Consider the following 55860-nt stretch of genomic DNA (forward strand, 5'->3'; position numbering starts at 1 on the left):
TAGCGGAAGCGGGCACCCGCGCGGGTGCCTTCACCGTTGCGCATCATGAAAAACGGCCACCCCGAAGGGCGGCCGTGCGAGGCGGCGAACCGGTGCCGGGCGCGTTACAGCGCCATGTCGGCGGCGGCCTTCGCGGCGCGTGCCGGAGTCGCGCCCGTCGCTTGCGACGGCACGTTCACGTCGATCCGCGGCGGCGGCGCGAGTTGCAGCACGTCGCTCGTGTAGGTCCATTCGTCGACGACCTTCGCCGGGCTGTCGTTCAGCTTCGTGCCGTAGCTCGGCACGATCTGGCGGATCTTCTGCTGCCACTCGGGCGTCGCGACCTTGTCCTTGAACACCTTCTGCATCAGGTTCAGCATGATCGGCGCGGCGGTCGACGCGCCCGGCGATGCGCCGAGCAGGCCCGCGATGCTGCCGTCCTGCGCGCTGACGATCTCGGTGCCGAGCTTCAGCACGCCGCCTTTTTTCGGATCGCGCTTGATGATCTGCACGCGCTGGCCGGCTTGCCACAGGCGCCAGTCTTCCTTCTTCGCGTTCGGGAAATATGCCTTCAGCGCGTTGAAGCGGTCGTCGTCCGACAGCATCAGCTGGCCGGCCAGATACTCGACCAGCGGGAATTCGTCGACGCCCACGCGCATCATCGGCGCGACGTTGTGCAGGTTGGTGCTCTTCGCGAGGTCGAAGTACGAACCGTTCTTCAGGAACTTGGTCGAGAACGTCGCGAACGGCCCGAACAGGATGATCTTCTTGCCGTCGATGATCCGCGTGTCGAGGTGCGGCACCGACATCGGCGGCGAGCCGACCGACGCCTTGCCGTACGCCTTCGCGAGATGCTGCTTCACGACGTCGGGGTTGTCGGTCACGAGGAACGAGCCGCCGACCGGGAACGCGCCGTAATCCTTCGCCTCGGGGATGCCCGACGCCTGCAGCAGGCGCAGCGCGCCGCCGCCCGCGCCGATGAACACGAACTTCGCGTCGACGGCCTGCGGCGGTTCATCCGAATGCAGCTTGACCCACGACACGTGCCACGAGCCGTCCGCGTTGCGCGAGATCTCGCGCACCTCGCTCGACAGCGACAGCGTGAAGTTCGGCTGCGTCTTCAGGTAGCCGACGAACTGGCGCGTGATCTCGCCGAAGTTCACATCGGTGCCGATCGGCGTCCAGGTGGCGGCGACCTTCTGCGCGCGGTCGCGGCCTTCCATCATCAGCGGCACCCACTGCTTGATCCGGTCGTAGTCTTCCGAGTACTGCATCCCGCGGAACAGCGGGCTCGCCTGCAGCGCGTCGTAGCGCTTCTTCAGGAAACGGACGTTGTCGTCGCCCCACACGAAGCTCATGTGCGGCGTCGAGTTGATGAACGAATGCGGGTTCTTCAGCACGCCCTGCTTGACCTGCCACGCCCAGAACTGGCGCGAGATCTGGAACGACTCGTTGATCTCGATCGCCTTCGAGATGTCGATCTTGCCGTCCGCCTTCTCCGGCGTGTAGTTCAGCTCGGCCAGCGCCGAGTGGCCGGTGCCCGCGTTGTTCCAGCCGTTCGAGCTCTCCAGCGCGACGCCGTCGAGGCGTTCGACCATCGTCATCGACCAGTCGGGCTGCAACTCGTGCAGCCACACGCCGAGCGTCGAGCTCATGATGCCGCCGCCCACCAGCAGGACGTCGACCTTCTTCGTATCGGCGGCATGCGCGGACGACGCGGCGACGCACAGCGCGAGCGCCGACAGTATTACCCGTAACGTTTTGATCACAGCAGATCCTCTTTTTCAACTTGAATGCATCGGCTTGCCATCCCGCCTGGCGATGCTCGATCGCGACCGGCTCGCGCATCCGGAGATCCGGAGCGCGAATCCGGAATTCCGGATCGACCCGGTTCGCCGTTGTATTTGCGCACGCGAAATCGTTGCGCAGGACACCTTCGGATCGGCGCCGGCCGGTCATGCCGTTGCGCGCGTCGCAGGCGTGCGCGACGCGCATCGGCCCTTGCCGCAAGCCTCGCCGTTCGGCGTTTCGGGTTGCGTGAAAAGAGGCCGCGCGCGACGCGTCGAGCGGGGGCGGGACAGAAAGGGGCGCGTAATGTAACCGAACTCGATTGGCGTGTCGCCGGTGCCAAATAGCCCTGATTTTCGTGGGGATTTTTACGTGTCCGGGTTTCCGGAATGACTGTGCGCGGTACGGGAAAATTCGCCGGCACGAGGGCGTGCCGCGCATGCGACCGGTGCGCCGCGCGCACCGTCGGTTCTTCATCCGGTCGCGGCGTTGCACCGCGACCGGTTACCGTGTCACTTCCCGCCGCCGTTCCGGCAGAACTGCTCGTACACCTGCGCGGAATTCGCGAAGCCATGCGCCTTCGCGAGTTCCCACGGACGCTCGCATTGCTGCGTGCGTTCGCACCATGCGTAACCGGCCGAGCCGATGCAGCCGTGCGCATCGCGATCGCCGCCGACGATCGGCGGGGCGGCCTGCGCGGTCTGTGCAGTTTGCGTGTCCTGCGTGTCTTGCCCGGCGACATTGGGCGGGAGCGGCGCAGGCGGTTGCGTCGCGCATGCGCTCAATGCGAGCGCGACGGCGATCGCAGCGGCAATCGACGAGGAAGGAATGAAGGATTTCATTACGTAGCGCTCCATGGGATGACGATCGACAACGGATGCCCGCGCACGGGCGAAGAGGCGTTCACGCATCCGGCACCGGCACGCGCGACGAGAACTTGATCTCGCGTAACGCGAGGCTCGACTGGATCGACGACACGCCGGCCTGTTTTCGCAGCACGTGTTCGACGAATTCCGCATACGCGTCGAGATCGGCCGCGACGACCTGCAGGATGTAGTCGGCCGCGCCGGTGATCTTGTGGCACGACGTCACTTCGTCGTGACGCCGCATCACGTCCTCGAAGTGATCCGAATCCTGGCCCGAATGCATGTTGAACGTGACCTGCACGAACGCGAACACGTTCATCCCGAGCGCGCGGCGGTCGAGGTTCGCCTGGTAGCCGGTGATCACGCCTTCGTCCTCGAGCCGCTTGCGCCGCCGCCAGCACGGCGTGACGCTCAGCGACAGCCGCTCGCCGAGCGTCGCGTTCGACAGCGCGCCGTCTTCCTGAAGCAGGCGCAGCATCGCGCGGTCGACGCCGTCCAGCTCCGCTGAAGCGCGATTTTTGCTCATTCCAGGGTCTCCGTAGGCGGTTTTCTCAAAATTGTACGAAACGAAGAGGTGAAAAGCAAAGCTATTGCCGGTTGGCGTCAATAGACTGTTGCCACCCCTCACAGCCCTCACTGCAACGGTCAACCATGCTCACGGTCTACAGCAGCGATCATCATCTGCATCGCGGCGTCGAACTGAAAGACGGCGCAATCACCGATTCGTTCGAGAATCCCCTTCGCGCCGAAACGGTGCTCGCGCAGGTTCGCGCGGCCGGCCTCGGCGACGTGATCGCGCCGCGCGCGTTCGATCGTGCGAGCTATGCCGGCGCGCACAGCGCGCGTTATGTCGACTTTCTCGCCGGCGCGTGGGACGAATGGACCGCGACCGGCCGCACGTGCCAGGCGCTGCCGCTCGTCTGGCCGGTGCGCGCGATGCCGGCGGCGGCGACGCTGCCCGAATTCATCGACGGCAAGCTCGGCTTTTTCGCGATGGATGCCGGCGCGCCGATCAACGCCGGCACGTGGGACGCGGTGAGCGCGAGTGCGAACTCGGCGCTGACCGGCGCCGACCTGCTGTCGAACGGCGGCGCGCGCGCGGCGTTCGCGCTGTGCCGGCCGCCCGGCCACCACGCGGGCCGCGAATACATGGGCGGCTACTGCTACCTGAACAACGCGGCGATCGCCGCGCAGCACGGCATCGCGAGCGGCGCGGCGCGCGTCGCGGTGCTCGACGTCGATTTCCATCACGGCAACGGCACGCAGGACATCTTCTACGACCGTTCCGACGTGCTGTTCGCCTCGATCCACGGCGAGCCGTCGGTGTCGTACCCATACTTCTCCGGCTATGCGGACGAGCGCGGCGCCGGCGCGGGCGAAGGCTTCAACCTGAACCTGCCGCTGCCGAAGGGCACGCAATGGCGCACCTACGCGACGGCGCTCGACCAGGCGGCGGCCGCGATCGCCGCGCATGCCCCCGACCTGCTCGTCGTGTCGCTCGGCGTCGACACGTTCGAGCACGACCCGATCAGCCATTTCCGCCTGCGCTCGCCGGACTATCTGCGCATCGGCGAAACGCTCGCGCGCCTGAACCTGCCGACGCTGTTCGTGATGGAAGGCGGCTACATGGTCGACGAAATCGGCATCAATGCGGTGAACGTGCTGCTCGGATTCGAAGGGCGCGCGTGAGCGCATCTCGCGTTGCCTCCCCTGAACGAGGGTCCTGATCATCAACGAAGAGCGATAACGAAGGAGACGAACATGAATCGGCATCAGAAGCAGACGGCATGTGCGGCCGCGGTCGGGCTGGCGTGCGCACTGTCCGCGGTTTCCGCGCGGGCGGATGAAATCGTGCGCATCGGGCACGTGGCGCCGCTGACCGGCGCGATCGCGCACCTCGGCAAGGACAGCGAGAACGGCGCGCGGCTCGCGGTCGAGGAAATCAACGCGAAGGGGCTCGTGATCGGCGGCAAGAAGGTCACGCTGCAGCTCGACGCACAGGACGACGCGGGCGATCCGCGCCAGGCCACGCAGGTCGCGCAGCGGCTCGTCGACGACAAGGTGGTCGGCGTGGTCGGCCACCACAACTCGGGCACGTCGATTCCGGCGTCGCGCGTCTATCGTGACGGCGGCGTTGTGCAGATCTCGCAGGCCGCGACCAACCCGATGTACACGCAACAGGGTTTCAAGACGACCTATCGCGTCGTCGCGACCGATGCGCAGCAGGGGCCCGCGCTCGCCAGTTACGCGGCGAAGAACCTGGGGATCAGGACGGTCGCCGTGATCGACGACTCGACCGCCTACGGGCAGGGCCTCGCGACCGAGTTCGAGAAGGCCGCGAAGGCGTCGGGGATGAAGGTCATCTCGCACGACGCGACCAACGACAAGGCGATCGATTTCCGCGCGATCCTCACGAAGATCAAGGGCGAGAACCCCGACGCGATCATGTACGGCGGCATGGACGCCACCGGCGGCCCGCTCGCGAAGCAGGCGCGCCAGCTCGGCCTGCGCGCGAAGGTGCTCGCCGGCGACGGCGTGTGCTCGACCGACCTGCCGAAGCTCGCGGGCCCGGCGTCGGACAACGTCGTGTGCTCGGAAGCCGGCATCGCGCTCGAGAAGATGCCCGGCGGCGCGGCGTTCGTGAAGCGCTACGAAGCGCGCTACCATCAGCCGATGCAGGTGTATGCGCCGTTCTCGTACGACGCGGTGTACATCATCGTCGACGCGATGAAGCGCGCGAATTCGACCGATCCGGCGAAGGTGCTGGCCGCGATGCCGACGACCGACTATCACGGCGTGATCGGCGAAACGAGCTTCACGCCGCAGGGCGACCTGAAGCACGGCGCGATCTCGGTGTTCACCTACAAGAGCGGCAAGAAGGCGCTGCTCGACATCGTCAGGATGTAATGGCGACGGGGCGCGCCGCGCCCCGCTGCGTCACGATGCCTGCGCGCGACGCGGTTCCGCCGGCGGCCGCTGCTGCTGTTCGGCGTCGTGCACGATATGCAGCTCGCGCGTGCGGATCGGCAGCGCGCAGTCCGCATCGGCGAGCGTCTTGCGCACCTGGCGCGCGAGACGCCAGCGCATCGCCCAGAACTTGTCGGTATGCGTCCACACGCGCATGTTCGCGATCGCCGTGCTGTCGTCGAAGCGCATCACCATCACGTCCGGCGCGGGATCGTGCAGCACGTCGGGGTCGGCCGCGGCCAGCGCGCGCAGCGCGTCGAGTGCGCGATCGATGTCGTCGTGCACCGACACTTCCACTTCGAGATCGAGGCGGCGCGTCGGATTGCGCGTGTAGTTGCGGATCGCGCTGCCCCACAGCGCGCTGTTCGGGACGTACTCGCAGATGCCGTCCGGCTTCGTGAGCCGCGTCATGAAGAGCCCGACCTCGTCCACCGTTCCCGCGACACCCGTGCCGCCGTCGATGTAGTCGCCCACCTTGAACGGCCGCAGCAGCAACAGCATGATGCCGGCCGCGATGTTCTGCATCGTGCCCTGCAGCGCGAGTCCGATCGCGAGGCCGGCCGCGCCGAGCACCGCGACGATGCTCGCGGTCTGGATGCCGAGCTGCGACAGCGCGCCGACGATCGCGACGATGCGGATGCCCCACACGGCGACGTCGCAGAGAATCGGCCGCAGCGTGTCGTCGACGCGCTCCTTGTTCGCGAGCAGGCGGCTCAGCCAGTTGCCGATGCGCTTCGATAGCCACCAGCCGACGACGAGCAGCGCGAGCGCGCCGCAGAGCCTGATCGAGAGCGTGGACAACGCGTTCCACAGGAACGTCCAGCGTTCCGGATGAAGATGGTCGAGAAACATGACGGGATTCCGGTTTGAAGAAGGAGCGTGCGACACGCAGCGTGTCGGCAGCCCTCGACTGTACACGGCATGCCGAGTGTCGCGCGAGCGCAGGAGGCCGGATTTCCGCGCGTTCCGGCGATGCAATCGCGATTTCGTTCGAGTACTAAGCAGATATCGGAAAAAATAGGATTGGTCCTATTTAGTGAAGCAGGGCGCGTCGATACACTCGATTCCTCATTGCCGGATCGCGATGATCGTTCCTCCGCGAGATCCGGCGCTTTCCCGATTTTTCATTGATAGCGAGTGACGACGCGATGCGGTTCGACCTGTGTTTACGTCTCGCACGCGAACGAGGTCGTTGCGCGCCACGCGGCGCCATCCGCTTGCCGAATCGCCGCGCGCTGCTGCGCGGTGTCGTCGCGGCGGCGTGGCTTGCCGGCGCGCAGGGCGCGGTGGCGCTGGCATCATCCGGCGCCGCGCCGGTCATGCCCGCGCTGGCGCAGGCGGCCGACCTCTTCGACGTGCCCTTTTTCAATTCCGCCCGCACCGTCTGGGGCGGCCTGCTCGCCTCGACGGCGGTGCCGCGTGTCGTGCATGCGCCGGATGCGGCGGGTGCGCGGACGGACGATCGACCGGGCGCATTCGTCGTTCGTGCCGGCGCATGCGCGCCGTATGTCGTGCTCTGCGATGCCGCGCGCGATGCGATCGAGCGCGATTACGCGGGCCGCTTCGACTACGGTTTTGCATCGCCGTTGCCCGCGATCGGCGTGCCGTTCGCATGGGCGTCGCGCGATGCCGGTCTGGCATCGGCCGAGCCGTTCGTGCTCGCGGAGCCGGCGGGCGGCGCGCGGGTCGGCGCGATCGCCGGCAGCCTGCGTGCCTCGCTCGCGCGTGCGGATCTGCCGGCCGGCGTCGCTGCACAGGTCACGCGCATGCTGGCCGGTCGGCTCGACCTGAAGCAGCAGGGTGCCGTGGGCGATACGTTCCGCGTGGCCTTCGAACCGGCTGACGACGCATCGTTATCCGGCGCCCCGCGCGTGACCGCGCTCGATATCCGTTTTCGCGGCCAGCGCGTCGCGGCGGTGTGGTTTGCCGCCGATGCGCGGTCGCCGGGCGCTTACTACGATCTCGACGGCGTGCCGCTCGCCGGCACCCGGTTCGCGCTGCCGGTCAGCGCGACGCGCACCAGTTCGCGTTTCGGCACGCGCGTGCATCCGGTGACGGGTGCGCGTCATGTGCACTCGGGTGTCGATCTCGCCGCGCCGACGGGCCGCACGGTCCGTGCATCGGAGCGCGGCGTCGTGTCGTTCATCGGCACGGAGCCGGGCGGCTACGGCAAGTACGTGGTGGTGCGGCACGACGGCGGCTATGCGTCGTATTACGCGCATCTGTCGGCGTTCGAACCGACGCTGCGTACCGGCATGCGGATCGCGCGCGGGCAGCGCGTGGGGGCGGTCGGCAGCACCGGGACGGCAACCGGGCCGCATCTGCATTTCGAAGTGCGGCGGCACAACCGGCCGGTCGATCCGGTCGCGCTGGTGCGGGCCGCGAAGGCGGACGCGCTGAAGGGGCCGCAGCGCATGGCGTTCGAGCGTGTCGCGAAGGGCGCACGCACGCAGCTGGCGTCGGCTGCGTGGTCGCAGCCGGTGGTGGCGGAGCAGCGGGGCGCGTCGCCGGCCGGCTGACTGCTTTCCTCGTGAAGGGTCGGCAACGGGCCGGTTAAATGAAAAAGCCGCCGAATTTCGAGCGCGCGTGCCGCTTGCACGGTACTCCTCCTCTCGAAATTGAGTGCTGGTCAGGTGTATCAGGCCGGCGCAATGCGATATTGGCTGCAAGAATCAGTCTCGTCCGATAGGCACCGAGGCAACGGGTCACTATGCTTGCGCGGGTGCGGTGCCGGTGGAGTGCCCTGTTCATGTTCGGAGTGAGTCGGTCAACGATCTTCGCCGGCGCCGCACCTCCTCCCGGTTGCGATCCGGCTTCGGCGTGGGCGTTCGGTGGTGGCCGGTGGGCGCGGCCACGACAGAGAAAGACGATGTTGAAACAGCACGCTGCCATATGCGAGCGCCGAGCGCCTGCGCCGAAACCGGGGCAAGACGATGAGCGCAGCATTTGCTTGCTCGGCTTAGCCAGTGTCCATGCTGCGGGCGTGTCAGCAACGTATTACCTTCACGACACAGTAAGACTATGCCAGACGTCAGAAAAGTGCCGTATTACGAAATCAAGACGTCGTCGATTCCATTCTCGCTGCCGAAGTGGAAGGAGCACGCTGGCGCTAACGGATGCATTCCTTTGAATACACCGCAAGGTGTTTGCATGGACAGGCTTGCTCCTGGCGAACCCAAGCTTTTCAAGCTTCTAGATCCCAAGCCATCGACGCATGAGTCGATGAAAACACCGGAGCCAGCAAAGGCTCCGCCAGCAAAGCAGGCCACACCTCCCAAGCCGTCCGAGTCAGTCGACGCAGAAGACTGCGAAAATCCTCCTCCCTTTGACTTACTGGATGTCCCTGAGGCAATGCAACGAATGAAATGGCCTGTTGCGGCCAAGCTTGCCAGGCGATGGTTTGGTGGCCCCAAGCACGTTTGGGATAACAGCTTCAAGACGAACCAGCCGTTTGACAATACCACCGTCACCCTTGAGTGGGCCCTCAAGTTTGGGAAGGTCAAGGCACGATATAGTCAGCTCATCTCGAAAAATATCTACAACGAAAATGCCAGAGCAAGGTTGAAAGATCTGCTGCATCGCGTGGTAAAAGAAAAATTCAGATCTTCGGTGGATTTTGATTTTCAGACGGTTGATGACAAAGGCAATCTCGTCGAGTTTTGCAAGAAGTGGCAATTTCAACTGGTGAATGTGTCCAGCTTCGATACAACGGGAGGTGTCCCGTATGCACCCACGGACCTGACGGCAGCGCTGGCGAACTTCAACATCTATGCTGCCATTGGACGGGCGGAGTTTTCTGGGGATAGGTATTATAAATACAATAATCGTGAAAAAACAAAATCCTACTGCGCCGACTTGACTGCATCCATAACGCATATCTACGTATACATAAAGGATAGCTACTCCTTTAATGATGAAAAGTCGCCGTCAAGCAGTCAGTATTTGGGGCACTGGAATAAAAGTGGCATGATTATTACGAATGGAGGAAGAATCAGGGAGTTTCTATATCGGAGCGGCGTCAACTCGAACCTCGGTGATTCTCTCGATGTTGAGTCGACGATTAACTGGAAATATCTGATTAACGATTTTCTTGATAAACCGATAGATACACGAAAAGGTGTTGTTAAGAAATTCAGGGCGTGCGATGTGCACTATCCAGTTTTCAACAAAACCTATAGTGATTGGAGGGTGAAGCATAATCGCGGAGAGGATTTTGTGATATATTCCAATCTGCAATATCTCAAATTGGCCATTCCCATAAAATTTAGTTTGGGTGAAATATGCAGATCGCCAGAAAAAATGTAATCGCGGTCGCGCTTGTTTTGGTAGCGATAATTTCGACTCTCGCGTTGCGGAGCTCATATGAGGGCTGCGCGATTTATACGCAGGATCTTAACGGGGGAATGAGAGAGTTCGGTGGCGAGAAGTATGAAATTGAACTATGCGGGGCGCGCCGCTTTCTTGGCGACGGCGATGAAATTCGACTTCAGGTATTGGGTCCGGCAGGGGATGTTTTGGTTGAGAGATTTTTTGCGGTGCGCACAATTAACGATGCAGCACCCAGGGAACTGGAGTACGGGGACGACACTATTTTTTACTACGACCAGTCGAAGTTGTCTCCGTTGCGCTTCATTGCCATGCCGCCATCCAGGATGGACTGGTTGACGGCGAGAATACCCTTGCTGCAACGACTGATCGCGGTCTTTTCATGAGATTGAGAATCAGAGAGCAATGGATTGAGCGGTGAAGGCGCTCCCCATCATCCTCAGAACTGCTGCAGGCGCTGTCGCCGCGTCCTTGGCCGGTGCCATCGCATAGGCGGATTCCCTCGCCATTCCTACTTACTACGAGGCCTGCCCGCTATTCAAGAAATCACCGGCCACGTCGGCCTCCGGGGCGCGTCTCGCTAGAACGATCAAATGTGCGAGCTACCGATGACATATAGACCGACACCCTCACGGGCACCCCTTCCGCCGCGGGCAGCAACACGTATTCCAGCGGTACGACGATCACGAAAGGTACGCTGTCGGTGGCAGTCGATAATGCATTCGGTATATCTTCAGGAAACCTGAATTTCGATGGCGGCACGCCGCGACTCGGCAGTGAGCATCAGTGCACGATTACCGGGAATGAGAGCGTGCGGTGAGCGTGGTGATCGGATGGCGGCGAAGGCGATACGTTGACCGGCGGATCGGCACGGGCATTCGATCGTTTTTGCAGGGGCGCGACCCCGGATTGCCGCCGTGCGATCGATGCGAGCAGAACGGATGACTTTGTCGCCATCCTGCGCTACGCTCCCAACTCCGATACCCCGAGTCGCAATATCATGTCGTTCATCAGCACCGGCGTCGAGTATGGCCTGCATTGCCTGCTCTATCTCGCCGACACTTCCACCGGCGTGCGCGATGCGAGCGTGCGCGATCTGGCCGAGATGCAGGGCGTGTCCGTCGATTACGCGGCGAAGCTGTTCACGCGTCTCGCGAAGGCCGGGATCGTCGTCTCCAGCGAGGGCATTCGCGGCGGCTTCACGCTGGCGAAGCCGGCGCGCGACATCTCCGTGCAGGACGTCGTCGCGGCGATCGACGGCGACAAGCGGCTGTTCGACTGCCGCGAGGTGCGCGGCCAATGCGCTGTGTTCGAAGGCGACGCACCCGCGTGGGCCACGCGCGGCACCTGTTCGATTCATGCGGTGATGCAGGTGGCGGAGCAGGCGATGCGCGCGGAGCTCGAGAAGCAATCGCTCGCCGATCTCGCCGCGCGCGCCTGGTCGAAAGCGCCGGCCAGCTACGGCCCGAAAGTGATCGACTGGTTTGCCGATCGCGCCGCGAGCCGCGGCGGCGAGCGCTGAGTCGCGCCATGGTGGCGCGGGACGGCGCGACAACCCGCGGGGCGCGCCTGTCGCCCCCCGCGCATTGTCGGCGCCGGCGCGCCGCTCAGGCCACGACGATCCGCAGCGGATCCGCGGCGGCCAGCGCTTCCGCGCGATCCGCACGCGGCGGATAGATCCACTCGGAATTGATCCGGTGTTTGAGCTGCTTCGCTTCCGCGCCCGTCAGCTTTACTTCGCGCTCCCAGCCTTCCGTATAAACCGCGCCCCACGGGCCGAGGTCGAGGCACGTCACGTACTTCGGCTGACTGTACGGAATCTGCTCCAGCCCCAGCAGGTCCGCCGCCGCGTTGTGCCCGGCCGAACGGCCCAGGTTCATCGCGTGCTGGCACGACATCATCGTATGGTTGCCGTCGTCGTCGGTTGCCGCATACGCGACGTCGCCCGTCGCATAGACGCCCGGCACGCCGTCGACCGCGAGGTTGCGATCGACATGCAGGCGCCCTGTCGCGTCCCGGCGCCCCGGAATCTGTTCGGTCAACGTGCTCGCACGCAGGCCGGCCGTCCAGATCACCGTATTCGACTCGATACGTTCGCCGTGCGCCGTCGTGATGCCGCCCGCGTCGACCGATGCGACACCGTCTCCGAGCTTCCACGTCACGCCGAGCGTGCGCAGCGCTTCCTCGATGACGGGCCGCGGGCCCGCGCCCAGATCGGGGCCGATCGCGTCGCTGCGCTCGACGATCACGACCCGCACGTCCGTCTCCTCGCCCAGCGCGGCGCGCAGGCGCGTCGGCATTTCCGCGGCCGTTTCGATGCCCGTGAAGCCGCCGCCCGCGACCACGATCGTATTGCGCGCCGCTGACGCCGGCTGTTGTGCGAGCGCGCTCAGATGGGCTTCGAGCTCGACGGCCTCGTCGGTCTGGTCGACGCTGAACGCATGTTCCGCCAGCCCGGGAATCGCCGGGCGGAACAGTCGGCTGCCGCTCGCCAGCACGAGGCGATCGTAGTCGAGCGTCGACGCTTCGCCGTCCATGCGTTGCACGTCGACAGTCCGGCGCGCCACGTCGATGCGCGCGACCGTGCCCTGGACGAACTTCACGCCAACCGCATCGAAGATTTCTCCGAGCGGCGCGCGGAAGTTCGCCGGGCCTTCCTCGTAAAGGCGCGGCCGAACGTGCAGATGGGCATCCGGCGCCACCACGGTAATTTCCACGTCGGTCCTGTGCTGCTCGTCGAGCAAGCGTGCCGCGCTCAGCGCGCTCCACATGCCGGCGAAGCCGGCCCCGATAACAAGAATGCGATTTGCCACTGTTCAACTCCAGTTGAGTGATGCCTGAGGCCGGTGGAACACCGGCCTCGTCTGATGCATCGATGCGCTCGATAACTACGATTCTATGAGTCGTAGTTATCGAGCGCAAGTCCTGTGTTCGGAACAGGCAGCTGAAAAATCGGGGAATGACCCGACGAGAGGTCGCGGCGAGAACAGGGTGTTGCGTTGCCGTGAGGGCGATCGACGCGCGGTCGCACGAGTCGCTCGGCCTTGCTGCGGCGGGCCGGATGTGCCGATTTGCCACGGCGGCAGGAAGCATGCGCAGAGGCAGGTACGGCGTACCCGCGCAAACCGCCACGCCGGGCGGCGTGGCGAGGGTCGGTTGGCCGGGTGAGGCTCTTAGCCCAGCGGCCAGTTCAGGATCGCGATCCCGTCGTTGTAGTCGCCATCGGTGCCGTCCTCCGAGCCGACGAGCCCGAAGTAGGTCTTCTTGAAGATGTCGACCTGGCGCGAACCGATCTTCGACGGCTTGCCGTTCGCCGTCACGACCACGCGCACCTTCCCCTTGCCCGAGTTCAGGACTTGCGTGTTGAGGTTCACGTCCTGCGTGCCCGCGCCCTGGAACGTCGCGGCCGGTTTCGCGTTGTCGTCGACATAGACGTCGATCGTCTGCTGCGCGGACGAATTGACGAGCGCGGTCACGCCGAACGCGATGTTCGGCGGCAGGTTGAAGACGCCGTCGCGTTCGCCGCCACCGGTGGTGGCGGGATCGGGCTGTACGGGTTGCGGCGTCGCCTTCAGGAAGTAAGTGACCACTGCGCCGACACCGAACTTCGCCGCTGCGGCGGGCAGCACGCCGGGCGCGCCGGCCCACGTCACCGTGCAGGCGACCACCTGTCCCGCCGCATCGGTCTTCACCTTGTTCTGCCAGCTGCCGACGTCGAAGCTGTACGGGATCGTCGCGATGTCGACGAACACGTCGTATTGCGGCAGCTTCTCGACGAGTTGCGCGGTCATGAACTGACGCATCCGGTCGAGCACCGCCTGATCGCCGTTCGATTGCACGGCGGTGGCGTCGTTGCCGGCGAGTTGCAGGAGCGCGTACAGGTCGTCATGGGTAAACGGTTGTTGCATGTCGTCCTCGTCTGATGGAATGTCCGTCTGCGTGCGGCCGGTGAACACGTTTACCGGGCCGCGTGTGCGGCAATACGTGGAACAGCAATTAATCGGCGATACGTTGGCCCCGTCGCCATTGCGATGCGGGCCGCGGGGCTGACGTGCCCCGGGAGGCCGGCATCGACAGGTTGTTTCAGCCGATCGGCCATTGCAGCACGACGATGCCGTCGTTGTAGTCGCTGTCGTGACCGTCTTCCGATACGACGATCCCGAAATTGACCGTGTATGCCGAGCCGTTTGATTTCTTGCCGGTGATCGGCGCGAGCCGCGCGTCGGTGGCCGACGTCTTGCCGTTCACCGTCACTTCGAAGCGCAGCTTGCCGTTACCCGAATTCAGCGTGGCTTCGCGCGGGCCATCGCGCGTGGTGAGCTTGTGATAAGCCGCCGGTTCCTTGCTGTCGCCGATGAACAGCTTGATGTGCTGCTGCTCGGCGGCATTCGCGAAGAAGATCGCGCGGAAATCGGTGTTCGGCGGAATCGAAAACTCGCCGGCACGGTTCGAGGACGTTTGAGAGTCGGCCATGCTTGCCTCCTGATAGAAGATGGATAACGCGTATCACCGTGTCACGCAAACGTTTGCCGTTTCAAACACGGTTCGGCCAGCATGGCGAAAAATAAATAAAAAAATATTCGGCCTGGCGTGGAATGGATTCAGAAAATCGAACGCCGAAATGGTCCGATTCAATGATGCGAATTTCAGCGATGGTCATTCGATATATTTTTGAAACTATATCGACGCGTGCTGCGATTTCCTGAATGACGGGTGAACGTGCAGGCGGGAATGGTGGGGAAATCCGGTTTCGGCGCAGGCGCTCGGCGCTCGCATATGGCAGCGTGTTGTTTCAACATCGTCTTTCTCTGTCGTGGCCGCGCCCACCGGCCACCACCGAACGCCCACGCCGAAGCCGGATCGCAACCGGGAGGAGGTGCGGCGCCGGCGAAGATCGTTGACCGACTCACTCCGAACATGAACAGGGCACTCCACCGGCACCGCACCCGCGCAAGCATAGTGACCCGTTGCCTCGGTGCCTATCGGACGAGACTGATTCTTGCCGCCAATATCACATTGCGCCGGCCTGATACACCTGACAGGCACTCAATTTCGAGATTAGGCGTATCGTGCAAGCAACGCGCGCGCTCGAAATTCGGCGGCTTTTTCATTTAACGGGCCCATTGCCGGGCCCATCACGAGGAAAGCGTCATGACGAAACCCGATTCCCTGAAAGGCGACATCAAGGGCCAGGCCCAGGAGGCCGACCGCCACAACCTGGCGCGGCCCGCCGTGAACGGCGCGCTATGGGCGCGCGGACTGACGACGCAGCGGGTCGCCGATCTGTTCAGGACGCTGCCGGGCCTGCCGGGGCACTGGATGCAGTTGCAGAACGAGGTCAATGCCGGGAATCGCTATTTCTACGGCGTGCAGAACGGCCATCAAACGACCGACGAAGGGAAGGAACTGATCCGCTGGATCGCCGATGCGGTGGTCAGCGCCGCACAGAAGGCGGGGTTCGATTTTCCGCTGCAGCAGCTTCGGTTCACGGCCGATACGGGGTGGCTCAAGCTGCAGCGCGTGTCGGGGCGCGTGATGGTGCTGTCGCGGCCTTGATGCGAACGAGGTACGCGAGACGTCGAATTCACCTCGCCGCGTGACCGAACAGTCTCGGATCCAGCGTGAAAGGTTCAGTGCGAACGACCTTGACGGCGCTCATGTCAGGATGCGTCGGATTCAGCAGCAGATTGGCATCGGTCGGACATATGACCGACGGCACGCGCATCACCAGTTGTTTGCCTGCCTCGAGCCATTGCCGACCCAATTCCGTCGTGGATTCAGGATCGCACGTCAGGTCTGCCCAGTCATCCGGTAGCGTAGGGGCAAACGCCTCGCTGCAAGCGGCATTCGGCACCTCCAGGGCCACCAGGTGATATCCACCGGTCGGCATCAAGCCGGCCGTGTGTACCAGCGCCTCCAGCAACGCAGTCGATGCGTGCGCACACGTATACGCGACGCGCATGCCGTGCGAGTTCCAGCACCCGCCTGCCAGTGCGGCGCCATTCCCGCTCAGGTCGTCGGCCCGGTAATAGCCGCGCCGCTCCTCGGCGAGCCGATAAACTCTCATGCGCCAATTCCGTGAATGACCCGCATCAGGAGCTCTCGTACGCGGTCATATCCCGGCTGTGAATCCAGTACTTCGAGCGGCCGCAGCCCGGTCAGCTCGGCATGTGGCAACTGCATCCATTCCGCGGCCAGCCCCTCGCTCTCGAATACGTCGACCGCAAGCCGGAAGACGTACAGTACGCGCGCGACGCGATCCGATTCCGCAGGCGAAAGACGCTCCGTTCGCGCGATCTTGCGCAAGATCGTCGAGCTCAGGAGACCGAGACTCGAGAGCAAGGTCTGGACGGGCACATGCAACAGATCTTTCGCGACGCGGTCGATGATGCTGGACGCCATGCCTTCACGAATCTGCCGACGCGGTTCAAGCGCATCGAACTGGCCGAGGAACAGCGCGATATCGGGGGCGTGAGCGGCGAATTGCCGCTTGCCGGCCAACGGCTTGGCTGCTTTCGTCGCAGTCGGGCGATCGGTCGTATGACGGCCGGCGGGGGGATTCCTTGCCATGGCTAGAGGTATTCGAATGGGAGTCAAGATTTTCTCGTTTGGGGATCATGCGGGTGCTCCAGAAGTAGCGGCCATCGACGCGCGGCGCTCGCTTGCAGAATCAGTCTGGCCTGATTGGCTGTAACGATCGTTCACGTTAAATTGAACAGGGGTGGTGCCGGACGGGCTTCGGCGGCGGTCGAGCCCGACCGCCGCACACGGGTGCTTTCGTCTACCTCCCCGGCCGTCAACCCGAAACCGTGACGCCTGCCGACTGCGAGTGCCCCGCATGCCGCACCACGATTTCCACCTGCTGACCAAACGACACCAGCGTCAACAGCAGTTGCTCCAGCGAAACGTTTCGAAGTCTGGCGCGTTGCTCCGGGGTGACGGTCGGCGCGGCCATCTCGGCGAGCGCCGCAGTCTCTTCCTCGGTCAGGCCGCGCGACGCGATCATTGCGTTGAGCTTCAGCACAAGTTTCGACTTGGCGGCCAGTATGCCGGCGTCGAGGTCACGGTCGAGGTCGGCCGGCATGTCGTCAGCGCGTCGATATGCGTGATTGCGATTCATCGCACCACCTCCGTCATCGTCGAAAATTGCTGCGATCCCGTCGCGCGATCGATATCGGCGCGTCCATCGCTCCCGCAGTCACCGCCGAGGTTCGCGTCGAGCGGCGTGATCACCAGCCGCCTGTTCGACACATCGACCCGCAAGCATTGCCCGGGCGCGAAACCCGCTTCCTCGATCCATCGGCTGGACAGCTTCATCCAGAGATGGAGAACAGGCGGCGCCTCATCGTCGAACCGGATGGACGGCGGCGTGCGGCGGTTTTGAAACGACTCCTGAACGGAGACGAAACCATCCTCGTAAAGCGGTGGTGCGCTATGATTCGCGTCAGCCATGGTCAACTCTTCTTGGTTGAGTTGGTTGTGGTCAGCGGCTCGCAGGTGCACTAACACCTGCGAGCCGCGCTCGTTTACGCCGCGGATTTCGATCGTCATCCCGTCACATACTTCGCATTGCGAAATGACTTGATCGGCCGCGCGGAAACGTGGAACCACTTTAGCTGAGATTGGCTGCTGTCTGATATCGGTCTTGTACGGTTTTATCGATACTGGCCATTCGACCTATGTCCTGCATCCTTGCGATTCAACGATTCCAGCGACATCGCACCAGCCAGCCGCATCGTCACTTCATCGCAGATGTGTCAGGAAACGTGTCGGCCGATCGCCCCGCCCCGCCCCGCCCGTCACCCGTCACCCGCCGCCCGCCGCACAAGGATGTCTCCGCGCGTTGCCGATACCGTTCGAACTCGCGTGCGAACGCCGCAGCATCCTCCGCCAGCGCCAGCACTTCCATCGATGCGCCGGTCGCGTTCGCGATCCGGCAGATCTACAGTCGCGCGCCGACGCTCGCGCGCTATCTCGGCACCGACGGGACGAAGGTGGCGTTGTGGGTGTCCGCGTTTCTGCTGCTGTGCGCGGGCGTGCGGATCATGCTGACGGGGCCGGCGGCGTTCGTTCAGACGCCGGGCGGGCCGGCGGGGTGACGTTCCGCGCGGCCGCGGCACGAATCGGCCGTCGAGCCTGTCGTCGATGCCGACCGCTCCGGTGATCGACATCCTGCATCGATCCCGCACCGCGCAGGATGCGCCGATCGCGAAAGCGTGGCATACGCGTCGTCAGGGCCCGACATGCTGTGCCAGCGCATCCTTCAGCCGCGCGGCCGTGATCTCGCCCATGTGCGATTCGACGAGGTTGCCCTTCGCGTCGAAGAACAGCGTCGTCGGCAAGCCGCGCGACCCGTACGTGTGCATCGCATGCAGCGTGCGATCGAGCAGCACGTGATCGAACCGCAAGCCCTTTTGCGCGAGGAACGCGCGCACGGTTTGTGCATCTTCGCCCTGGTTGAGCATCAGCACCGTGATGCCCGGATGATCCTGCTGCGCCTGTGCGAGGATCGGCATTTCGCGCTGGCACGGCGGGCACCACGTCGCCCACAGGTTCACGACGACGGGCTTGCCGACGAAACCTTGCGGCGCCACGGGCGTTGCATCGAGCGCTTCGAGCCGCAACGCGGCGAGCGGCGGCGCGCCGCGCTGCAGCGTCGCGAGCGTGCCCTGCGCGATGCCCCATGCGGCGAGCCCCACGACGATGCCGGCTGCCACCGGGCGGCGCAGCGCCGGCAGACGCCGCAGCCGCCATGCGGCGAACACCAGCGCGGCCGCGATGCCGATGCGCCAGTCGAAGCCGCCGTCGCCGAGCGCGACGATCGATCGCGGTGCGGCCGCATAGTCGCGCCACCATTGCGCGACGTAGCCGACACGCGCGGCGATCAGCCCGAGCAGCAGCACGTCGAGGATCAGGCCCGACGCCGTCTTGTGCTGGCCGTCCGGCGGGCGGCGCTGCATGAAGCGCGCGACGAGCCACGCCAGCAGCGCGGCGGCGGCGACCGCGACGACGCGGATCGAAAAGGGACCGATGCTCAACATGGGAAGGAAAGGCTGGAGGATGGAGGAGCGGCCGGCAAGGGCGATGTCGCCGCCGGTCGTGTCGCGTTTCGACCCCGCGTCAGGCGCAGGGGTTCCCGGTTTTTCCCGCGTCAGCGCGCGACGCGCATCGTCGGCATTCAGGACGACATCGCTTTCATGCAGGCGTCCCGAGGATCGGGCACGCGCGCGCCGGTCACATCCCGTTGCCGTCGGAGCGGGGCGGCGAGCCGCCGAGCCGGTACGCGGTGAAGAACTCGGCCCATGGCGAACCGGCGGCAACCGGCACGTGCAGCGCCGACGTCCGCTGTTTCAACGCGGTAAACACGTCGTTGATGCGCGCGGTCTGCGCGGGATCGCTGAACGGCCGCGGCCGCACCCGGCCGGCTGCGAACGCACCGTAGGCGATCGCGAGCAGGCGCGCGCTGTCGTCGAACGAGAAGATCGAGCCGTTGATCGCTTCGACGAGGCGCGGCCGGTCCTCCTCGCGTGACGCGGCGAGGCACTGGTACACGATTGCCGATACCTCGTGCAGATCGTTCGCGCGCAGCAATGCCGGCAGCTTCGACGCGATCCGGTCGGCCGGTTCTTCCTGTACTGCCTTGCCGAAGTCGAGCACGGCGGCCATCGGATTGCTGTCCTGCTTCGCGCGATCGAGCGCCGATACCTGCGCCGCGACCGCCGCTTGCGCGTCGTCCGCGGGAGCGGCCTGCAGTACCGCCGCCACCTGCTGTTGCCATGCCGGAAAAATCATCCGCACGTTGCCGAACTGCTCGCCGCCCTGTGCGGCGGAATTCCACCGGTAGACGATCGTGCCGCCGTGAATGAACGGCGAATACAGATGCTCGGGCGTTTGCGGCAGCGGCCGCCGGTTGATCGCCAGCCACGCGAGCGTCAGCCAGTCGTAACGGCCGCTGGCCGGCACCGACGGGCTCGAACTCGCGACGACCTGCCACGTGCCGCGGTTCGCATAGCGGCGGCGTGCGTCGGGCACCGTGACGGTCTGCTGTTTCGCGGTGTCGAAGTAAGTATTGCCGGTGACGATCGCGCCGCTGTCCCTGGCGGGCGTGAGGGTGGCGATGACCCACGACGCACCGTCGGGCGAACGATAGTCGGACGGCTGCAGCGTGGCGACGTCGTGCACCATGCGCGTTTCGGCGGCGACGGTGCCCGGCGGGAGATTGGCGGGACCGGAGACGATGCTCGGCATGGATTTTCCTCGAAATCGGGTGCGTATCGTCGAGCGGCGACGAGGCGCGATGAAGCACGGGATTTTCTCGTAACTGTAGAACGTCGCCGCCGGAAACGGAAACCGGCCGGCGCTCGAGCCGCACGCACGCGCGGCCGCTTCGGCTTACCATCGGCTCCTGGGCCAACACGCCGAACATCGAACGAACCCCGGACCGACGCGCCGATGACCGACACGAAAACCATCACCGAACACTGGACGTACGTTGCCGACCAATGGATCGACTGGGCCGGCAGGCCGGGCCACGATGCGTTCTGGAAATATCGCGAGGGGCTTGCCGCGTATATCGGCCGCGGAACCGGCCGCGCGCTGGAGATCGGCTGCGGCGAGGGTCGCGTGAGCCGCGAGTTGAAGGCGCTGGGCTATGACGTGACGGCGAGCGATGCGGTTCCCGCGATGCTCGACGCCGCGCGTCGCGCCGATTCCGCGCACCGCTACGCGCTTGCCGACGCCGCATCGCTGCCGTTCGATCCAGCCAGCTTCGACATCGTGATGGCGTACAACGTGCTGATGGATCTCGACGACATGCCGGCTGCGCTGCGCGAGGCGCGCCGCGTGCTGAAGCCGGGCGGGCTGCTGTTCGTGTCGCTCGTGCATCCGTTTCGCGATCGCGGCCGCTTCGCGGGGCCGCAGCCCGACGCGCCGTTCGTGCTCGACGGCACGTATTTCGGCCGCGCGCATTTCGAGGGCGTGGAAACGCGCGACGGGCTGTCGATGCATTTCGCGGGCTGGTCGCTGCCGCTTCAGGCGTACATGGATGCGCTGGAGGTGGCCGGCTTCGCAATCGTGTCGCTGCGCGAGCCGCCGCCCGACCGCGCGGATACGGACCCGTTGAAGCAGTGGTCGCGCGTGCCGCTGTTTCTGTGGATCAAGGCGCGGCCGCTGGATTGAATGCCCCGCGGCCGCGCAGCGTGCCGCGTGATCAGCGCGGCAACACCTTTCGATAGATCACGAATCCCGTTTTCTCCGCGACGGTGTCGCGGTGTGATTCGTTTCGTGCGTCTGCCAGTGCACGCGCTCGGCGCGATGCGCACGGGCTGACCCTGCGGCCGCTGTCGTCGTTCTGCCTGCCGGGCACCGCGCACGGCTACAACGGGCTCGTGCTCGGCTACGGCGGCGTGCCGGCCGAGCGGATGGACGCGCTCGCGCGCCGGATCGGCGAGATGATCGACCGCGTGCCGGCCGGGCGGTGACGGCTGGCGCGCGGCGTCGGCGTGCGGCGTGCGGCGGCGCGCTCGCCGGCTTACCCGCGCATCGGCGGGTTGAGCCGCGCGAACGCGTCCTGCCGGCGATACGGGAAGTACGGATACGGCGCTTCGACCGCACTCGCTGCGTCGAGCGTCGCGATCTGCGCGTCGGTCAGCGACCAGCCGACCGCGCCGAGGTTCTGGCGCAGCTGTGCTTCGTTGCGCGCGCCGACGATCACCGACGACACGGTCGGGCGCTGCAGCAGCCAGTTCAGTGCGATCTGCGGCACGGTCTTGCCGGTTTCCTCGGCGATCGCATCGAGTGCATCGACCACGTCGTACAGCCGTTCTTCGTCGACCGGCGGCCCGAAGCCGGCCGTGTCGTGCAGGCGGCTGCCTTCGGGCAGCGGCGCGTTGCGCCGAACCTTGCCGGTGAGCCTGCCCCAGCCGAGCGGGCTCCACACCAGCGCGCCGAGACCTTGATCCGCGCCGAGCGGCATCAGGTCCCATTCGTAGTCGCGGCCGACGAGCGAGTAGTAGACCTGGTTCGCGACGTAGCGCGACCAGCCGTGGCGATCCGCCGCCGCGAGCGACTTCATGATTTGCCAGCCGGCAAAATTCGATACGCCGATGTAGCGCAGCTTGCCCGCGCGCACCAGGTCGTCGAGCGTCGACATCACTTCCTCGACCGGCGTGGCCGCGTCGAATGCGTGAAGCTGCAGCAGGTCGATGTAGTCGGTGTCGAGCCGGCGCAGCGCGTCGTCCACCGCGCGGATCAGCCGCGCGCGCGACGTGCCGGCGTCGTTCGGGCCGTCGCCGGTCGGCAGGCCCGTCTTGGTCGAGATCAGCACCCGGTCGCGCCGGCCGTGGATCGCGGCGCCGAGCACGCGCTCGGATGCGCCGTCCGAATACACGTCGGCCGTGTCGAACAGGTTCACGCCGGCTTCGAGGCAGATGTCGATCAGCCGGCGCGCTTCGTAGACGCCCGTGTTGCCCCATGCGCCGAACAGCGGGCCGGCGCCGCCGAACGTGCCTGCGCCGAAGCTCAGCACGGGAACCTTGAGGCCGGAGCGGCCGAGCGTGCGGTATTCCATGTCGTGTGTCCTCTCGTCGTCGGGGAGCCGGCGCAGGCGTGCGTCGGCAAGGTCGATCCTTACTGTAGCGCTTGCGGTTCGTCCGGATAATTGGGCAGACTTCGAAAATATCATTCGGAGAAAGCGAAGAATGCTGCTCGATAATCTCGCGCTGTTCCTGCGCATCGTCGAGAAGGGCGGATTGGCCGCGGCTGGCCGGGAAGTCGGCCTGTCGCCGGCGACGGTCTCCGAGCGGCTGACCGCGCTCGAGAGCTACTACGGCGCGGCGCTGCTCACGCGCACGACCCGTGCGATCAACCTGACCGACGAGGGCCGCACGCTGGTCGCGGGCGCGCGGCGCCTGCTCGCCGAGGCCGACGAACTCGAAAGCCGCGTGCGGCTCGGCGCGCAGACGCTGTCGGGCCCGGTGCGGCTGAGCGCGCCGGCCGATCTCGGGCGGGCGCGCGTCGTGCCGGTCGTCGACGCGTTCCTGGCCGAGCATCCCGGCGTCACGATCGATCTGCACCTCGGCGACGGTTACGTCGATCTGGTCGGGCAGGGGCTCGACTTCGCGATCCGGCGCGGCACGCTCGCGGACAGTGCGCTGCGCAGCCGCTTGCTCGGCCGTTCGCGCCGCGTGGTGTGCGCCGCGCCCGCGTATCTCGCCGCGCACGGCACGCCGCGGCACCCGGATGAACTCGCCGCGCACGACTGTATCGTGATGCGCTTCGGGCAGGAGCTGTATGCCGAATGGCCGTTCCGGATCGACGACGACCTGAGACGCGTGATGGTGCGCGGCCGGCGCGTGGCCAACGACGGCGCGCTGGTGCGGGCGTGGTGCGTCGCGGGGCACGGCGTTGCGCTGAAGTCGCTGCTCGACGTCGAGCAGGACCTGGCGTCCGGCGCGCTCGTCGAAATCCTTCGCGATTTCTCGCCGGGCGAAGTCGACTTGCAGATCGTCTATCCGGGCGCCGGCGTGCAGCCGCGGCGCGTGCGCGCACTGATCGAACGGTTGACGCAGGCGCTGACGGCGGCTTGATCGCACACCGGTCGCGCCGGATCGGGCGCGCTCCCATGCCGGCTTTCGACGTCGCCGTGTCGCATGCGATGCTTCGACGTCCGGCTCGGCCCGAACCCGACGACGAACGTACACACGATCCAGTCAACCCGTTGCTCACGTTTCGTCATTTAGCTAATATTCGAAACGTTAAACGAGGCCGAACCCATGGACGACGTCACCCGCATCAGCGCACTGGCCAACGAAAGCCGCCTGGCCGTGATGCGCTGGCTCAAGCAGCCGCGCAAGCATTTCCCGCCGCAGCCGCACGGCGACTTCGACGAACTCGGCGTGTGCTGCACCTACATCACCGAGAAGCTCGGCATCGCGCCGGCGACGACCACGCGCCACATGCGCATCCTCGCGGATGCCGGGCTCGTCCGGGCGACGCGCGTCGGCAAGTTCACGTATTACAAGCGGATCGACGATGCGCTGCATCGACTGGGCCGCGACCTCCTGCAACTCTGATCTTCACAGAGGCAATCGACATGGATGAACTCGCTCTGCTGTCCGACGCCGACCGGCGCGCGCATGACTACCTCGCAGCGGCGGACGACCGGCGCGCGTATCCCGACGCCGCCGCGCTGGCCGGGCTGGCCGTATTCGACGAGCCGCTGCCCGATACGGGCCGCCCGGCCGACGACGTGCTGCGCCTGCTCGACGAGCAGGGCACGCCCGCGACCGTCGCATCGAACGGCCCGAACTACTTCGGGTTCGTGATCGGCGCGACGCTGCCCGCGGCGGCCGCGGCCGAGCGGCTGATGCTCGCATGGGACCAGTGCGCGTCGTCGTTCGCGAATTCGCCGGTGGCCGCGACGATCGAGCGGCAGGCCGCGCGCTGGGTCGTCGACGTGCTCGGGCTGCCGGAAGACAGCGCGGTCGGCTTCGGCACGAGCGCGACGGCCTGTACGCTCGTCGCGCTGGTCGCCGCGCGGCGCGCGCTGCTGGCGCGCAAGGGCTGGAACGTCGACGAGGACGGCCTGATCGGCGCGCCCGAAGTGAAGGTCGTGCTCTCCGAACTCGCGCACATCACGGTGAAGAAGGCGCTGCGCGTGCTCGGTTTCGGGATGAAGCGCCTCGTCGTCGCACCGGTCGACACGCATGGCCGGATCGATCCCGCGCAATTGCCGCCGCTCGACGACATGACGATCCTGTGCGTGCAGGCCGGCGAAGTGAACACCGGCGAGTTCGATCCGTTCGCGACGCTGATTCCGCGTGCGAAAGCCGCCGACGCATGGGTGCACGTGGACGGCGCGTTCGGCTTGTGGGCGCGCGCATCGGCGAAGCGCGCGCTGACCGACGGCATCGACGGCGCGGACAGCTGGACCACCGACGGCCACAAATGGCTCAACACGCCGTACGACGGCGCGATGGTGATCTGCCGCGACGCGGCCGCGCTCGCGACCGCGATGAACAGCGATGCCGTCTACCTGAGCGGCGCGCAGGATGCGCAGAAGAACCTGAACCTCGAATTCTCGCGGCGCGCGCGCGGCATTCCCGTGTGGGCCGCGTTGCGCTCGCTCGGCCGCGCCGGCGTGGCGACGATGGTCGAGCGGCATTGCGCGCAGGCGTCGCGCGTCGCCGACGGGCTGCGCGCGGCCGGCTACGACGTGCTCAATCGTGTGGTGCTGAACCAGGTGCTCGTGCGCGCCGGCACCGACGCCGAGACGCTCGCGATCCTTCAGGCCGCGCAGGATTCGGGCGACGTGTGGTTCGGGCAGACCGTGTGGCAGGGGCGGCCGGCGTTCCGGATCAGCGTGTCGTCGTGGCGCACCGGGGACGAACACATCGATCGTCTCGTCGCACTGCTGACGAAGCTGCGCGGCGTGCACGTGGGTTGACGCTGCTGACGCGTGGTCGGCCGCGCCCGGGAGGCGCGTCGACATCGCCGCGATGAAATCCGGGATTTTGCTTATCGGGCCGAGCGTATATGCTCGGAGCTTTTCAGGAGCGGCCACGATGATTCTCGTTCACCAGCAACGGCTGTGGGATTCGCTGATGGAGATGGCGACGATCGGCGCGACCGCGCGCGGCGGCAGCTGCCGGCTCGCGCTGAGCGCCGACGAAGTGCTCGGCCGGCAACGCTTCATCCGCTGGTGCGAGGAAGCCGGATGTGACGTCCGCATCGATCCGATCGGCAACGTGTTCGCGCGCCGGCCCGGCACGCAGCCCGACGCGCCGGCCGTGATGTGCGGCAGCCATCTCGACACGCAGCCGCTCGGCGGCCGCTTCGACGGTGTCTATGGCGTGCTTGCCGGGCTCGAAGCGATTCGCACGCTGAACGAGCATGGCGTCGTCACGCGTCATCCGATCGACGTCGTCGCGTGGACCAACGAAGAGGGCTCGCGCTTCACGCCGGGCATGATGGGCTCGGCCGTCTATGCGGGCACGCTCGATCTCGACTACGCGCTGGCCCGGCCGTGCATGCAGACGGGCGTGCTGCTGCGCGACGAACTCGCGCGCACCGGTTTCGCCGGCCGGGAGCGCGAGCGGCAGATGCCGAAGGCCTATTTCGAAGCGCATATCGAACAAGGCCCGGTGCTGGAGAATGCCGGTGTGCCGATCGGCGTCGTGACCGGCGTGCAGGGCATCTACGAACTCGACGTCACGGTGACCGGCTTCGAGTCGCATGCGGGCACGACGCCGATGCGCGTGCGCCGTGACGCGATGGGCGTGGCGGCCGCGATGATCGCCGCGATCGTCGAGCATGGGCACGCGTTCGATGCCGATGCGCGCGTGACCGTCGGCCACGTCGCGTGCCAGCCGAATTCGCCGAGTACGATTCCCGGGCGGGTGCGCTTCAGCGTCGACGTGCGCCATCCGTCGCAGCCGGCGTTGCAGCGGCTCGTCGCCGATATCGCAGCGATCTGCCGCGAGCGCATCCCGCTGCGCGGCACGCAGGTTCAGGTGCAGACCATCGCCGAATACGAGCCGGTGGTGTTCGATGCCGATTGCGTCGCGCGCGTGCGGCAGGCGACGGTGGCCGCCGGCTATCCGTATCTGGAGATGTGCAGCGGCGCGGGGCACGATGCGGTGAACCTGTCGTACGTCGCGCCGAGCGCGATGGTGTTCGTCCCGTGCAAGGCGGGCCTGAGCCACAACGAGGCCGAGGATGCCGATCCGCGGCACCTCGCGCAGGGCGCGTCGGTGCTCGCGAACCTCCTGGCCGATTGCGCGCGGTAGCGGGGCGCGGCAACGCGTGCGGACGCGTTTCTCGTCTGCGTGAAAATGTCGGACAATGGCGCGGCATGTGCGCCGCGCCCGCCCGGGCGGCGCGTTCAACCGCTGCATTCACGCTGACGAGATCCCCATGTCCACGACACCTCCCCGGGAACTGCTGAAAGCCGCTGACATCGCGAAGATGGAACCGACGCGCGCAGTGCATTCGCTGAATCCCAATGCCGTTCTCCTCAAAAGACAACTCAGCGACCTGACGGGCCTCACGCAGATCGGTACCCATCTGCTCACGCTGATGCCGGGCAGCGAGTCGTCCGAGTATCACCGTCACCTGTACGAAGAGGAATGCACCTACGTGCTGTCCGGCACGGGCGTCGTCACGATCGGCGAGCTTCGTCACGACATCGGCGCGGGCGACTTCCTCGGCTTCCCGCGCGGCGGCGAAGCGCACGTGCTCGAGAACACGGGCGATGCGCCGCTCGAACTGCTGATCATGGGCCAGCGCCTCGAACACGACGTGTGCGAATACCCGCGAATCGGCAAGCGGCTGCATATCGCCGGCGAACTCGAAGACTTCGTCGAACTGCCTGCGCGATCCTGAGCGCGGTTCGCCGGGCGCGCACCGTTTCCGGTGCGATCCCTTCCGCGCGATCCGGATGGCAGTGGCCGTCATGTTCGCTCGCGGTCGCTGTGTCGCGCTTATGATGCGGGAACGCCACCGACAGGATTTCATGCCATGGACGCGCCGCATCCGCCGATGAACGCCCCGGTTCCCGAAACGGAACCTGAAACCGAAACCGTCGCCGAGCCGCGTGCGGCGCGCGTGCAGCGGCCCGTCGCGCTCGTCACCGGATCGACGTCGGGGATCGGCGCGGCCATCGCGCGCCGCCTGGCGGCGGACGGTTACGCGGTGATCCTGCATTCGCGCAGTTCCGCCGACACCGGCCGCGCGATGGCGCGCGAACTCGGCGCGGCCTACGTGCAGGCCGATCTCGCCGACGATACGGCGCGCGTGCGATTGATCCGCGATGCGCTCGCGGTGCACGGCCGCCTCGACGTGCTCGTCAACAATGCGGGCGTCAGCCGCGTGATTCCGCACGACGATCTCGCCGCCGCGACGCCCGACGTGTGGCGCGAGATGCACGAGATCAACGTGATCGCGCCGTTCCGGCTCGTCGCCGAAGCGCAGCCCGCGCTGCTCGAAGCGGCGTCGCGCGGGCGTGCCGGTTGCGTCGTGAACGTCAGCTCGCATGCGGGCGTGCGGCCGAAGGGCGCGTCGATTCCGTATGCGGCGGCCAAGGCCGCGCTCAATCACACGACACGTCTGCTGGCGCGCACGCTCGCGCCGGCGATTCGCGTCAATGCGGTCGCGCCGGGGCTCGTCGATACGCCGCTGACCGCCGACTGGACTGAAGCGCGGCAACTCTGGCGCGAGCGGGCGCCGATGCGCCGCGCGGCGACGCCGGACGACGTCGCGCAGACGGTTGCGATGCTCGTCGCGTCCGATTACGTGACGGGCGAGATCGTGATGCTCGACGGGGGCATGAATCTGACGTGACGGAGGACGGTTGACGGGCGGTGTTGATCAGGGCGGTTGATGCGACGCGGCGGCCTCGTGCCCGCGTCACCCGCCGGCGGCGAAGCCGCCTGGCGGTTTCACCGTCCCCGGTCCCGAAGTCAGCCGAGCGTCGACCGCAGCCGCGCGAGCGCCTGGTCGTGCGTGCGTTCGAACTTCAGCGGCGTGACGGCGATATGGCCTTCGCCGAGCGCGGCCGTTTCCGAATTCGCATCGTCGTCGCGCGGCCCGCGAGCCAGTTTCAGCCAGTGGTATTCGATGTCGCGCGGATCGCGCCCCGACACGATCTCGACGCCCTGCAGCGTGCCGGCGCCCTGGTTCGTCACCTTCAGGCCGCGCACGTCGTCGGCCGGCCGCGGCGGGAAATTCACGTTCAGGCACGCGTCGCTGTCCCAGCCGGCCGCGACGAGCCGGCGAATCACGTCCGGCGCATGCGTGAGCGCCGTATTCCACGGCACCGCGTTGCGGTCGCTGAACGCCTGGCTCAGCGCGATCGCCGGCACGCCGACCAGCATGCTCGTCATCGCGGCGCCGACCGTGCCGGAGAACACCGTTTCGGTGCCGAGATTCGCACCGCGATTCACGCCGGACAGCACGAAGTCGGGCCGCGCGTCCTTCATCAGGTGGCTGACCGCGATCGCGACGCAATCGCCTGGCGTGCCGCGCACCGCGAAGCGGCGCTCGCCCTTGCGATGCACGCGCAGCGGCTCGTGCAGGCTCAGCGAATGCGACGTGCCGCTCTGGTCCTCGGCCGGTGCGACGATCCAGACTTCGCGCGCCAGTTGCGTGGCGACTTGCTCGAGCACTTCAAGGCCGGGGGCGTCGAATCCGTCGTCGTTGGTGAGCAGGACGCGGTCGAACAGCGGGCGGGTTTCTTGCATCGGGACGATCCTCGCGGGTAGGCAGTGAGAGGGGACAGGCATCGCGGGTACATCCGCAAGGCTAGCATCCCGTTGCGGCGCATGTCGTGTCGAGCGCGGCCGCACGCGGCACGCGCATGCGAAAACGGGCGCATGGCGCGCCCGTTCCCCGATTCGAAAACCCGCCCGTGCGGCGGGTCGGAACCGCGTTTCGCGCGTTACCCGAGCCAATGCCGCAGCAGGCCGGCCGATGCGACGCCGACGATCACGGTCGGCAGGATCGACAGGCGTGTCGCCGCGAGCAGCGTGACGGCGAGCGCGAGCAGGTCGGCCGGACGCGTCGACACGAAGGCCGGTGCGATCACCGAGATCAGCACGCAGCCCGGCACGTTCTCCATCACCGACGCCATCCGCGGGCTCAGCGTGCGGTTGCGCAGCAGCACGTAGCCGAGCACGCGCGACAGGTAGGTCGTCGACGCCATCAGCACGATGGTCGCCACCGTCGCGAAATCAGGCAGCATCGCGCGGCTCCCACAGCAGCGCGGCGATCAGGCCCGCGCATGCACCGGCCGCGACGTACCACGCGCCGGGCACGGCCAGATGGGTGGCCGCCGCGACGACGAGGCTTACGAACCACGGACGGCTCGCGCGCATGCCCTTCCACATCCCGCGCAGCAGCACCAGAAACACGGCCGTGAACGCCATGTCGAACCCGTACTGCTCGACGTTGCCGATCGTCGGGCCGACCGCCGCGCCGAGCGTCGTCATCGAGATCCACGTCAGGTAGAGCCCGGAACACACGCCCGCGTAATACGGGACGCTGATATGCGTGGCCGAGCGGGAGCGCGCGTCGGCGAGCGACATCGCCCAGCTCTCGTCGCACATGAAGAACAGCGCGGCGAACGCGCGGCGGCGCGGCAGGCGCCGGATATATGGCGCGAACGCCGCACCCATCAGGATGTGGCGCGAATTCACGAGGAACGACATCGCGACGATCAGCGCGATGTGCGGCGGCGACGTCCACAGATGGATCGCCGCGAATTCGGAGCCGCCGCCGAAGTTCAGGCCCGTCATCATCGGCACCTCGAACAGGCTCAGCCCTTTTTGCGCGGCCTGCGCGCCGAGCACCAGCGCGAACGGCACGAAACCCAGCATGACGGGCAGCGCCGCGCGCAATCCGCGACCCATCTCGGCGACATAGGCGGGCTTGTCGCGAAGCCCGGACGACGTTGAAACGCTACTGCTCATTACTCCTCCTTCTGGGACGAGGATTGTCTGCTTTTTTGACTCGAATCGGGTTGCGTTGCGGACCAACATTTCGGAGAATTTGGCATCAAACGTGTGATTCAAGATTTTTTTGGAATTGGATGCCAATGAAGCTGGATGCTATCGACCGCCGGATCCTGAGCGCGCTCCAGCGCGACGGCCGCATGCAGAACGTGGAACTCGCGCACGAGGTCGGGCTGTCGCCGTCGCCGTGCCTGCGCCGCGTGCGGCTGCTCGAGGAAGCGGGCGTGATCGAGAAATACGTGGCCGTGCTGAACCCGGCGAAGGTCGGCAAGGGGCTGACGATCTTCACGCGCGTCTGGCTGAAGGGGCAGGACGCGGGAACCGTGAACCGCTTCGCCGAGGCCGTCCGGCAGATGCCGGAAGTCGTCGAGTGCCATCTGATGGCCGGCGACTGCGATTTCCTGCTGCGCGTGGTGGCGGCCGACATCGACGACTATCGGCGCTTCCAGATGGAATACCTGACGCGTATTCCGGGCGTGCTGAGCGTGAAGACCGACATCCCGATGCAGCAGATCAAGCTCACGTCGGCGCTGCCGACGTAACGCGATGCGGGCGGATGGCGAAGGCGGGAAGAATGGTCATCGGCCGGTGACAATCGCCCGATAAACTGGCAGGACAAGCCGCTTCGCCGCACACCGGATGCATCGCTTTCCGGCGTTCCGCGTGCAAGCAACTAACGGTCAACCGCGTGGCGATCGGACGGGCGCGATGCGCGACGTTCTTCGCAGGTCGGTGCGTTGTCGGTGCGTTTACTCGTCGGGTCGCGCATGCAGCCATTCAATACTCCGTGGAATTCGCTGGAAATCGTCAAGCTCGTGCTCGGCGTGCTGACGCCGTTGTCGGTCGCGTGTCTCGGCTGGCTCGTCGCGCGCCGGCTGAAGCGGCTCGAACTCGTGCAATGGACCAACCAGCGGCTGATCGAGAAGCGGCTCACGCTGTACGACACGGTCGCGCCGCAGCTCAATGCGCTGCTGTGCTTCTACACGTGGATCGGCTACTGGAAGGACATCTCGCCGGACGACGTGATCCGCGCGAAGCGCGAGCTCGACCGCACGTTTCACATCTATCGCTACCTGTTCGACGACGACGTGTACGACGCGTATCACACGTTCATTCACGCGCTGTTCGAGATGCACACGGGGCCGGGCCGCGATGCGCGGATCCGTTCGCTGATCCAGGCGCCGGACGGCGACCGCAGCGTGCACGGCACGTATGAATGGAAGCCGGCATGGGCCGAGCGTTTCTCGACCGCGAACGTGACCGACAAGGCCGACGTGCAGGAGCACTACACGCGGTTGATGGAGCGGCTGCGCGTCGCGCTCGGCGCAAATCGCTGAACGCCGCTCGCTCGTTGCTCGGTGCTTCTCGCGCGCCGGCATTGGAATTCGCTACCGGCGGCGCGGATCGATCCTCTCTCGCGCGCAGCGGCGGCGGCTGACGTGCTCGCGGCCATCACCACTCGCGCGAGGTGCGCATGCTTGTCGACCCGGATGCTTCGTCGTTCATGATCCGCCGGCCGGGTGCGGCGACTCAAGCGAACGAGATCACGAGTTTCTTGCCGCAAGCGGTTGCGTACTTGCGCAACGTATCGATGGACGGTGAATGCTGGCCCGTTGCGAGCGCGCGCTCGAGGCGCGTCACCGCCGGTGCCTTCGTGCCCATGCGCTCGGCCACATCGGCTTGCGACAGCCCGGCGGCGCGACGCGCGGCCAGCATCGCGTCGAGCAGTGCGAGGTCTTCGCGGTTCAGCCGTTCGTATTCGGCGCGCACCTCGGGGTCGGACAAAGCGCGCTCGCGCAGGGCCTTATACGTTGCCATCTTGAACCTCCTTCAGTCGGCGGCGCGCGGTTTCCAGTTCTTTCCGTGGCGTCTTTTGCGTCTTCTTCACGAAACAATGAAGCATGACGATACGCCGGTCGACGATCGCGCAGTAGAACACTCTGGCGATGCCTTCGGCACCCTTGAGTCGCATTTCGTACAACCCGTTGCCCATCGACTGGGTGTGCGGCTCGCCGAGGTTCGGGCCGTACTGCTCCATGCGGTCGGCGAGCGCGAAAAAACGGGCGAGCAGCGTCTTCGGTAACGTGATAACGCCCGTTTCCACGCGCGCATCGAAGAACTGAATCTCATACGCAGTAGCCATCATAGTAACAAATATGTTATGTGAACGCAAGCGCGATTTCCGGCCGCGGCTGCGGCTGCGAATGCAGGCGGCCGGGCGCGTTCGCGACGTCATGACGTCGCTCGAGGGGCTCGACTAAAAGGGGAAAGGCTCGACCGCATTCGAGCGGGCCGACGCGCGCGAGGCGCGACGCGGTGTCAGCGCGGACAACGTTCGTTGAAAGAACCGTCCGGGGCGATGGCAGCCGGCGACAGCGTCAATTCCGTCCGGCCACCGCAAGCCGCGCGGCCAACCCCACGAACACCGTGCCGAGCAGATACTGCGGCAGCTTCGACGGCCGGCGGCGCGCGCCGATCCGCTGGGCCAGCCGGCTCGCGGACAGAATCACCGCACCGTTGACGACGATCCCGATCAGGTTGAGCACCGTCGCGAGCACGAGAATCTGCACGGCGATCGACCCGTGCTCGGGCCGCACGAACTGCGGGAACAGCGCGAGCACGAACAGCGCCATCTTCGGATTCAGCAGGTTCGTCGTCAGCCCCTGACGGAAAATCGCGCCGATCGAGCGGCGACGTTGCGATGCAACGGGCGACAGCGCGGTCGCATCCGAGCGGAAGGTTTTCCATGCGAGATACAGCAGATAGGCGGCGCCCGCGAAGCGCACGGCGTCATAGGCGATCGGCACCGCGACGAAGAGCTGCGACAGCCCGAGCGCGGCCGCGAGCGCATGGCAGTACGTGCCGGCCTGGATGCCGGCGAGTGTGGCGAACCCCGCACGGCGGCCCTGGCTCACGCTGCGCGATGCGATCAGCAGCATGTCGGGGCCCGGTGTGGCGGTCAGTGCGAGACACGCGCCGGAGAACAGTGCGAGCGTGGAGAGGTCGATCATCGGAGTCCCTTTGGGCTGGAGAGGCGTGAAAGGGAGGCCAGTTTAGGAGCGTCGGCCGCGAAGGGCAATCGACCGAACGGCCGATGATTCGACGCGCCGGCACGGCGGGTGTCCGACGGATTCTGCCGATTGCCGGGACGACCCACGCACGACGCCGGCTCGATCGCCCGCGCCGGTTACTGCTTCCTGCAAGCCACCTGGTAATCGATCACGGTATTCGCGGACGGCGTGTCCGGCTCGCCGCCGACCGTGGTTACGCCGAGCACGCCGGCCGCGCTTCGATACCGCAGCGCGCAATAGCCCATGCCGGTGCCCGAGCACGCTTCGGCTTCGATGATCCCGTGTTTCGCGAGCGTCGCCGCGCCGTCCATCGAGTCCGGCTTCTCGTGCGGCCGCAGCGGCTGCCAGCCGTGCGCGATCAGAATCTTGCGCGCCGTGTCGAGCGGCTTCCCGTACACGTTGGGCACGACCGCGCGCCCGTGACAGTAGGCGCGTTCGGCGGCGACCGCGGTCAGCCGCAAGCCGCCGTTCTCTTCGTGCAGCTCGCCGACGGGCGGCGCCGGGCCGTCGCCGCCCCAGACCAGCAGCGCGCCGCTTTCGAGCGGATCGACCGAGCCGAGTTGCCAGCGGGCCGCACGCGCCGTGTAGCCGAGCGCGACGAGCGCTGTGCCGTCGAACACGCCGATGTTGGCGTGGCGCGCATAACAGATCGCGCTCGTTCCCGGCTTGAACCCGCTCGCGAACGTGACGACCGTGTAGCGGCCGAGCGGCGCCTCGGACGTCACGAGCCAGCCGAGCTTCGCGACGTCGCGGCCGGCCGCGGTGGTGGCCTTCACGCGATATCGCGCGCAAAATTCGTCGAGCGAGCCGTTCTCCGGCGAGCGCGGCAGCGTGCCGAGCGGAACCAGCGACGCGCCCGCGATATCGGACGCCGTCCGCAGCGTATCGGCCGCCGCCGCGCCGCTGACCGCGACACACGCGAGCGCCGCGATCGATGCGATGCGGCGGGCAAACGGCTGGGCATGAATGCGGGGCACGTGATCTCCGGGAAAAGCGGGCGGCGGCACGCCTGCCCGTCGCGCGCGACTCAGTCCTTCGCGACCACGTCGATCCGCAGCGCTTCGCCGCCGGCGACGATCGCCAGCAGTCGATCGACGTTCGGGTGCGCGCCGGGGCGGTTGCGCGCATCGGCGGTGTGTTCCGCGAACACGGCGAGGCCGTGCTCGGCCGCCTTCGCGTCGAGCGTGCCGAACGCCTGCTTCAGATAGTTGTACACCGCGAGCGAGCCTTGCTTGCCCGGCTGGTTCTCGATGCTGGCGACCACGTCGCCGTTGGCGCCGACGAGATCGATGCGCGCGATGCCGTCGATGGCCGGCAGTTGCGCGAGGTTGTCCTTGAATACTTGGGTCGGTTGAATCACTGGAAACACTCCGTCGGTTCGGTCATGGGCCAATCAGCATGGCCGGCCGTATCTTATCCGATGGCGTCGCGGGCCGTGCCGCGCAGCGTTCCGCCGGCGGCCCGGCGGGTCCGGCGCGCGTCATCGCGGCGCGGCATCCATCGACATCCCCGCGTCGCGCGAGCGTTCGACGTCGGGGCTGCGATACGCGCGCTCGGGAATCTCGGCGAGCCGCGACGTATGCACCTGATGCGGCGCAAGGCCGTAGAACTTTTGAAAACTCATGATGAGCGGCGACCATTTGTCGGGATCGATGCGGTCCGGATGGCCGTCCATCAGCAAGTCCGGATGCACGTGCACGCGCTGGATGCGCACCTCGAACACGCGAATGCGGCCGCGCAGCTCGGGCGTGTCGTCGCCGATGCCGTGCGTGGCGGCGACCACCGCTTCCAGATGCACCGGGCATTCGAGCGCACGCGGCGGCGCGACGCTCAGCGAGGCCGTCTCGGTGAGCCCGGCCGTGCCGAACTTGTCGGGTTCGTGGACATAGCCGCGCGCCAGCTTCGATTCGGGCACCGGGTCCGTGCCCGTCGTGCGCGCGATCCGGTCGACCGCATGCGCCTGCGCCGACGACGGCAGGTTCAACACGCACTCGCCGGTGCGCAGCAGGTTCTGCGTGGTCTGCGAACTGGCGGCGAGCCCGAGCATGCAGCGCCAGCCGAGCCAGAAGGCAGACGACATCGGCGCGAGATTGGCCGTGCCGTCGGGGTTGAGCGTGCTGATCAGCACGACGGGCGTGCCGAAATAGAGGATGTTCGGTTCGGTGACGCGATGCGGAGCGTGCATGATCGGTCCTTCGTCGACGGGATCAGACCGCATGCTGATCCCGGCGCGGCCGTGCCGCGCTCCGAATCTTGTCGTGTCATTCGACTGGCAGGCGCGTGCCGGCCCGCCTGCGCCCGCCCGAGCGCCGTCGGCATCGCGCGCGCTTTTCCGCTAGAGTGGGAGATCACCGGTCGCGCACGCAGCCCGCACGGGCGCGCGGCGGCCACTCCGCCATTGCACACGAGGGCCCGATGGACATTGAGCAACGCTACACCGCCAACGCACCGACCCGTGCGGAAGTCGACGCACTGGCCGGTGCCACCGTCATCGAATTCGGCACGAACTGGTGCAGCATCTGCGCGGGCACGCAGCCCGCGATCGTCGCGTCGTTCTCCGCGCATCCGGCCGTGCGGCACCTGAAGATCGAGGACGGCCCGGGCCGTCCGCTCGGCCGTTCGTTCGGCGTGAAGCTGTGGCCGACGCTGGTGTTCCTGCGCGACGGAGTCGAAGTCGCGCGCGTGGTGCGCCCGGCCGACGCGAAGCAGATCGAAGCGGATGGCTTCGCGGCGCTCGCCTGAGATCGCGATCATGCAACAGGCCATCACGCACGTCGGTGTCGATACGCACGGCAGCGGCCTCGTCGAGTTCACGCCGCAGGTGCGGGCATTCGTCGACCAGCAGGCGATCCGCACCGGCCTGCTGACCGTGTTCTGCCGCCATACGTCCGCGTCGCTGCTGATCCAGGAGAACGCCGATCCGTCGGTGCAGCGCGATCTCGAATGCTACTTCGCGACACTCGCGCCCGAGGACGATACGCGCTACGAGCACGACACCGAAGGCGCCGACGACATGCCCGCGCATCTGCGCGCGGCGCTCACGCAGGTGCAGCTGTCGATCCCGGTCGAGCACGGACGCATGGTGCTCGGCACCTGGCAGGGCATCTACCTGTTCGAGCATCGCCGCGCGCCGCACCGGCGCGACATCGTGCTGCATCTGATCGGCGAGTAGACGCGGAGCTGAAGCGGGCGCGGCCGACGCCGCACGCAACCCTACCCGCCGCGTTCAGCCGAGCAGCTTCTCGACGAGTGCGCCGAGTTCGCTCAGGTGAACCGGCTTCGGCAGGAATGCGTCGAACACGCGCCGGTTCTGACGCAGCGCGGCCGATTCGTATGCGCTGACGCCGAGCAGCGACGGGAACCGCCCGTCGCCGTCCGGCTGCGCGACCGTCCGGATCCGCTGCGCGACTTCGAAGCCGCTCAGGTCCGGCAGTTCGAGATCGAGCACCACGAGATCGTAGTGTCCTTCGCCGAAGCGCGTGATGCCTTCGTGCCCGGTGCCGCACAGATCGGCGTCGAAGCCCAGCGCGGACAGCATCGCGCCGAGCGTCTCGCGCGCGTTGTCGTTGTCGTCGACCACGAGCGCACGCCGATTGCGATGCGTGGCGACGGCGGCCCAGGCGGGCGCGTCGCCGGCCGTTTCGGCGACATCCGGCGTATCGGCCGGCAGCGTCACGACGAACTCACTGCCTTCGCCGACGACGCTGCGCACGTCCACATGGCCGCGCAGCGTCGTCACGATTTCGCGCACGACGGCGAGCCCCATGCCGATCCCGTCCACGTGCAGGCCGACCGCGTCGTTCGCGCGGTAGAACGGCTCGAAGATTTTCGGCAGGTGCTGCTTCGCGATGCCGGCACCCGTGTCGCGCACGGCGAGCTTCAGTTGCCGGCCGGCCGGCGCATCGGCGAGCGCGATCGATACGCGGACCGATCCGTCGAGGGTGTACTTGACCGAATTCTCGATCAGGTTCGACAGCACCTGCCGCAACAGCTTGCGATCGGAGCGGATCGCGAGATCGTGCGGCTCGACCTGCTGCACGACCTCGATCCGCCTGGCCGCGATCTTCTCGCGCAGCGGATCGAGCACCTCGGCGAGCAGCGACGCCATGCCGACCGTCTCCGATTCGGCGAGGCGCTTGGTGGAGCGCAGCTTGATGTAGTCGGTCAGATCCTTGACCAGCGCTTCGAGCGACGACGCGGAATTCTGCAGCCGCCGGATCGTCTTCAGGTTCGCATCGGACTGCGGCCGCGCAAGCAGGATCTCGATCGACCCGCAGATCGCCTGCAGCGGCGTGCGCAGCTCGTGGCTGACCATCCCGAGGAACGCGTTCTTCGCCTCGATCATCTCGAACGCGCGATCGGACGCCTTGCGTTCCGCGTCGAGCGCTGCGTCCTGCCGCTCGAGCAGGTCGTCGCGCGTACGCATCGTATAGAACAGCAGCAGGAACAGCGCGCACAGGATCACGCCGAGGATGATGCCGAGCGACAGGATCGCGCGCTGCTTTTCCTTCAACTGATGGAACGTGAAGTCGCGCTGCGCCATCTCGATCGCGCGGAAGTAGTTCGCGAGGCCGTTGACCTTCGGCCAGTACCGGTCGACCTCGTCCATCACGCGCGGCGCGCCGTTCGGCGCGTCGCGCAGCGCTGCCACGTCGTGCTTCAGGCGTGTCATGAATTCGCCGAGCACCGCGATTTCGTCGCGCGCGCGCGGGATGCGCAGCCAGTATTCGGACACCTCGGACGGCCGCTGCAGGAACCCGAACGACACCGACAGGCTGTCGAGCTGCATCTGCACGTGATCGAAGTTGTCGTCCACGTGCGTCGCGTAGAGGATCAACTGGCGGTCGAAGCGCGTATAGACGTTGCGGTATTGCGCGGCGGTCCAGAACACGCCTTCACGCGGCCCTTCGAGCACCCCCTCGTTGACCGACGTCGCGAGCAGGTCCGACAGCAGGAACGCCCACGCCGCGAATCCCATGATCCACAGCGTTCCCAGAACCACGATGATTTTCTGGTTTTTCCATCGTCCGCGCCTCAGCCTCATGTCGCGCGCTTACTTCACGGTCAGGCCGATGATCTGCCACGCGAACTTCGCTTCGCCGAGCGGCGTCTTCAGTTCGTCGGGATACTGGTCGCGCGGATACATGACCCACAGCGGGCCGTAGTTGTCGTTGTCGAGCACCTTGCCGTTCATCGTGCGCGCGAGGATCACGCCGTACTTGTCGGCGTCCGAGACGGGGATCGTGAACGTGTATTCGTCGATGCAGCGGAACTCGATCTCGGTGCCGTGCGCGTCGACCGTCTTCAGCACGTCGGACAGGCTCGGGCCGGTGAAGGTCGACGTCGGCGTCCAGCTCGTCGACGTGACGATCGTGTGCTGCGGCAGCGCCATCAGCGCCTGCTCGGAAAAGACGAACGACGTTTTGCCGGGCTGGTTGCTGCGGCCGATGCTGCCGTCGACGGTGAACGTGAAGGGCGCGGCCCAGCTCGCGGCGGCCATGCCGAGCAGGGCCGCCGCGGCCACACTCTTGATCCACATCGTCGAAACTCGCATGTCTTTTCCTCGTTGGTGTAATGGTTGGTTTTCGTTGGGGCGTCAGTTCGGCACGGCGGCGGCCGGCAGCGCGATCTTCAGTTCGCGCGCCACTTCGGCGAACAGGATCGGCAGGCGCACGGGTTTTTCCTCGCAGCGCGCGTTGTAGTGCGACACGATATGCGCGATCTCGTCCTCGCTCGCTTCGCCGGTCGAGATCTTGCCGGTCAGCAGCAAGATCGGCGCACCGCCGTTCTCGCTCGAGCGGATGCCGCGCACGAGATCGGCGGCCGTCTGGTCGCCGAGCATCCAGTCGAGGATGTAGCCGTCGAAATCCTCGACCTCCAGCGCCTTGCGGAACGATGCGCCGTCATAGTACGGGATCGCATTCACGCCCTTTTCGATGAAGTATTCGCAGAGGGTTTCGGCGACGTCCTGCGAATCGTCGACCACCGCGATGCGTGCCGCATACACGTTCGGCTGGCTCGAGCGCAGCTCGATGACGTCGACCGGATACGTGCGCCCTTCGCGCGCGTGCTGGCGTTCGGTGACGATCCATTCGCCCTGCCACTGCAGCGCGACGAAATCCGTTTCGATCTGGCTGCTGGCCTTCGTCGAGATCGCCGCGCGGCAGCGAAAGCGGCGCGATTCGATCACGAGCGTCGCGTCGATCATCTCGGCGGCGGCGGGCTGCGCGCCCTTGTCGTCGAGCAGGAACGCGGGCGGCACGCCGAAGTGCGTCGCGATGTCCTGCAGCTGCGACAGGTTCCACGGGATCAGGCCTTTCATCTTGCGCGTGACGACCGAGAAACTCAGGCCGAGCACGTTCGCGATCGTCGTGTTGTGACTGCGCGGCGGAATGCCGTTGCGCGTCAGCAGATCGCGCACCTTGGTGGCGGTGATGAGATCGACGTTGGCCTGCTCGCTATTGGACATCTTGAAGGGGTCTCCCGGGTTTCAGCGACGAAGAGGATATTCAAAAGTGACGCGATACGCAAACTTTGAAATCACAAATCACCTTGACATGCCATATTTCTTCATTATTATTGCTCACCACGTCACTATTGTTTGTCGCGTCAGGTTTGAAAGCTGATGTCGACAACAGTCGGCACAGCGAAAAACGGCTGCGACGAGGTGACTGAACGATTCGAAAGAGAACCTGAGAGAGCCTTGGACTGCGTGTCGGCGTTGGCGAATTGTATTCGCCTCGCCGCGCGCAAACCGGGGGCGCGCTCGCGGGGGTGAATGAGGCGCGAGACAGTGCGGCGCAGATAAAACGTGGGGAAGACAAAAAAATGGTTCGCCGTTTACTTGCACCGGGGCTGCTGTTGCTATTGGCCGCGTGCGCGCAGGATCCGTCCGTTACGAGCAACACGGTGCGGATCTGCGATGAAACCGGTTGTTTTGATCGTCCAAAAGATCAGGTGTCCTATCAAAAAAGGGACGATTCGAACGACCGTGAAGACCCGCGCATTGTATCGCTGAAGCAGGCCGCGAAGACCCAGCCGAAGGCCGCCTACGACCTCGGTCTGCGCTATTTCCGCGGCGACGGCGTGCGCCAGGACAGCTATCAGGCACTCAAGTGGATGCGTGATGCAGCCGAGCGGGGCGACCTGCAGGCGCAGAAGGCGCTCGGCAGTTTCTATCTGTTCGGCCTCGAGGAGATGGGCTCCGATCCGCGCGAAGCGGACAAGTGGCTGTCGATCGCGGCGGCCCGCGGCGACAAGGAATCGAAGAAGCTGCTCGAGCTCGCCCGCAAGGCCAAGAAGGAAGACGAAGAAGACTGGAAATGGCGCACGCAGTGGCGTGACGTCTATTACGGCTATTGGAATTCGGGCTATCCGTACTACGGCGTCTGGCATCAGACGTACTGGTACTACTGACCGGGCCGACAGCAACGGGGGCTGCAGCGGGGAGACCACCATCGCGCGCCACGCCGGGGGGCTTATCGAAGTTCGCACGGACACATAAGCCGAACAACGACTCTATCGATCGACAACGACATGAAGACCATCCTTTCCCAACGTCTTACTCAAGGTGCGCTGGTTGCAGCGCTTTGCGCGTCCGTCGCCGGCTGCGGCGGCGTGGTGACGCCCGGCGGCCAGAATGCCGGCGTGACGGGTGCCGCCGCCGGCGGCACCAGCGCCGGTGCCGATTCGGGCCTGCAGCGCTGCACGTCGCCGCTCGGCACGATCGCCGTCGACGACGGCCGCAATGCCGACTGGTGGGGCCCGTTCGGCAGCGCGACCAAGATGACGACCATCGACCCGCTGCTGCGGCTGGCCGTCCAGCAGTCCAACTGCTTCGTGATCACGTCGATCGGCAACCAGAAGAGCGACGCGCGCCTGTCGCGCATCACGCAGCTGCAGCGCAACTCGGGCGAATACCGCGCGGGCTCGAAGCAGCACAAGGGTCAGCGCGTCGCGGCCGACTACTACATGGAACCGCAGATCGTCATCAACGATTCGCCGATCGGCGGCATCGGCAGCATGATCGGCGGGCTGATCGGCAACAGCGCGGTGGCGGCGGTGGCCGGCCACCTGCAGACGAAGGCATCGGTCGTGACGCTGACGCTGTTCGACGTGCGCTCGGCCGTGCAGATCGCGGCATCCGAAGGCAGCTCGACGGCGACCAACTACGGCGCGGCGCTCGGCGGCTTCGGCGGCGGCGTGGGCGGTGCGCTCGCCGGCTTCTCGTCGACGCCGGAAGGCAAGGCGACGGTTGTCGCATTCATCGACGCGTACAACAAGATGGTCGTCGCCCTGCGCAGCTACAAGGCGCAGGACGTCAAGGGCGGCCTCGGCCGCGGCGGCCAGCTGCAGGTCAACTGACGCTCCCGGGCCGGCGGTGAATGCCGCCGGCCGATTCCCGGTACATGACCGTCCGTGCGCGCGGCGCTGTTCGCGCGTACCGGCTTCGTTCGTTCTTTTCGCTTCGAGGTGATCCCGATGAAAGCTGCCGCACTGATCGCACTGACCTGTCTGGCGCTGACCGCTTGCGGCGGCGGCGACGACAATGCCTCGCCCGCCACGGACGGCGGATCGGGGACGAGCAACAACGGCGGCAGCGGCGGTAACGACAGCGGCAACGGCGGATCCGGTGGGTCGGGCGGCTCGGGCGGCAGCACGCTGACGTGGCGCTACGATGCGCAGACGCCCGCGGCGGACGGCCCGGGCTTCCTGACGCTTCTCAACAGCGAAGGCGCGAAAGGCTATCGCTACCTGGGCGACTTCTACTACGATCCGGCCAACGGCGGGACGCGCTCGGTCTTCGTGAACGACGGCACGGCGCAGACCTACACGTATCAGCTGCAATCGCCGCCGACGGCCTGGCCGGGTTTCCTCGGCCAGGCCAACGGGCAAGGCGCGAACGGCTACCGCTACGAAGGACCGTACGGTTTCGGGTATCTGTATCGCAAGGACGGCGGCTCGTCGGCCACCTACACGTATGCGACGACGGGCCTTCCGGGCGACCCGAACGCATTCCTCACCCAGGCGAACGCGCAGGGCCGGTCGGGCTACTGGTTCTTCAGCGCGATGGTCGTCGGATCGGTGCAGGCGAACGTGTACATGAAGAACAACGCATCGAACGCGACCTATACGTACGATGCGCTGGCCCCAGCGACGACCATCAACGACTTCATCGCGCAGGCCAACAGCGAAGGCGCGAAAGGGTATCGCGCGAAGGGCGGGCAGGTGTTCGGCAGCACGATGTCGTGGATCTACGTGAAGGACCAGACGCAATCGCCGACCTTCGCGTACCAGTCGGCCGCGATCCAGTCGACCGGCGCGAACTACGTGCAGCAGGCGAACGATTTCGGTGCGCAGGGCTCCGCTTACCTGAGCGATATCGAGTTCGGCACCACGCCGCCGCTGGCGATGGCGTCGTACTATTTCAAGCCGACGAACTGCACGGGCTTCCTGTGCACGGTGCTGAATCCGCTCACGCAGAACTGAGCGGGCGCTGCCCGCACAACGACGGCGCGCGGGCCGATCCTGTCCGGATGCCCCGCGCATGTCGAATCGGGTGCCGCCGATGCGCCGCCTCGTTCGCAGACGCATCTTCTGCCGGCGGGAGGGCGTTTCGTGCGCGTCCGCGACCGTGGCGACCGGGCGAAGCGACGTGTCCGGCCGGACAGGTGCCCGACCCCCGATTTCGCCGACAACCTTCGTTCAAGTTCAAAACAATCATTCAAAAAGATCGGACGTGTACTAAAAGGATAATGCACACCTGATTTTCGCAGTGCCGTTTGGCATGATCGGGATATCACTATCCCGAATGTTTTCATCGTGACGGCCGGTCCGGCAGGGAATCCGCCGTATGTCCGCGCTCCGGGCGCCGTCACGCCGAGCCATGTCATACAGCACGCTTCAGTCGATTCGCCGCTACCAGAGCATCTCGATGTTCGGGGGCGGCATCGTCGTCACGATCCTGATCCTGATCGCCTGCGGGCTCGGGATCACGTCGATCGTATACGGCTACCTGGACGGCGAACGGCGCAATTTCCTGAACGGCGTCGAGGAAGCTGCCGACGAGGTGCAGATGGCCGAGACGTCGTTCCGCAACGGCGTCACGAACACGCAACTCATCTGGCGCGAGATCGACCCGGCGCCGGCCGACGTCACGAACGCATTCTTCGCCCACGGCCAGCAGCTCGCGATCAAGCCGTATCCGTCGCTCGTGGTCGGCGTGCCGGGGCAAACCGCACAGCGCGACGAGGTCGCGCGCTATCTCGCGCTGTCGTTCCTGCTGTCGCGCATCTGCGCGGCGAGTTCGATCAATCGCGGGCGTACGCTCGAGGGCTATCACTACAGCACGCGCACGGGGATGTTCGGCTTCGTGCCGCACCTGGCGCGCGACAATCCGGCGCTCGCGTCGACCGATGCGCGCGCGCATGTGCTCGACGCGCTGCGCGTCGATTTCGACGGCCCGCCGCCGGCCGCGAACGACGGGCGGCCGAACGTCCGCTGGTTGCCGCCCTATGTGAATCCCGTCACCGGGCAGGCGCGCATCCGCGTGGCCGCCGAGGCGCGTGCCGACGGCCGGCCGTTCGCGGTGCTGGTCACCGAATACGCACCGGAATACCTGCTGTCGTGGCTGTCCGGGCGTGCGCCGGCCGGCACGTTCTTCATCGCGTCGGCGGACAACCGGCTGATCGCGATCGATCCCGACGTCGAGCGCACGAACGCGCTGACCGAGCACTTGTTGAGTCTGGACGTCGCGCGCGAGGGCCATGCGTCCGGCGAGCCGTTCTTTCGCGACGGCGCGATCGTGTTCGGCAGCAAGCTTTCGGCAACCGGCTGGACGATCGCCTATGCGCTGTCGTGGGCCGACGTCATGGCCGGCATCGGCGTGCAGGCGGGCGCGCTCGCGGGGGCGACGCTCGTCGCGATCGTCGTGATGTGGCTGTTGCTCGTGCGCTTCCACCGGCGCGTGCTCGTGCCGGTCTATGCACGCTCGGCCCGCGTGTTCGACAGCGAGGCGCTGTGTCGCAGCGTGATCGCGATGGCGCCGGTCGGTATCGGTCTCGTGTCGTTGTCCGACCGGCGCGTGATGCTCGCGAGCGATGCGCTGACGCAGATGCTCGTGCCGCACGGCGGCGATCACCACGCGCTGTCCGCACAGGTGCTCGAGAAGTACGACGCGTTCGTCGCGAACGGCGGCGTCGGCCGGGCGATGATGACCGAGTTCACGCTCGATGCACGCGGCGCGGCGCCGCTGCATCTGGAGGTCATCGCGCACAGCGCACGCTACCAGGGCGAAGACGTGCTGATCGCGGCGTTCGCCGACACGAGCACGCAGCGCCGGCTCGTGCATCAGCTCGAGGAGGCGGTGCGCGCGGCCGATTCGGCGAATGCGGCCAAGTCGTCGTTTCTCGCCGCGACGAGCCACGAGATCCGCACGCCGCTGAACGTGATCCTCGGCAATCTCGAACTGCTTGAGCGCACGGCGCTCGCTGCGTCGCAGCACAGCCGCGTGCGGACGCTGCGCGCATCGGCCGAAGGTCTGCTCGCGATCGTCAGCGACATTCTCGATTTCTCGAAGATCGAAGCCGGTGCGATGTCGGTCGAGTCGATCGAGTTCGACGTGATCGCGGTGATCGAGCGCGAGCTCGCGGCATTCGCGCCCGTCGCCCGGGCGAAAGGGCTGCCGCTATTCGCCGATATCGATGCGAGCGGCGAGCAGCGGATGCGCGGCGATCCGACGCGGCTCGCGCAGGTGGTCGGCAACCTGTTGAGCAACGCGATCAAGTTTACGAGCGAAGGGCGCATCGTCGCGCGCGTGGCGGTCGGGCGCAATGCGCGCGGCGTGCTCGAGCTCGCGATCGGCATCGAGGATACGGGCATCGGGATCGACGTCGCGCAGCAGGCCAGGCTGTTCAAGCCGTTCTCGCAGGTTGACGCTTCGATCACGCGGCGCTACGGCGGCACGGGGCTCGGGCTCGCGCTGTGCGATCGGCTGGTCGAGGCGATGGGCGGGACGATTTCGGTCGACAGTACGCCGCGCGTCGGCAGCCTGTTCACCGTACGCTTGCCGTTGCGCATGGGTATTGCGCCGAAATTGCCGGTCGGTGCGCGTGCCGGTGCCGGCAGGACGCTGATCGTCGTGTCGCCGGAGGACGCGTGGCGTACGTTTGCATTTCCGCATCTGCGCGCATGGGGTTTCGACGTCGCGATGCATTCGAACCCGATCGGGATTGCCGCCGGGTGCGTCGCGCGTGCGCACGCGATCGTGCTCTTCGGCGATTCCGATCAATGGCGGCGCGAGGCGCTCGACAGCCTCGGCGGCGCTACGCCGGTCGTGCTGGCTACGCCGGACGGCCCGCTGCAGCCGGACGTCGCGGGCCGCACGATCCGCGTGTCGAGCTATTCGCTGAACGGGCTGCGCACGGCGATCGAGCAGGCGCGCGTCGTGAGCGCCGGACAGCGGCGCCAGCCGGCCGGCGAAGCCGGTGACGCTCGACCCGAAGCGGCTTCCGGTACGCGTGTGCCGCGTGTGCTGGTTGCCGACGATGCGGCCGTCAACGGCTCGATTTTCCGCGAGCAGCTGGATGTGCTCGGCTGCATGGTGCGATGCGTGTCGTCCGGCGGCGCGGCGCTCGACACGCTCGTGACCGGCGAGTGGGACGCGTTGCTGCTCGGTGCCGACCTGCCCGACATGTCGGCCCGCGAACTGGCGGAAGCGGTCCATGCGCGCGCTCTGCCGTGCGACATGATCGTCGTGGCATCGCATCTCGCACCCGACGACGCCAGGCGTTACGCGGCATCGAAGGTGGAATGCGTGCTGACCAAGCCCGTGACGCTGGCGGACCTGCGCCGGAGTGTCGCGCGCATCGCGCGGCGGCGCGGAATCGCGTTTCCCGCGGATGCGGCGGACGAGCGGCCGACGTCGAGAGCGATGGCGGCCGCGGCGGTGCACGGGCCGGGACGATAAAAGAAAAGCGACACCACGGCGGCGTCGATCGTCTGTGTCAAAGCGGGGAAGGCAGACACGCCGCATCGCTCCGGTGTCGCGTGATTTCGACTGAAGAAGGAAGGGTAAGGCCGTGCGCTATATGGGAAAGGTGTTCGGGCTGCTGCTGGGATTCGCGACGTTGCCGGAGAAATCCAGACGGGATTTCCTGACGAAGCTGAACGAATTCATGATGATGTCGCCGTCGCAGAAGCGGCGCGCCATCACCGAGTGGCAGCACGCCACGGATGACGGGCCGGGCGAGCCGGACAAATCCGTGGTCAAGCGTTAGGCAGCGGCTTTCGCCGCTCAGCGGGACCGGGTGGATCGACGGCGTCGGGAGCGCCGCCGATCGGATGTGCGTGGGCGGCGGACCACCGAGGGTTTGTGCCGCAACGCCGTGTCGGGCGCGCCGGCTGGCGCGACGGCAGGTGCGCCGGCGGGCGCAGGCAACCCGGGTTCCACCACCGCGACGCAGAACCTGTCTATCATCTTAAAATTACGCTGCGCACCGCCCGGTTCGCTGAACGCCGCGACGCGACTGTGTTGCGGGATCGATTCGAAGCCTGGCGCGTCGCACAACATGGCACGTCGGGCCGCGTGTATCGGGAGAAGAATAGAGATGGATGAATTTTTTGTGCGGGTGATGGTGGCGGACGATCATCCTTCGTCCGCACTCGGGATGTCGCAGGCGCTCGCGGGCAGCAGCACGATCAAGCTGCTCGGCACTGTCTCGAATTCGACCGACCTCGTGGCGATGCTCGACGAGAAGCAGAGCGATGTGCTCGTCGTCGACTATGTCATGCCCGGCGGCAAGTATGGCGACGGTCTTTCACTGTTGTCGTTTCTCCAGCGGCGCTATCCGGTGCTTCGCCTCGTGACGATCACGATGATCGACAACCCGAGCGTGCTGCTCGCGATCCAGAAGCAGGGCGTCGGGTGCATCCTGAGCAAGTCCGATGCGATTTCGCATCTGGTCGGCGCGGTTCATGCGGCGTTCGTCGGCGCGAATTATCTGTCTCCGTTCGTCAAGCGGCTGCTGGAGGACTGCCGGCCGTCGGCGGGTACCCGTACGCTGACGGCCCGCGAGATCGAGGTCGTGCGGCTTTACGGGGCCGGCCTGACGGTCGGCGAGATCGCCGTCCAGCTTCATCGCAGCAAGCAGACGATCAGTTCGCAGAAGTCGAGCGCGATGAAGAAGCTCGGCATCGTGCGCGATGCAGACCTGATCCGCTATGCGAGCGAGGGCCAACTGCCCGAATTGCCGGAGGCCTGAACCCGGTGAATGGCGCGACGCATGAGGTCGTGCCGGCGCCGGCGCGATTTCGACGATACGTATGCCAACCAAACTGAAAACGCTGATCGCGCATGCTACCGCCGCGGGCCGAAAGCCGTTCGAGCCCGGCCGCGTTCGACGGCAGCAGCAATGGCTGCTGTACGGGAGCGGCGTGGCGATCACCGTGTTCGTGCTCGTTTGTGCGGCACTCGTCGCGCGTCTCGACGTACAGGAATCGGTTGCGCAACACCGTTCGGAATTCCTGGTGCGCAAGGCCGACATGTTGGCGGAAATGGAGGTGATCAAAGCGCTCCAGAACCGTTATACCGAGAACCTGGAACTGATGGCGAAGCATCAGCCGGCCATGCCCCCGGATGCGCTGAAGCGCTTCGACGACGGTCATGGCAGGCTGGACATACTGGGTCGGGCGGGGCGCGTGGCGATTGCCGCTTTCGCGGTCGCTCCGTCGGTGCGGTCGACGGGCGACTACCCGCCGTTTCTCGGCGGGTTTCTTCAGCAAGTCGAGGTGACGGGGAAGATGCCGCCTCGGCAACCGGGCGACCCCGGAATGGGCGGATATCTGGTCGATCCGCACGGAACGTTCGTCATCGTGACCGGATATCCGTTGGTCAGGCAGTCGCGCGCGCTGCCCGCCGGTTTCGACGTGGAAGCGTTGATCCGGAAATTGCAGCCGCCGGCCGATCTGCATCCGGCCTCCGCGACCGCCGACAACCGCACGGTTTTGCTCGAGAGGCGCTACGATCCGCTCGCCGGGCGGTCCGTGCTGCGCTTCGTGCAGGCGATCCGGGACGCGCACGGCAAGCTGGCCGCGTGGTTCATCGTCGTCAGCCGACCGGAGATCGACGCCATCCTCGCGCCGACATCGACCGGCATGGAGTACGCGCTGGTCGATATGCACGCGAATGTGCTGAGCGGACGCCAGTCGGACGCCGCGATGATTGCCCGCGCGGTCGATTATGCGCGGGCTGCAGGCGGCGGGCGCGCGGTCGCGCATCGGGTCGGCACGAGCATCGTGATCGGCGACCGGATGCCGGGGTTCGACGAGGTGCTGACGGCGACGATCACGTGGCGCACCCTGCTTGAAGACATGGCGGTGCGGTTGGGGATCGCGGCCGGTCTCGCGTTGCTCGCCATCGGCACGGTGTGGTGCGCGATCATCGTATTCGACCGGCGCGCGCTACGCCCCGCCAACCGCCGCGCCATCCGGCTGATCGAAAGCGAGGCGCTGAACCGCACGCTGATTCGCACGGCGCCCGCCGGGCTCATGCTGCTGTCGCTGGCCAACGGCGAAATCATGGTGCGCAACGAGGCCGCACAGGCCTATGGCGACACCGGCGCGGCGCCGTCGCTCGGCAAACGCATCTGGCAGGCCTACCACGGCCGTATCGCGGACGGGATGGCACCTCGTGTCGTCACGCACGAGTTGCCGGTCGAGCGCGCCGACGGCGGCACGACCTATCTCGCCGCGCATATCGTCCGCACCCGCTATCGCGGCGTCGACGTGCTGCTCTGTACGCTCACCGACATCACCGCGCGCAAGCAGATGGAAGACAAGCTGCGCGAGGCCCGGGAGGCGGCGGACGATGCGAACAAGGCGAAATCGACGTTCCTTGCGACGATGAGCCACGAGATCCGCACGCCGCTCAACGCGATCGTCGGCAATCTCGAACTGATGGCGCGGGCGGCGTTGCCCGCGGCGGAACAGCGCCGGCTGCAGACGGTCGTGTCGTCGTCGGACGCGCTGCTGCGCGTGATCAACGACGTTCTCGATCTGTCGAAGGTGGAATCCAACCAGATGGTGCTGGAGGCCGTGCCGTTCGACCTGCGTGCGGTGCTGCGCGACGTCGCGGCGATCTTCCGCCCGCTCGCCGACGCGAAGCAACTCGTACTCGAATGCCGGATCGCACCCGAACTCGCCGACGGTTACGTCGGCGACCCGACCCGCCTGCGCCAGATCGTGTCGAATCTCGTCAGCAACGCGATCAAGTTTACCGAACACGGCAGCGTGACGATCGAAGCGCGGCAGCCCGTTGCCGGAGATCGCGCGCACGGCGTCGAAATCGCGGTGCGCGATACCGGTATCGGTATCGCGCCGGAGAGTCTGCCGGCGCTGTTCGACGTGTACGTCCAGACCGATGCGTCGATCTACCGGCGCTTTGGCGGCACGGGGCTCGGGCTGCCGCTGTGCCGGCGCCTCGCGCGATTGATGCACGGCGATCTGACGGTCGAGAGCCGGCCGGGCGCGGGCACGACGCTGGTGGCATCGCTGCCCATGCCCGATGCACCGTCCGCGTGGCGCGTCGCGCTCGACGAGCCGGAGTCCGGGATCCCGGTACCGCCGGCCTGCGATGCCGGCGATGCGCCGCTACGCGTGCTCGTTGCCGAGGATCATCCGGCGAGCCGCGCATTGCTGCGCGATCAGCTCGAGGCGCTGCATTGCAGCGCGACGCTCGTCGCGAACGGGATCGAAGCGATGCGCGCATTCTTTACTCAGCCGTTCGACGTCGTGTTGACCGATCTCGGCATGCCGGAGCTCGACGGTTTCGCGCTCGCGAATTTCCTGCGCGAGCAGGGCGCGAACGTGCCGGTGATCGCGATGACCGCGCATGCGACCGATGAGGACCGGCGCCGCTGCGCGCAGGTCGGGGCGGTGGAGGTCGTGCTCAAGCCGTTGTCGATCGATGCGCTCGACGCGGTATTGCGCCGGCATGGGGGGCGTGGCGCGGAAGCGGGGGAAGCAGGAGTCGGCACGCGGGAGAATGCGCCTGCCGTCACCGATGAAATCCGGCGGACCCTGCGCGAGGCAACGCTGAGCTCGCTCGACGCGCTCGATGCGGCGCTGTCGGGCGGCGACGCAGATGCGATGGCGGCGGAACTGCACTCGATGCGCGGCGGTTTCGCGATGGCCGACAATCCGCGGGCACGGGATGCCTGCGCGGCCATGGAGCATGTGTTGCACGAAGGCGGAGCCGAAGCGTTGAGGGAACGCTGGCCTGCTTTCCGGAACGCGATTGCACGCGAACTGGAGCCCTGAACCCGCGTGTGCGTCGATGCGGCCGGCACGCGCGCCGCACGTGCCGGCCGTGATCCTTCATTTTCGGCCCCCGCGCTTGAAACGAGCGGGGGCCGTCATGCCGAACCCTGCGGGTTCAACGCACCTTTACCAGCTGGCGGGACCGTAGCGCCACTGCCCGTCGATCTTGCCGAAACTCATGCCGACCGTGGCGTACGGCTGGTCCGGGCCGCTGGCCGAGCTGGCTTCGATGTGGCCGCTGTCCGTATTCAGCCCGACCAGGCGCCCCTGGAAAAACGGACCGTAGGTCGGTGCCACGAGGTTCAGGCGGCTGCTCGACGTCGAGGCCCGGATCGTTCCGGCGTTTTCACCGACCAGGCCGCCTAGGTTCGACCGGTCGCCGGCAATCGTGCCGGTGGACGATGCATCGTCGATGAGGGCGCCTTTGTCGTTCAGGCCTGCCAGACCGCCGACGCTCGAGCCGTCGGCCGCTGCACTGCCCGACGCCTGCGCGTGGCGAACGATCGCGTCGTTGCCGCGGTTCGTGCCGACCAGTCCGCCGACACGGCTGCCGTTGCCGGCCGTCACGTCGACCGCGGCTTGCACGGTGTCCAGCACCCCCGAGTTTTGCCCGACGAGCCCGCCGACGTCGCTCGCGTCGCGCGCGTCGACCCTGCCTGCGGCGCGCGCGTTCGACACGGTGCCGTCGTTCGTGCCGACAAGCCCGCCAGCATGGCTGTTGCGACCGGCCGTCACCGTGGCCGTTGCATGCGCGTTGCGGATCGTGCCGCGGTTCGCGCCGGCCAGGCCGCCCACATGGCCGCTCGCGAGGTCGGTCACGTCGCCGGTCGAGCGCACGTCGTCCAGCGTGCCGCGTGCGTTTTCACCGACGAGACCGCCGATCGCCATCGCACCGGCGGCCGTGACCGAACCGGATGCGGACGCGTTTGCGATCGTGCCGCCGTCGCGGTTCTTGCCGACGAGGCCGCCGACATACCCGCCTTTGCCTGCCGTGACCGTGGCGGAGGTCGACGCATCACGAATCGTGCCGTAGTTGATCCCGACGAGGCCGCCGGCGCTCGTGTCGTCGCGACCGGACACGCGTCCGCCGCTCGACGCTCGAACGATCAGACCACCGTTGGTTCCGACGAGTCCGCCGACGCTCTGCACCTCACGGTTGAACTGCGGGTCGAACGGGCTGCCGGGTCGGCCCGACAACGTGACGTCGGCGAAGGCCTCGCTGTCGGCGATCGTGCCGGCGTTGGCGCCGACCAGGCCACCTACGGAGACGGTGTTGTTGCTGCCGGATACCCGCCCGGCGAAGCTCGCGTGTTCGATCGTGCCGAGGTTCCGGCCGACGAGGCCGCCCATCTGGACTGCGTCCCTGCCGTTGTACGAGACACTCATGTTCTTCGCGGTGACGTTGGTGATGCGTCCGCCCAGGTTGTCGCCGACGAGCCCGCCGACGAACGCGGCGCGGCCGGCCGAGGTACCGTCGACGACGAGCGAATCGAGCGTCAGGTTCGCCAGGTGGCCGCTGCTTTGCCCGAACAGGCCGATGTTCGGGCCGGTATTGCTGATCGACAGCCTGCTGATCGTGTTGCCGAGGCCGTCGAACACGCCGTGGAACGCACGATCGCCGCCGATGCTGCGGAAGCTCGCGTTTGCGCCGTCGATCGTGTTGCCGATCACGTAGCGGCCGCCCAGGTTCGCATCGACGTTACGCAGGTCGGCGACTGTGTGCAGCACCGTGTAGTCCTCGCCGTTCGAGCGGAACGATGCGTTGTCGCCGGACAGCGTCACGACGGCATTGCGGTTCGAGAGCGTATGACCGTTCTTCGAATTGAGCTCGAGGTGCGCGTTGCGGCCGGTGAGCTTGACCGCATCGTCGATGCGGATCTTGCCGGCGGCATTGACGTTCAGGCTGGCGTTCGCGCCGGTGGACGACAACGTTTGCGTCAGATCGACGTTGCCGTTTTGCGAAGTCAGCGTGAGCGTACGATCGCTGTTCCAGGCGACGGGGCCGGCGACGGAGAGATCGCCGCGGGTGTTGGCGAGCGCGACGTTGGTGGTACCGAGGTTGTGCGACAGCGTGTCGGCATCGATCGACGCGTCGACCGGATAGAGGCTGTCGGCGTTGTTGTTTGCGACGCCGGCGTTGGCGGCCTCGAGGGTCCAGGTGCCGGCCGTGTCGCCCGCACGCGTGTCGACCGTGGTGCCGCGTGCGACACGAACCTGCTCGCCGCGCGTGACGATGGAGCCGGCTGGTGCGCCGGTTTCGGCCGTGCTCGCGTCGAGCGTGCCGGCGACCTTGACGGTGCCGCCGTCGAGCGTGATCTTGCCGGCGTGGCTGGCGAGCCCCTTCGCCTCGATCGTGCCGGTGTTGTTGACAACGGCGTTCAGCAGGTTGCCCGCTGCGCGCGCGGTCATCAGCACTTCGCCGCCGTCGGCCTTGAGCAGGCCGCCGTTGCTGGCCTGCGCATCGACCGCGCCGCCTTCGACCTGCAGGCTGAGGAGATCGTTGCCGTCGAAGTTGACCTTGAACGTATTGCCGGCGCCGAGCGCGATGCGGCCCATCTTCGCCTGGATCACGCCGTTGTTGGATACGCGCGCGCCGAGCAGCGCGACGCTGCCGCCGTCGTCGGCGGCGATGTGGCCGTCGTTGACGATCGACGCGGTGGAGTTGCCCGAGAAGCGGTAGTTACCTGCGAGGAAGTCCGCGTCGGCGATGTTCTGGGTGGACGCGACGAGGCCGCCGACGTTGATCTGCGCGCCGGAGCCGAACAGCACGCCGTTGGGGTTGACGAGGAAAACCTTGCCGTTGGCGTCGAGCTGGCCGTGAATCTGGCTGCCGTTGTTGCCGATCACGCGGTTCAGCGCGATCGACGTGGTGCCGGGCTGATGGAACGACACGCGCTCGTTGCCGGCGATGCTGAAGTCGTTCCAGTTGGTGATGAGCTTGTCGGTGTGCTGGTTGATGGACATCGACTTGCCGTCGTTTTCGCGAACGATGTCGGCCTTGCCGGCGGCGATGTTCTCGCCGGTGGGCAACGCGAAGGCGGGCAGCGAGGTGAAGCCGAGCAGCGAGAGGGCGGCGGCGACGCGCTTGGCGCTGCCGGGCTTGGTGCGGCGGCGCGCGGTTTCCCCGACGGCGCTCCAGCATCCCTGGGTCTGGTTCCAGATCAATGCGTAGGTCTTGTTCATCGTTTCGTTATCCAGATTGATTTTCATGAGCCGGTCGACCGTGACGACTGGTCGGCCGGAGGGGGCGACCGACGGCCTCGCGGCCGCCGGCGACGAGCGGTCGGACCGCTCGCAACAGGCGACGGAATCCGGCCTGCCGTTCAGGCGGCGGAGCCGGAGCCGTCCGGGTTCACGTCAGGGCTTCACCTGACCGTAGTTCACGCCGACCAGTGCGCCGTAGGATTGGTCGTAGCCCGGCTTCACATCGACGCGGCTGGTGCTCGACGAGCCGTAGACGAAACCGAAATTGCCGCCGACGAGCCCGCCCAGCCGCGCGTACCGGCCGCCGGAGACGGTGCCGCTCGACGACGAGGCCGTGATGATGCCGCCGTTGCTGCCGACGAGGCCGCCGACGTAGCTGGCGTCGCCGCCCTTGGCGGAGCCCGTCGCACGCGACTGGTCGACTGTCCCGGTCATGATGCCGACGAGGCCGCCGACCTTGCCCTGCGCGCCGGCTTCGACGTCGCCCGACGCCGTCGACCGTGCGATGGTCCCGTACTCGTTGCTGCCGACCAGGCCGCCGGCCGACGAGAAGTCGCCGGCCTTCACCGCGCCCGTGGCGCGGGAATCTGCGATCGTCCCGCTGTTACGGCCGGCGAGGCCGCCGGCGTAGCTCGATTGCCCGGCCAGGACCTTGCCGTTCGCGCTCGACGTGCGGATGAGACCCTGGTTGAGCCCCACGAGGCCGCCTGCCGTGCTGTTGTTGCCCGTGGCCACGTCGCCGGATGCGTCGGATGCCTCGATCGTGCCGGCATTCGTGCCCGCAAAGCCGCCGGCCGTGCTGTTGTCGTCGCCGGCTACGTTGCCGCTGGCCAGGGACGTCTCGATGAAGCCGTCGTTCGAGCCTGCGAAGCCGCCGAGCGTCGATTTGCCCGCGGCCCGGACGCTGCCTTGCGCGTTGGACGCATGGATGTGACCCGCAGTGCCATTGCGCCCGGCGAAGCCGCCGGCGACGCTGTCGGCGCCCGCGACGACGTTGCCCGTCGCGGTCGACCCGTCGATGTCGCCGTCGTTGTAGCCGGCGAAGCCGCCGGCCACCGCGTTGCTGCCCGCCGTCACGTTGCCGTTGGCCTGCGACTTCATGATCCGGCCGCTGTTGGTGCCGACGAGCCCGCCGATCGTGCTCGAGGCGGCTGCGAACACGTCGCCGTCGGCCGTGGACGCGTCGATCTGACCCAGGTTCACGCCCGCGAGGCCGCCGGCGACGCTGCGTTCACCGACGCTCACCTTGCCGCTGGCGCGCGAATCCGTGATGGTGGCCAGGTTGAGGCCGACGAGCCCGCCTGCGATGGCGTTGTTGCGCGCAGTCACGCTTGCGGACGACGACGACTGCTTGATGATGCCGTTGCCGTCGTTGAAGCCGACGAGCCCGCCGACCATCGGGCTGGCGCCCGTCGCGTTGATGCGCCCCGCGCTCGACGAGCGCTCGATCAAGCCGGTGTTGTGCCCGACCAGGCCGCCGGTGGGGCCGTCGTGCGCGGCGTTCACCTCGACGTCGGCGTGGCTGTCGCGGATGGTGGCCGTCACCGGCGGCTGGTCCAGCAGCGTCAGGTTTTCACCCACGAGGCCGCCGATCGACTGCGCGTAGCGATCGCCGTCGATGCGGCCGGTGACCTTCGCGTGCTCGATCGTGCCGCCATAGTTGGAGCCGACGAGACCGCCGATGATTGCCGAGCCCGTGGCCGAGACCGTGACGTTGTTGGCCGTCACGTTCGAGATCACGCCCGAGTTGCTGCCGGCGAGCGTGCCGATCGAAGTCAGCCAATACGGCTGACCCGATGCGGTCGTCACGATGTCACGCAGGTTGAGGTTGGCGAT

Annotated in this window: 53 protein-coding genes and 3 pseudogenes (1 of these 56 cut by a window edge); 27 read left to right on the forward strand and 29 right to left on the reverse strand. The window is 66.6% G+C overall.

Annotated elements, in window-relative coordinates:
- Positions 1–104: 104 nt before the first annotated feature.
- The 3 genes from mqo to DCN14_RS01070 form a co-directional block, all read right to left on the reverse strand.
- The gene (gene mqo, locus DCN14_RS01055; RefSeq protein WP_096500746.1) at positions 105–1748 is read right to left on the reverse strand and encodes a malate dehydrogenase (quinone); all 1644 of its coding nucleotides are present in this window, start codon (positions 1746–1748) and stop codon (positions 105–107) included.
- A gap of 531 nt (positions 1749–2279) precedes the next feature.
- The gene (locus DCN14_RS01065) at positions 2280–2609 is read right to left on the reverse strand and encodes a hypothetical protein (protein ID WP_096500742.1); all 330 of its coding nucleotides are present in this window, start codon (positions 2607–2609) and stop codon (positions 2280–2282) included.
- 61 nt (positions 2610–2670) lie between these two features.
- Positions 2671–3159, reverse strand: a complete 489-nt coding sequence (locus DCN14_RS01070; protein ID WP_096500740.1) for an Lrp/AsnC family transcriptional regulator — start codon at positions 3157–3159, stop codon at positions 2671–2673.
- A gap of 125 nt (positions 3160–3284) precedes the next feature.
- On the opposite strand from DCN14_RS01070, the gene DCN14_RS01075 reads away from it, so the two are divergent.
- Positions 3285–4322: a histone deacetylase family protein gene (locus DCN14_RS01075; protein WP_096500738.1), complete on the forward strand. Its 1038-nt coding sequence runs from the start codon at positions 3285–3287 to the stop codon at positions 4320–4322.
- 72 nt (positions 4323–4394) lie between these two features.
- Positions 4395–5540 carry a branched-chain amino acid ABC transporter substrate-binding protein gene (locus DCN14_RS01080; RefSeq protein WP_096500736.1) on the forward strand — a complete coding sequence of 382 codons (1146 nt, stop codon included), beginning with the start codon at positions 4395–4397 and terminating at the stop codon, positions 5538–5540.
- Positions 5541–5570: 30 nt separating this feature from the next.
- Here the strand turns inward: DCN14_RS01080 and DCN14_RS01085 are convergent, their stop codons facing one another.
- Positions 5571–6452 carry a mechanosensitive ion channel family protein gene (locus tag DCN14_RS01085; protein WP_096500734.1) on the reverse strand — a complete coding sequence of 294 codons (882 nt, stop codon included), beginning with the start codon at positions 6450–6452 and terminating at the stop codon, positions 5571–5573.
- A 296-nt stretch (positions 6453–6748) separates the two neighbouring features.
- Here DCN14_RS01085 and DCN14_RS01090 point away from each other — a divergent pair, with 296 nt between their 5' ends.
- From DCN14_RS01090 to DCN14_RS01105, 4 genes are all read left to right on the forward strand, one after another.
- Positions 6749–8119 (forward strand): M23 family metallopeptidase, encoded by a 1371-nt coding sequence (locus DCN14_RS01090; RefSeq protein ID WP_096500732.1) that lies wholly within the window; start codon positions 6749–6751, stop codon positions 8117–8119.
- 502 nt (positions 8120–8621) lie between these two features.
- Positions 8622–9905, forward strand: a complete 1284-nt coding sequence (locus tag DCN14_RS01095; protein WP_240327228.1) for a DUF6402 family protein — start codon at positions 8622–8624, stop codon at positions 9903–9905.
- A gap of 98 nt (positions 9906–10003) precedes the next feature.
- Positions 10004–10312 (forward strand): hypothetical protein, encoded by a 309-nt coding sequence (locus DCN14_RS01100; RefSeq protein WP_096500725.1) that lies wholly within the window; start codon positions 10004–10006, stop codon positions 10310–10312.
- Between the two features lie 614 nt (positions 10313–10926).
- Entirely contained in the window at positions 10927–11448 is a 522-nt protein-coding gene (locus tag DCN14_RS01105) for an Rrf2 family transcriptional regulator (RefSeq protein WP_096500723.1), read from the forward strand.
- Positions 11449–11533: 85 nt separating this feature from the next.
- Here the strand turns inward: DCN14_RS01105 and DCN14_RS01110 are convergent, their stop codons facing one another.
- The 3 genes from DCN14_RS01110 to DCN14_RS01120 all read right to left on the reverse strand — a co-directional run bounded on the left by DCN14_RS01110 (position 11534) and on the right by DCN14_RS01120 (position 14399).
- On the reverse strand, positions 11534–12739 hold the full coding sequence (locus DCN14_RS01110) for an NAD(P)/FAD-dependent oxidoreductase (RefSeq protein WP_096500721.1): 1206 nt from the start codon (positions 12737–12739) through the stop codon (positions 11534–11536).
- A 360-nt stretch (positions 12740–13099) separates the two neighbouring features.
- Positions 13100–13834 (reverse strand): fucose-binding lectin II, encoded by a 735-nt coding sequence (locus DCN14_RS01115; RefSeq protein WP_096500719.1) that lies wholly within the window; start codon positions 13832–13834, stop codon positions 13100–13102.
- Between the two features lie 175 nt (positions 13835–14009).
- On the reverse strand, positions 14010–14399 hold the full coding sequence (locus DCN14_RS01120) for a fucose-binding lectin II (protein ID WP_096500717.1): 390 nt from the start codon (positions 14397–14399) through the stop codon (positions 14010–14012).
- A gap of 678 nt (positions 14400–15077) precedes the next feature.
- Here DCN14_RS01120 and DCN14_RS01125 point away from each other — a divergent pair.
- Positions 15078–15482, forward strand: a complete 405-nt coding sequence (locus DCN14_RS01125) for a peptide ABC transporter ATPase (RefSeq protein ID WP_096500715.1) — start codon at positions 15078–15080, stop codon at positions 15480–15482.
- Between the two features lie 28 nt (positions 15483–15510).
- On the opposite strand, the gene DCN14_RS01130 is transcribed toward DCN14_RS01125, so the two are convergent.
- From DCN14_RS01130 to DCN14_RS01145, 4 genes are all read right to left on the reverse strand, one after another.
- The gene (locus DCN14_RS01130) at positions 15511–15993 is read right to left on the reverse strand and encodes an RES family NAD+ phosphorylase (protein ID WP_096500713.1); all 483 of its coding nucleotides are present in this window, start codon (positions 15991–15993) and stop codon (positions 15511–15513) included.
- Entirely contained in the window at positions 15990–16496 is a 507-nt protein-coding gene (locus DCN14_RS01135; RefSeq protein ID WP_096500711.1) for an antitoxin Xre/MbcA/ParS toxin-binding domain-containing protein, read from the reverse strand. Before DCN14_RS01135 ends, DCN14_RS01130 begins: the two co-directional genes overlap by 4 nt.
- Before the next feature lie 226 nt (positions 16497–16722).
- Positions 16723–17046, reverse strand: coding sequence for an XRE family transcriptional regulator (locus tag DCN14_RS01140; protein ID WP_096500709.1), 324 nt, complete (start codon positions 17044–17046; stop codon positions 16723–16725).
- The gene (locus DCN14_RS01145; protein ID WP_240327229.1) at positions 17043–17477 is read right to left on the reverse strand and encodes a SymE family type I addiction module toxin; all 435 of its coding nucleotides are present in this window, start codon (positions 17475–17477) and stop codon (positions 17043–17045) included. Before DCN14_RS01145 ends, DCN14_RS01140 begins: the two co-directional genes overlap by 4 nt.
- Before the next feature lie 347 nt (positions 17478–17824).
- Here DCN14_RS01145 and DCN14_RS01150 point away from each other — a divergent pair.
- Positions 17825–18025, forward strand: a pseudogene (locus DCN14_RS01150) (MarC family protein); the annotation flags it as partial.
- Between the two features lie 132 nt (positions 18026–18157).
- Here DCN14_RS01150 and DCN14_RS01155 read toward each other — a convergent pair.
- Together DCN14_RS01155 and DCN14_RS01160 are read right to left on the reverse strand one after the other, a co-directional pair.
- The gene (locus DCN14_RS01155; RefSeq protein ID WP_096500707.1) at positions 18158–18967 is read right to left on the reverse strand and encodes a TlpA disulfide reductase family protein; all 810 of its coding nucleotides are present in this window, start codon (positions 18965–18967) and stop codon (positions 18158–18160) included.
- A 193-nt stretch (positions 18968–19160) separates the two neighbouring features.
- Complete coding sequence (locus DCN14_RS01160) at positions 19161–20174, reverse strand: hypothetical protein (protein WP_096500705.1); 1014 nt, start codon at positions 20172–20174, stop codon at positions 19161–19163.
- Between the two features lie 204 nt (positions 20175–20378).
- Between DCN14_RS01160 and DCN14_RS01165 the strand changes: the two genes are divergently transcribed.
- Positions 20379–21104: a methyltransferase domain-containing protein gene (locus DCN14_RS01165; RefSeq protein WP_096500703.1), complete on the forward strand. Its 726-nt coding sequence runs from the start codon at positions 20379–20381 to the stop codon at positions 21102–21104.
- A 31-nt stretch (positions 21105–21135) separates the two neighbouring features.
- On the opposite strand, the pseudogene DCN14_RS39095 reads toward DCN14_RS01165, so the two are convergent.
- Positions 21136–21254: pseudogene (locus DCN14_RS39095) on the reverse strand (GNAT family N-acetyltransferase); the annotation flags it as partial.
- Between DCN14_RS39095 and DCN14_RS01175 the strand changes: the two are divergent.
- A pseudogene (locus DCN14_RS01175) lies at positions 21242–21406 on the forward strand (PLP-dependent aminotransferase family protein); the annotation flags it as partial. The pseudogenes DCN14_RS39095 and DCN14_RS01175 overlap by 13 nt on opposite strands.
- A 50-nt stretch (positions 21407–21456) precedes the next feature.
- Here DCN14_RS01175 and DCN14_RS01180 read toward each other — a convergent pair.
- Complete coding sequence (locus tag DCN14_RS01180) at positions 21457–22494, reverse strand: aldo/keto reductase (protein WP_096500701.1); 1038 nt, start codon at positions 22492–22494, stop codon at positions 21457–21459.
- A 130-nt stretch (positions 22495–22624) separates the two neighbouring features.
- Between DCN14_RS01180 and DCN14_RS01185 the strand changes: the two genes are divergently transcribed.
- From DCN14_RS01185 to DCN14_RS01210, 6 genes are all read left to right on the forward strand, one after another.
- A complete protein-coding gene (locus DCN14_RS01185; protein ID WP_096500699.1) occupies positions 22625–23512 on the forward strand; it encodes a LysR family transcriptional regulator in 888 nt (295 codons plus the stop codon).
- Positions 23513–23698: 186 nt separating this feature from the next.
- Entirely contained in the window at positions 23699–23998 is a 300-nt protein-coding gene (locus DCN14_RS01190; RefSeq protein ID WP_040139054.1) for a helix-turn-helix domain-containing protein, read from the forward strand.
- Between the two features lie 20 nt (positions 23999–24018).
- Positions 24019–25371: a pyridoxal-dependent decarboxylase gene (locus DCN14_RS01195; protein WP_096500697.1), complete on the forward strand. Its 1353-nt coding sequence runs from the start codon at positions 24019–24021 to the stop codon at positions 25369–25371.
- Between the two features lie 118 nt (positions 25372–25489).
- Positions 25490–26713, forward strand: coding sequence for a Zn-dependent hydrolase (locus DCN14_RS01200; protein WP_096500695.1), 1224 nt, complete (start codon positions 25490–25492; stop codon positions 26711–26713).
- A gap of 127 nt (positions 26714–26840) precedes the next feature.
- Positions 26841–27308 (forward strand): cupin domain-containing protein, encoded by a 468-nt coding sequence (locus tag DCN14_RS01205; RefSeq protein ID WP_096501036.1) that lies wholly within the window; start codon positions 26841–26843, stop codon positions 27306–27308.
- Between the two features lie 135 nt (positions 27309–27443).
- Positions 27444–28265, forward strand: coding sequence for an SDR family oxidoreductase (locus tag DCN14_RS01210; RefSeq protein WP_096500693.1), 822 nt, complete (start codon positions 27444–27446; stop codon positions 28263–28265).
- A 119-nt stretch (positions 28266–28384) separates the two neighbouring features.
- Here the strand turns inward: DCN14_RS01210 and surE are convergent, their stop codons facing one another.
- The 3 genes from surE to DCN14_RS01225 all read right to left on the reverse strand — a co-directional run bounded on the left by surE (position 28385) and on the right by DCN14_RS01225 (position 30391).
- Complete coding sequence (surE, locus tag DCN14_RS01215) at positions 28385–29164, reverse strand: 5'/3'-nucleotidase SurE (RefSeq protein ID WP_096500691.1); 780 nt, start codon at positions 29162–29164, stop codon at positions 28385–28387.
- Positions 29165–29361: 197 nt separating this feature from the next.
- Positions 29362–29661 (reverse strand): AzlD family protein, encoded by a 300-nt coding sequence (locus tag DCN14_RS01220; protein WP_096501034.1) that lies wholly within the window; start codon positions 29659–29661, stop codon positions 29362–29364.
- Positions 29654–30391, reverse strand: coding sequence for an AzlC family ABC transporter permease (locus tag DCN14_RS01225; protein ID WP_096500689.1), 738 nt, complete (start codon positions 30389–30391; stop codon positions 29654–29656). Before DCN14_RS01225 ends, DCN14_RS01220 begins: the two co-directional genes overlap by 8 nt.
- 125 nt (positions 30392–30516) lie before the next feature.
- Here DCN14_RS01225 and DCN14_RS01230 point away from each other — a divergent pair, with 125 nt between their 5' ends.
- Positions 30517–30975, forward strand: coding sequence for an Lrp/AsnC family transcriptional regulator (locus DCN14_RS01230; RefSeq protein ID WP_096500687.1), 459 nt, complete (start codon positions 30517–30519; stop codon positions 30973–30975).
- 225 nt (positions 30976–31200) lie between these two features.
- Entirely contained in the window at positions 31201–31770 is a 570-nt protein-coding gene (locus tag DCN14_RS01235; RefSeq protein WP_096501032.1) for a hypothetical protein, read from the forward strand.
- Positions 31771–31963: 193 nt separating this feature from the next.
- Here the strand turns inward: DCN14_RS01235 and DCN14_RS01240 are convergent, their stop codons facing one another.
- The 6 genes from DCN14_RS01240 to DCN14_RS01265 form a co-directional block, all read right to left on the reverse strand.
- Positions 31964–32251 (reverse strand): helix-turn-helix transcriptional regulator, encoded by a 288-nt coding sequence (locus DCN14_RS01240; protein ID WP_096500685.1) that lies wholly within the window; start codon positions 32249–32251, stop codon positions 31964–31966.
- Positions 32238–32669: a type II toxin-antitoxin system RelE/ParE family toxin gene (locus DCN14_RS01245; RefSeq protein ID WP_240327230.1), complete on the reverse strand. Its 432-nt coding sequence runs from the start codon at positions 32667–32669 to the stop codon at positions 32238–32240. The genes DCN14_RS01240 and DCN14_RS01245 overlap by 14 nt, the downstream gene beginning before the upstream one ends.
- 142 nt (positions 32670–32811) lie before the next feature.
- The gene (locus DCN14_RS01250) at positions 32812–33444 is read right to left on the reverse strand and encodes a LysE family translocator (RefSeq protein WP_096500681.1); all 633 of its coding nucleotides are present in this window, start codon (positions 33442–33444) and stop codon (positions 32812–32814) included.
- Positions 33445–33620: 176 nt separating this feature from the next.
- The gene (locus tag DCN14_RS01255) at positions 33621–34481 is read right to left on the reverse strand and encodes a hypothetical protein (RefSeq protein ID WP_096500679.1); all 861 of its coding nucleotides are present in this window, start codon (positions 34479–34481) and stop codon (positions 33621–33623) included.
- A gap of 50 nt (positions 34482–34531) precedes the next feature.
- Positions 34532–34864: a DUF2322 family protein gene (locus DCN14_RS01260; protein ID WP_096500677.1), complete on the reverse strand. Its 333-nt coding sequence runs from the start codon at positions 34862–34864 to the stop codon at positions 34532–34534.
- A 120-nt stretch (positions 34865–34984) separates the two neighbouring features.
- Positions 34985–35689: a flavin reductase family protein gene (locus DCN14_RS01265; RefSeq protein ID WP_096500675.1), complete on the reverse strand. Its 705-nt coding sequence runs from the start codon at positions 35687–35689 to the stop codon at positions 34985–34987.
- A 230-nt stretch (positions 35690–35919) separates the two neighbouring features.
- Between DCN14_RS01265 and DCN14_RS01270 the strand changes: the two genes are divergently transcribed.
- Positions 35920–36246 carry a thioredoxin family protein gene (locus DCN14_RS01270; protein WP_096500673.1) on the forward strand — a complete coding sequence of 109 codons (327 nt, stop codon included), beginning with the start codon at positions 35920–35922 and terminating at the stop codon, positions 36244–36246.
- A 10-nt stretch (positions 36247–36256) separates the two neighbouring features.
- Positions 36257–36676, forward strand: coding sequence for a secondary thiamine-phosphate synthase enzyme YjbQ (locus DCN14_RS01275; RefSeq protein ID WP_096501030.1), 420 nt, complete (start codon positions 36257–36259; stop codon positions 36674–36676).
- A 54-nt stretch (positions 36677–36730) separates the two neighbouring features.
- Here DCN14_RS01275 and atsR read toward each other — a convergent pair whose 3' ends face one another.
- From atsR to DCN14_RS01290, 3 genes are read right to left on the reverse strand one after another with little or no spacing between them, the layout of a single operon-like run.
- The gene (gene atsR / locus DCN14_RS01280; protein ID WP_096501028.1) at positions 36731–38542 is read right to left on the reverse strand and encodes a hybrid sensor histidine kinase/response regulator AtsR; all 1812 of its coding nucleotides are present in this window, start codon (positions 38540–38542) and stop codon (positions 36731–36733) included.
- A gap of 15 nt (positions 38543–38557) precedes the next feature.
- Positions 38558–39058, reverse strand: coding sequence for a molybdopterin-dependent oxidoreductase (locus DCN14_RS01285; RefSeq protein WP_096500671.1), 501 nt, complete (start codon positions 39056–39058; stop codon positions 38558–38560).
- A gap of 42 nt (positions 39059–39100) precedes the next feature.
- Positions 39101–39973 carry a helix-turn-helix domain-containing protein gene (locus DCN14_RS01290; protein WP_096500669.1) on the reverse strand — a complete coding sequence of 291 codons (873 nt, stop codon included), beginning with the start codon at positions 39971–39973 and terminating at the stop codon, positions 39101–39103.
- Between the two features lie 359 nt (positions 39974–40332).
- Here DCN14_RS01290 and DCN14_RS01295 point away from each other — a divergent pair, with 359 nt between their 5' ends.
- The 7 genes from DCN14_RS01295 to DCN14_RS01325 all read left to right on the forward strand — a co-directional run bounded on the left by DCN14_RS01295 (position 40333) and on the right by DCN14_RS01325 (position 50820).
- Positions 40333–40920, forward strand: a complete 588-nt coding sequence (locus tag DCN14_RS01295; RefSeq protein ID WP_096500667.1) for a tetratricopeptide repeat protein — start codon at positions 40333–40335, stop codon at positions 40918–40920.
- A 120-nt stretch (positions 40921–41040) separates the two neighbouring features.
- Positions 41041–41868 carry a hypothetical protein gene (locus DCN14_RS01300; RefSeq protein WP_096500665.1) on the forward strand — a complete coding sequence of 276 codons (828 nt, stop codon included), beginning with the start codon at positions 41041–41043 and terminating at the stop codon, positions 41866–41868.
- A gap of 117 nt (positions 41869–41985) precedes the next feature.
- Positions 41986–42993 carry a hypothetical protein gene (locus tag DCN14_RS01305; RefSeq protein ID WP_096501026.1) on the forward strand — a complete coding sequence of 336 codons (1008 nt, stop codon included), beginning with the start codon at positions 41986–41988 and terminating at the stop codon, positions 42991–42993.
- Positions 42994–43390: 397 nt separating this feature from the next.
- Positions 43391–46471 carry an ATP-binding protein gene (locus tag DCN14_RS01310; protein WP_096500663.1) on the forward strand — a complete coding sequence of 1027 codons (3081 nt, stop codon included), beginning with the start codon at positions 43391–43393 and terminating at the stop codon, positions 46469–46471.
- 121 nt (positions 46472–46592) lie between these two features.
- Entirely contained in the window at positions 46593–46781 is a 189-nt protein-coding gene (locus DCN14_RS01315) for a hypothetical protein (RefSeq protein ID WP_096500661.1), read from the forward strand.
- Positions 46782–47111: 330 nt separating this feature from the next.
- Positions 47112–47765 carry a response regulator gene (locus DCN14_RS01320; RefSeq protein ID WP_096500659.1) on the forward strand — a complete coding sequence of 218 codons (654 nt, stop codon included), beginning with the start codon at positions 47112–47114 and terminating at the stop codon, positions 47763–47765.
- A gap of 61 nt (positions 47766–47826) precedes the next feature.
- Positions 47827–50820, forward strand: a complete 2994-nt coding sequence (locus DCN14_RS01325) for a hybrid sensor histidine kinase/response regulator (protein ID WP_096500657.1) — start codon at positions 47827–47829, stop codon at positions 50818–50820.
- A 126-nt stretch (positions 50821–50946) separates the two neighbouring features.
- Here DCN14_RS01325 and DCN14_RS01330 read toward each other — a convergent pair whose 3' ends face one another.
- Together DCN14_RS01330 and DCN14_RS01335 are read right to left on the reverse strand one after the other, a co-directional pair.
- Entirely contained in the window at positions 50947–54030 is a 3084-nt protein-coding gene (locus tag DCN14_RS01330; protein ID WP_240327231.1) for a GLUG motif-containing protein, read from the reverse strand.
- Between the two features lie 147 nt (positions 54031–54177).
- On the reverse strand, positions 54178–55860 hold the 3' portion of the coding sequence (locus DCN14_RS01335) for a GLUG motif-containing protein (protein WP_096500655.1). 1647 nt of this gene lie beyond the right edge of the window; 1683 of the gene's 3330 nt are visible here — the last part of the coding sequence; its start codon lies off the right edge, out of view — the gene reads right to left on this strand; the stop codon is at positions 54178–54180.

Source organism: Burkholderia sp. IDO3 (assembly GCF_003366075.1).
GTDB classification, from domain to species: Bacteria; Pseudomonadota; Gammaproteobacteria; order Burkholderiales; family Burkholderiaceae; genus Burkholderia; species Burkholderia anthina.

Bases quoted from the DNA above. Each gene is read 5' to 3' on its own strand.
- DCN14_RS01065 (WP_096500742.1), bottom strand. From the start codon at position 2,609: ATGAAATCCTTCATTCCTTCCTCGTCGATTGCCGCTGCGATCGCCGTC.
- DCN14_RS01070 (WP_096500740.1), bottom strand. From the start codon at position 3,159: ATGAGCAAAAATCGCGCTTCAGCGGAGCTGGACGGCGTCGACCGCGCG.
- DCN14_RS01075 (WP_096500738.1), top strand. From the start codon at position 3,285: ATGCTCACGGTCTACAGCAGCGATCATCATCTGCATCGCGGCGTCGAA.
- DCN14_RS01080 (WP_096500736.1), top strand. From the start codon at position 4,395: ATGAATCGGCATCAGAAGCAGACGGCATGTGCGGCCGCGGTCGGGCTG.
- DCN14_RS01085 (WP_096500734.1), bottom strand. From the start codon at position 6,452: ATGTTTCTCGACCATCTTCATCCGGAACGCTGGACGTTCCTGTGGAAC.
- DCN14_RS01090 (WP_096500732.1), top strand. From the start codon at position 6,749: ATGCGGTTCGACCTGTGTTTACGTCTCGCACGCGAACGAGGTCGTTGC.
- DCN14_RS01095 (WP_240327228.1), top strand. From the start codon at position 8,622: ATGCCAGACGTCAGAAAAGTGCCGTATTACGAAATCAAGACGTCGTCG.
- DCN14_RS01100 (WP_096500725.1), top strand. From the start codon at position 10,004: ATGAGAGAGTTCGGTGGCGAGAAGTATGAAATTGAACTATGCGGGGCG.
- DCN14_RS01105 (WP_096500723.1), top strand. From the start codon at position 10,927: ATGTCGTTCATCAGCACCGGCGTCGAGTATGGCCTGCATTGCCTGCTC.
- DCN14_RS01115 (WP_096500719.1), bottom strand. From the start codon at position 13,834: ATGCAACAACCGTTTACCCATGACGACCTGTACGCGCTCCTGCAACTC.
- DCN14_RS01120 (WP_096500717.1), bottom strand. From the start codon at position 14,399: ATGGCCGACTCTCAAACGTCCTCGAACCGTGCCGGCGAGTTTTCGATT.
- DCN14_RS01125 (WP_096500715.1), top strand. From the start codon at position 15,078: ATGACGAAACCCGATTCCCTGAAAGGCGACATCAAGGGCCAGGCCCAG.
- DCN14_RS01130 (WP_096500713.1), bottom strand. From the start codon at position 15,993: ATGAGAGTTTATCGGCTCGCCGAGGAGCGGCGCGGCTATTACCGGGCC.
- DCN14_RS01135 (WP_096500711.1), bottom strand. From the start codon at position 16,496: ATGGCAAGGAATCCCCCCGCCGGCCGTCATACGACCGATCGCCCGACT.
- DCN14_RS01140 (WP_096500709.1), bottom strand. From the start codon at position 17,046: ATGAATCGCAATCACGCATATCGACGCGCTGACGACATGCCGGCCGAC.
- DCN14_RS01145 (WP_240327229.1), bottom strand. From the start codon at position 17,477: ATGACGATCGAAATCCGCGGCGTAAACGAGCGCGGCTCGCAGGTGTTA.
- DCN14_RS01155 (WP_096500707.1), bottom strand. From the start codon at position 18,967: ATGTTGAGCATCGGTCCCTTTTCGATCCGCGTCGTCGCGGTCGCCGCC.
- DCN14_RS01160 (WP_096500705.1), bottom strand. From the start codon at position 20,174: ATGCCGAGCATCGTCTCCGGTCCCGCCAATCTCCCGCCGGGCACCGTC.
- DCN14_RS01165 (WP_096500703.1), top strand. From the start codon at position 20,379: ATGACCGACACGAAAACCATCACCGAACACTGGACGTACGTTGCCGAC.
- DCN14_RS01180 (WP_096500701.1), bottom strand. From the start codon at position 22,494: ATGGAATACCGCACGCTCGGCCGCTCCGGCCTCAAGGTTCCCGTGCTG.
- DCN14_RS01185 (WP_096500699.1), top strand. From the start codon at position 22,625: ATGCTGCTCGATAATCTCGCGCTGTTCCTGCGCATCGTCGAGAAGGGC.
- DCN14_RS01190 (WP_040139054.1), top strand. From the start codon at position 23,699: ATGGACGACGTCACCCGCATCAGCGCACTGGCCAACGAAAGCCGCCTG.
- DCN14_RS01195 (WP_096500697.1), top strand. From the start codon at position 24,019: ATGGATGAACTCGCTCTGCTGTCCGACGCCGACCGGCGCGCGCATGAC.
- DCN14_RS01200 (WP_096500695.1), top strand. From the start codon at position 25,490: ATGATTCTCGTTCACCAGCAACGGCTGTGGGATTCGCTGATGGAGATG.
- DCN14_RS01205 (WP_096501036.1), top strand. From the start codon at position 26,841: ATGTCCACGACACCTCCCCGGGAACTGCTGAAAGCCGCTGACATCGCG.
- DCN14_RS01210 (WP_096500693.1), top strand. From the start codon at position 27,444: ATGGACGCGCCGCATCCGCCGATGAACGCCCCGGTTCCCGAAACGGAA.
- surE (WP_096500691.1), bottom strand. From the start codon at position 29,164: ATGCAAGAAACCCGCCCGCTGTTCGACCGCGTCCTGCTCACCAACGAC.
- DCN14_RS01225 (WP_096500689.1), bottom strand. From the start codon at position 30,391: ATGAGCAGTAGCGTTTCAACGTCGTCCGGGCTTCGCGACAAGCCCGCC.
- DCN14_RS01230 (WP_096500687.1), top strand. From the start codon at position 30,517: ATGAAGCTGGATGCTATCGACCGCCGGATCCTGAGCGCGCTCCAGCGC.
- DCN14_RS01235 (WP_096501032.1), top strand. From the start codon at position 31,201: ATGCAGCCATTCAATACTCCGTGGAATTCGCTGGAAATCGTCAAGCTC.
- DCN14_RS01240 (WP_096500685.1), bottom strand. From the start codon at position 32,251: ATGGCAACGTATAAGGCCCTGCGCGAGCGCGCTTTGTCCGACCCCGAG.
- DCN14_RS01245 (WP_240327230.1), bottom strand. From the start codon at position 32,669: ATGACGTCGCGAACGCGCCCGGCCGCCTGCATTCGCAGCCGCAGCCGC.
- DCN14_RS01250 (WP_096500681.1), bottom strand. From the start codon at position 33,444: ATGATCGACCTCTCCACGCTCGCACTGTTCTCCGGCGCGTGTCTCGCA.
- DCN14_RS01265 (WP_096500675.1), bottom strand. From the start codon at position 35,689: ATGCACGCTCCGCATCGCGTCACCGAACCGAACATCCTCTATTTCGGC.
- DCN14_RS01270 (WP_096500673.1), top strand. From the start codon at position 35,920: ATGGACATTGAGCAACGCTACACCGCCAACGCACCGACCCGTGCGGAA.
- DCN14_RS01275 (WP_096501030.1), top strand. From the start codon at position 36,257: ATGCAACAGGCCATCACGCACGTCGGTGTCGATACGCACGGCAGCGGC.
- DCN14_RS01285 (WP_096500671.1), bottom strand. From the start codon at position 39,058: ATGCGAGTTTCGACGATGTGGATCAAGAGTGTGGCCGCGGCGGCCCTG.
- DCN14_RS01290 (WP_096500669.1), bottom strand. From the start codon at position 39,973: ATGTCCAATAGCGAGCAGGCCAACGTCGATCTCATCACCGCCACCAAG.
- DCN14_RS01295 (WP_096500667.1), top strand. From the start codon at position 40,333: ATGGTTCGCCGTTTACTTGCACCGGGGCTGCTGTTGCTATTGGCCGCG.
- DCN14_RS01300 (WP_096500665.1), top strand. From the start codon at position 41,041: ATGAAGACCATCCTTTCCCAACGTCTTACTCAAGGTGCGCTGGTTGCA.
- DCN14_RS01305 (WP_096501026.1), top strand. From the start codon at position 41,986: ATGAAAGCTGCCGCACTGATCGCACTGACCTGTCTGGCGCTGACCGCT.
- DCN14_RS01310 (WP_096500663.1), top strand. From the start codon at position 43,391: ATGTCATACAGCACGCTTCAGTCGATTCGCCGCTACCAGAGCATCTCG.
- DCN14_RS01315 (WP_096500661.1), top strand. From the start codon at position 46,593: ATGGGAAAGGTGTTCGGGCTGCTGCTGGGATTCGCGACGTTGCCGGAG.
- DCN14_RS01320 (WP_096500659.1), top strand. From the start codon at position 47,112: ATGGATGAATTTTTTGTGCGGGTGATGGTGGCGGACGATCATCCTTCG.
- DCN14_RS01325 (WP_096500657.1), top strand. From the start codon at position 47,827: ATGCCAACCAAACTGAAAACGCTGATCGCGCATGCTACCGCCGCGGGC.
- DCN14_RS01330 (WP_240327231.1), bottom strand. From the start codon at position 54,030: ATGAAAATCAATCTGGATAACGAAACGATGAACAAGACCTACGCATTG.